General features: G+C 29.2%; 52 protein-coding genes and 2 riboswitches (1 of these 54 running past the window's edge). Of the genes, 13 read left to right on the top strand and 39 right to left on the bottom strand.

The genetic code is table 11. The features are described from left to right. On the top strand, nt 1–58 hold the final stretch of the coding sequence (locus tag I2H23_RS11555) for a biliverdin-producing heme oxygenase (protein WP_243248290.1). Its footprint begins 596 nt before the window's first position; only the last 58 of its 654 coding nucleotides appear in the window; its start codon lies off the left edge, out of view; the stop codon is at nt 56–58. 52 nt (nt 59–110) lie between these two features. Here the strand turns inward: I2H23_RS11555 and I2H23_RS11550 are convergent, their stop codons facing one another. Next, complete coding sequence (locus I2H23_RS11550; protein WP_092922040.1) at nt 111–455, bottom strand: hypothetical protein; 345 nt, start codon at nt 453–455, stop codon at nt 111–113. A 199-nt stretch (nt 456–654) separates the two neighbouring features. Further along, entirely contained in the window at nt 655–1,983 is a 1,329-nt protein-coding gene (locus tag I2H23_RS11545) for an NCS2 family permease (RefSeq protein WP_271893805.1), read from the bottom strand. Between the two features lie 335 nt (nt 1,984–2,318). Here I2H23_RS11545 and I2H23_RS11540 point away from each other — a divergent pair, with 335 nt between their 5' ends. Further along, nucleotides 2,319–3,185 (top strand): potassium channel family protein, encoded by an 867-nt coding sequence (locus tag I2H23_RS11540; RefSeq protein ID WP_195238497.1) that lies wholly within the window; start codon nt 2,319–2,321, stop codon nt 3,183–3,185. 26 nt (nt 3,186–3,211) lie between these two features. Here the strand turns inward: I2H23_RS11540 and I2H23_RS11535 are convergent, their stop codons facing one another. The 7 genes from I2H23_RS11535 to larB all read right to left on the bottom strand — a co-directional run bounded on the left by I2H23_RS11535 (nt 3,212) and on the right by larB (nt 11,130). Next, a complete protein-coding gene (locus I2H23_RS11535) occupies nt 3,212–4,234 on the bottom strand; it encodes a BMP family lipoprotein (protein WP_092922031.1) in 1,023 nt (340 codons plus the stop codon). Between the two features lie 80 nt (nt 4,235–4,314). Continuing rightward, nucleotides 4,315–5,652: an NCS2 family permease gene (locus I2H23_RS11530; RefSeq protein WP_195581667.1), complete on the bottom strand. Its 1,338-nt coding sequence runs from the start codon at nt 5,650–5,652 to the stop codon at nt 4,315–4,317. Between the two features lie 159 nt (nt 5,653–5,811). Then, a complete protein-coding gene (gene guaA / locus I2H23_RS11525) occupies nt 5,812–7,344 on the bottom strand; it encodes a glutamine-hydrolyzing GMP synthase (protein ID WP_092922026.1) in 1,533 nt (510 codons plus the stop codon). 1 nt (nt 7,345) lies between these two features. After that, nucleotides 7,346–8,809, bottom strand: coding sequence for an IMP dehydrogenase (gene guaB, locus I2H23_RS11520; protein WP_092922022.1), 1,464 nt, complete (start codon nt 8,807–8,809; stop codon nt 7,346–7,348). A gap of 214 nt (nt 8,810–9,023) precedes the next feature. Next, nucleotides 9,024–9,125: riboswitch (purine riboswitch) on the bottom strand. 47 nt (nt 9,126–9,172) lie between these two features. Further along, complete coding sequence (gene larC / locus I2H23_RS15500) at nt 9,173–9,592, bottom strand: nickel insertion protein (protein WP_092922019.1); 420 nt, start codon at nt 9,590–9,592, stop codon at nt 9,173–9,175. A 29-nt stretch (nt 9,593–9,621) separates the two neighbouring features. Then, nucleotides 9,622–10,356, bottom strand: a complete 735-nt coding sequence (locus I2H23_RS15495; RefSeq protein WP_195581666.1) for a LarC family nickel insertion protein — start codon at nt 10,354–10,356, stop codon at nt 9,622–9,624. 30 nt (nt 10,357–10,386) lie between these two features. Continuing rightward, nucleotides 10,387–11,130: a nickel pincer cofactor biosynthesis protein LarB gene (gene larB, locus I2H23_RS11505; RefSeq protein WP_092922013.1), complete on the bottom strand. Its 744-nt coding sequence runs from the start codon at nt 11,128–11,130 to the stop codon at nt 10,387–10,389. A 444-nt stretch (nt 11,131–11,574) separates the two neighbouring features. Between larB and I2H23_RS11500 the strand changes: the two genes are divergently transcribed. Next, nucleotides 11,575–12,111 (top strand): hypothetical protein, encoded by a 537-nt coding sequence (locus tag I2H23_RS11500; RefSeq protein WP_195581665.1) that lies wholly within the window; start codon nt 11,575–11,577, stop codon nt 12,109–12,111. A 102-nt stretch (nt 12,112–12,213) separates the two neighbouring features. Here I2H23_RS11500 and groL read toward each other — a convergent pair whose 3' ends face one another. From groL to I2H23_RS11480, 4 genes are all read right to left on the bottom strand, one after another. Then, a complete protein-coding gene (gene groL / locus I2H23_RS11495; RefSeq protein WP_195581664.1) occupies nt 12,214–13,839 on the bottom strand; it encodes a chaperonin GroEL in 1,626 nt (541 codons plus the stop codon). Nucleotides 13,840–13,857: 18 nt separating this feature from the next. After that, the gene (locus I2H23_RS11490) at nt 13,858–14,142 is read right to left on the bottom strand and encodes a co-chaperone GroES (RefSeq protein ID WP_092922004.1); all 285 of its coding nucleotides are present in this window, start codon (nt 14,140–14,142) and stop codon (nt 13,858–13,860) included. A 154-nt stretch (nt 14,143–14,296) separates the two neighbouring features. Continuing rightward, on the bottom strand, nt 14,297–15,787 hold the full coding sequence (gene cls, locus I2H23_RS11485; RefSeq protein ID WP_195581663.1) for a cardiolipin synthase: 1,491 nt from the start codon (nt 15,785–15,787) through the stop codon (nt 14,297–14,299). A 16-nt stretch (nt 15,788–15,803) separates the two neighbouring features. Next, nucleotides 15,804–16,679: a DNA-3-methyladenine glycosylase family protein gene (locus I2H23_RS11480; protein ID WP_195581662.1), complete on the bottom strand. Its 876-nt coding sequence runs from the start codon at nt 16,677–16,679 to the stop codon at nt 15,804–15,806. A 175-nt stretch (nt 16,680–16,854) separates the two neighbouring features. Here I2H23_RS11480 and I2H23_RS11475 point away from each other — a divergent pair, with 175 nt between their 5' ends. The 3 genes from I2H23_RS11475 to I2H23_RS11465 all read left to right on the top strand — a co-directional run bounded on the left by I2H23_RS11475 (nt 16,855) and on the right by I2H23_RS11465 (nt 19,598). After that, nucleotides 16,855–17,523 (top strand): deoxynucleoside kinase, encoded by a 669-nt coding sequence (locus I2H23_RS11475; protein ID WP_092921995.1) that lies wholly within the window; start codon nt 16,855–16,857, stop codon nt 17,521–17,523. After that, nucleotides 17,511–18,164, top strand: coding sequence for a deoxynucleoside kinase (locus I2H23_RS11470; RefSeq protein WP_092921992.1), 654 nt, complete (start codon nt 17,511–17,513; stop codon nt 18,162–18,164). Before I2H23_RS11475 ends, I2H23_RS11470 begins: the two co-directional genes overlap by 13 nt. A 174-nt stretch (nt 18,165–18,338) precedes the next feature. Next, a complete protein-coding gene (locus I2H23_RS11465) occupies nt 18,339–19,598 on the top strand; it encodes a cation:proton antiporter (RefSeq protein ID WP_195581661.1) in 1,260 nt (419 codons plus the stop codon). Nucleotides 19,599–19,680: 82 nt separating this feature from the next. Here the strand turns inward: I2H23_RS11465 and I2H23_RS11460 are convergent, their stop codons facing one another. Continuing rightward, nucleotides 19,681–20,733 (bottom strand): YeiH family protein, encoded by a 1,053-nt coding sequence (locus I2H23_RS11460; RefSeq protein ID WP_092921986.1) that lies wholly within the window; start codon nt 20,731–20,733, stop codon nt 19,681–19,683. Nucleotides 20,734–20,912: 179 nt separating this feature from the next. Here I2H23_RS11460 and I2H23_RS11455 point away from each other — a divergent pair, with 179 nt between their 5' ends. Then, on the top strand, nt 20,913–21,806 hold the full coding sequence (locus I2H23_RS11455; protein ID WP_195581660.1) for a LysR family transcriptional regulator: 894 nt from the start codon (nt 20,913–20,915) through the stop codon (nt 21,804–21,806). Nucleotides 21,807–21,935: 129 nt separating this feature from the next. Then, nucleotides 21,936–22,184, top strand: a complete 249-nt coding sequence (locus tag I2H23_RS11450) for a hypothetical protein (RefSeq protein ID WP_195581659.1) — start codon at nt 21,936–21,938, stop codon at nt 22,182–22,184. A gap of 21 nt (nt 22,185–22,205) precedes the next feature. Here I2H23_RS11450 and pyrE read toward each other — a convergent pair whose 3' ends face one another. The 4 genes from pyrE to pyrB are packed head-to-tail and all read right to left on the bottom strand — an operon-like array spanning nt 22,206 to nt 25,439. Further along, complete coding sequence (gene pyrE, locus I2H23_RS11445; RefSeq protein WP_195581658.1) at nt 22,206–22,790, bottom strand: orotate phosphoribosyltransferase; 585 nt, start codon at nt 22,788–22,790, stop codon at nt 22,206–22,208. Between the two features lie 59 nt (nt 22,791–22,849). Further along, a complete protein-coding gene (locus I2H23_RS11440; RefSeq protein ID WP_195581657.1) occupies nt 22,850–23,752 on the bottom strand; it encodes a dihydroorotate dehydrogenase in 903 nt (300 codons plus the stop codon). Then, on the bottom strand, nt 23,745–24,437 hold the full coding sequence (locus I2H23_RS11435) for a dihydroorotate dehydrogenase electron transfer subunit (protein ID WP_092921971.1): 693 nt from the start codon (nt 24,435–24,437) through the stop codon (nt 23,745–23,747). The genes I2H23_RS11440 and I2H23_RS11435 overlap by 8 nt, the downstream gene beginning before the upstream one ends. A 30-nt stretch (nt 24,438–24,467) precedes the next feature. Next, nucleotides 24,468–25,439, bottom strand: coding sequence for an aspartate carbamoyltransferase (pyrB, locus tag I2H23_RS11430; protein WP_195581656.1), 972 nt, complete (start codon nt 25,437–25,439; stop codon nt 24,468–24,470). A 416-nt stretch (nt 25,440–25,855) separates the two neighbouring features. Here pyrB and I2H23_RS11425 point away from each other — a divergent pair, with 416 nt between their 5' ends. Next, on the top strand, nt 25,856–26,365 hold the full coding sequence (locus tag I2H23_RS11425) for a ferritin (RefSeq protein WP_092921965.1): 510 nt from the start codon (nt 25,856–25,858) through the stop codon (nt 26,363–26,365). Nucleotides 26,366–26,428: 63 nt separating this feature from the next. Here I2H23_RS11425 and I2H23_RS11420 read toward each other — a convergent pair whose 3' ends face one another. The 5 genes from I2H23_RS11420 to cooS all read right to left on the bottom strand — a co-directional run bounded on the left by I2H23_RS11420 (nt 26,429) and on the right by cooS (nt 32,551). Further along, complete coding sequence (locus I2H23_RS11420; RefSeq protein WP_092921962.1) at nt 26,429–27,634, bottom strand: C40 family peptidase; 1,206 nt, start codon at nt 27,632–27,634, stop codon at nt 26,429–26,431. A gap of 389 nt (nt 27,635–28,023) precedes the next feature. Continuing rightward, entirely contained in the window at nt 28,024–28,833 is an 810-nt protein-coding gene (locus I2H23_RS11415) for an ATP-binding protein (protein ID WP_092921960.1), read from the bottom strand. A 109-nt stretch (nt 28,834–28,942) separates the two neighbouring features. Continuing rightward, the gene (locus I2H23_RS11410) at nt 28,943–30,211 is read right to left on the bottom strand and encodes an NAD(P)/FAD-dependent oxidoreductase (RefSeq protein WP_207741723.1); all 1,269 of its coding nucleotides are present in this window, start codon (nt 30,209–30,211) and stop codon (nt 28,943–28,945) included. Continuing rightward, entirely contained in the window at nt 30,205–30,657 is a 453-nt protein-coding gene (locus I2H23_RS11405) for a 4Fe-4S dicluster domain-containing protein (protein ID WP_092921957.1), read from the bottom strand. Before I2H23_RS11405 ends, I2H23_RS11410 begins: the two co-directional genes overlap by 7 nt. Then, a complete protein-coding gene (gene cooS / locus I2H23_RS11400) occupies nt 30,650–32,551 on the bottom strand; it encodes an anaerobic carbon-monoxide dehydrogenase catalytic subunit (RefSeq protein ID WP_195581655.1) in 1,902 nt (633 codons plus the stop codon). The genes I2H23_RS11405 and cooS overlap by 8 nt, the downstream gene beginning before the upstream one ends. A gap of 392 nt (nt 32,552–32,943) precedes the next feature. On the opposite strand from cooS, the gene I2H23_RS11395 reads away from it, so the two are divergent. After that, the gene (locus tag I2H23_RS11395; protein WP_092921951.1) at nt 32,944–33,114 is read left to right on the top strand and encodes a DUF362 domain-containing protein; all 171 of its coding nucleotides are present in this window, start codon (nt 32,944–32,946) and stop codon (nt 33,112–33,114) included. A 47-nt stretch (nt 33,115–33,161) separates the two neighbouring features. Here I2H23_RS11395 and I2H23_RS11390 read toward each other — a convergent pair whose 3' ends face one another. After that, complete coding sequence (locus tag I2H23_RS11390) at nt 33,162–33,800, bottom strand: redox-sensing transcriptional repressor Rex (RefSeq protein WP_092921948.1); 639 nt, start codon at nt 33,798–33,800, stop codon at nt 33,162–33,164. A 119-nt stretch (nt 33,801–33,919) separates the two neighbouring features. On the opposite strand from I2H23_RS11390, the gene I2H23_RS11385 reads away from it, so the two are divergent. Together I2H23_RS11385 and I2H23_RS11380 are read left to right on the top strand one after the other, a co-directional pair. Then, nucleotides 33,920–35,833 (top strand): ABC-F family ATP-binding cassette domain-containing protein, encoded by a 1,914-nt coding sequence (locus I2H23_RS11385; RefSeq protein ID WP_195581654.1) that lies wholly within the window; start codon nt 33,920–33,922, stop codon nt 35,831–35,833. A 162-nt stretch (nt 35,834–35,995) separates the two neighbouring features. After that, a complete protein-coding gene (locus tag I2H23_RS11380) occupies nt 35,996–37,372 on the top strand; it encodes an MATE family efflux transporter (protein ID WP_092921942.1) in 1,377 nt (458 codons plus the stop codon). Between the two features lie 42 nt (nt 37,373–37,414). Here I2H23_RS11380 and I2H23_RS11375 read toward each other — a convergent pair whose 3' ends face one another. The 7 genes from I2H23_RS11375 to hdcA form a co-directional block, all read right to left on the bottom strand. Then, complete coding sequence (locus I2H23_RS11375) at nt 37,415–37,687, bottom strand: hypothetical protein (protein WP_092921939.1); 273 nt, start codon at nt 37,685–37,687, stop codon at nt 37,415–37,417. Between the two features lie 32 nt (nt 37,688–37,719). Then, on the bottom strand, nt 37,720–38,736 hold the full coding sequence (gene tsaD, locus I2H23_RS11370; protein ID WP_195581653.1) for a tRNA (adenosine(37)-N6)-threonylcarbamoyltransferase complex transferase subunit TsaD: 1,017 nt from the start codon (nt 38,734–38,736) through the stop codon (nt 37,720–37,722). Nucleotides 38,737–38,738: 2 nt separating this feature from the next. Beyond that, a complete protein-coding gene (gene rimI, locus I2H23_RS11365) occupies nt 38,739–39,194 on the bottom strand; it encodes a ribosomal protein S18-alanine N-acetyltransferase (protein WP_242871280.1) in 456 nt (151 codons plus the stop codon). Continuing rightward, a complete protein-coding gene (tsaB, locus tag I2H23_RS11360; RefSeq protein ID WP_092921934.1) occupies nt 39,184–39,900 on the bottom strand; it encodes a tRNA (adenosine(37)-N6)-threonylcarbamoyltransferase complex dimerization subunit type 1 TsaB in 717 nt (238 codons plus the stop codon). Before tsaB ends, rimI begins: the two co-directional genes overlap by 11 nt. Continuing rightward, on the bottom strand, nt 39,900–40,352 hold the full coding sequence (gene tsaE, locus I2H23_RS11355) for a tRNA (adenosine(37)-N6)-threonylcarbamoyltransferase complex ATPase subunit type 1 TsaE (protein ID WP_092921932.1): 453 nt from the start codon (nt 40,350–40,352) through the stop codon (nt 39,900–39,902). The genes tsaB and tsaE overlap by 1 nt, the downstream gene beginning before the upstream one ends. Nucleotides 40,353–40,963: 611 nt before the next feature. Continuing rightward, complete coding sequence (locus I2H23_RS11350; RefSeq protein WP_195581652.1) at nt 40,964–42,442, bottom strand: basic amino acid/polyamine antiporter; 1,479 nt, start codon at nt 42,440–42,442, stop codon at nt 40,964–40,966. A gap of 94 nt (nt 42,443–42,536) precedes the next feature. After that, the gene (gene hdcA / locus I2H23_RS11345; RefSeq protein WP_092921928.1) at nt 42,537–43,499 is read right to left on the bottom strand and encodes a histidine decarboxylase, pyruvoyl type; all 963 of its coding nucleotides are present in this window, start codon (nt 43,497–43,499) and stop codon (nt 42,537–42,539) included. A 1,026-nt stretch (nt 43,500–44,525) separates the two neighbouring features. On the opposite strand from hdcA, the gene I2H23_RS11340 reads away from it, so the two are divergent. Continuing rightward, nucleotides 44,526–44,849, top strand: coding sequence for a hypothetical protein (locus I2H23_RS11340; protein ID WP_092921927.1), 324 nt, complete (start codon nt 44,526–44,528; stop codon nt 44,847–44,849). Nucleotides 44,850–44,960: 111 nt separating this feature from the next. Here the strand turns inward: I2H23_RS11340 and I2H23_RS11335 are convergent, their stop codons facing one another. The 8 genes from I2H23_RS11335 to recD2 form a co-directional block, all read right to left on the bottom strand. Continuing rightward, complete coding sequence (locus tag I2H23_RS11335) at nt 44,961–45,575, bottom strand: ECF transporter S component (protein ID WP_195581651.1); 615 nt, start codon at nt 45,573–45,575, stop codon at nt 44,961–44,963. A 116-nt stretch (nt 45,576–45,691) separates the two neighbouring features. After that, nucleotides 45,692–45,811: riboswitch (FMN riboswitch) on the bottom strand. A gap of 122 nt (nt 45,812–45,933) precedes the next feature. Continuing rightward, entirely contained in the window at nt 45,934–47,091 is a 1,158-nt protein-coding gene (locus I2H23_RS11330; RefSeq protein WP_092921925.1) for an amidohydrolase, read from the bottom strand. Between the two features lie 20 nt (nt 47,092–47,111). Next, complete coding sequence (locus I2H23_RS11325; RefSeq protein WP_092921923.1) at nt 47,112–49,250, bottom strand: Tex family protein; 2,139 nt, start codon at nt 49,248–49,250, stop codon at nt 47,112–47,114. A gap of 80 nt (nt 49,251–49,330) precedes the next feature. Next, nucleotides 49,331–50,441, bottom strand: a protein-coding gene (gene prfB, locus I2H23_RS11320; protein WP_181949436.1) for a peptide chain release factor 2 whose coding sequence is annotated in 2 segments (ribosomal slippage) — nt 49,331–50,365 and nt 50,367–50,441 — 1,110 coding nt in all. Because the reading frame shifts where the segments join, the coding sequence is not laid out codon by codon here. Between the two features lie 15 nt (nt 50,442–50,456). After that, nucleotides 50,457–53,129, bottom strand: coding sequence for a preprotein translocase subunit SecA (gene secA, locus I2H23_RS11315; protein WP_092921919.1), 2,673 nt, complete (start codon nt 53,127–53,129; stop codon nt 50,457–50,459). A gap of 198 nt (nt 53,130–53,327) precedes the next feature. Next, nucleotides 53,328–53,876, bottom strand: coding sequence for a ribosome hibernation-promoting factor, HPF/YfiA family (hpf, locus tag I2H23_RS11310; RefSeq protein ID WP_092921917.1), 549 nt, complete (start codon nt 53,874–53,876; stop codon nt 53,328–53,330). Nucleotides 53,877–54,483: 607 nt separating this feature from the next. Further along, on the bottom strand, nt 54,484–55,254 hold the full coding sequence (locus I2H23_RS11305; protein WP_092921915.1) for a ComF family protein: 771 nt from the start codon (nt 55,252–55,254) through the stop codon (nt 54,484–54,486). After that, the gene (gene recD2 / locus I2H23_RS11300; RefSeq protein WP_092921913.1) at nt 55,255–57,477 is read right to left on the bottom strand and encodes an SF1B family DNA helicase RecD2; all 2,223 of its coding nucleotides are present in this window, start codon (nt 57,475–57,477) and stop codon (nt 55,255–55,257) included. Nucleotides 57,478–57,671: the final 194 nt, after the last annotated feature.

Raw genomic sequence — 57,671 nt, 5'->3', positions numbered from 1 at the left:
CTTATCTTATGTTTTCAATATAAGTATATCTAATGAATTAGAATATCTAAGATTTTAAATAAAAATATAGCCACTTTTATATATAAAAGTGGCTATATTTTTATCTATTTTTATCTATTTTTATTCTTATAACTAGGAAGAAAACTAAATGTTTTCCATGTAATAGTAAACATATAAATCAAACATAAAAATAATAAAATCGGAATTAACATCTCTGGTAGCTTATAATATTTATCTATGGTGAATATAATCCCTTCTATTATTAGTAAAAATCCTATAGTGTAATTAAGTTTTATGTAGTATTTTTTATATTCCTCATTATCTTTCATTTTTTCTATGCAACTAAACGTAAAATTAGAAGATGGTATAACCCCATTCTTTCTTACTCTATTTGTTGAATATATAGTATATATCCCCATCATTATTAAAAATATATTTACTATTATTCCAAACATAGTAAATCTTTCCTCCTTTATATATGACTTTTCCCCATAGATATTTTTATATTTAGTTTAACATTTATTTATATTTCTAACTATACTTTACTCAATTTGTAATAAATTGTAATATATAGCATTAATAGATTTAATTTTTAATTTAACCTCTAACTTTCTTAACATAAAAAAGCCACTCACTGAGTGGCTTTTTGTTATTTTATAAGAATATAAACTTACATATAAATAATATTGATAATATTATCAATGATAAGTTTATTTCATTTGTTCTTTTTGTCGCTATCTTTAAAACTACAAATGATATTATACCAAATATTATTCCATCAGCTATACTATATGCAAGAGGCATCATAGCAAATGTTAAGAATGCTGGTATAGCATTTGTAAAATCTGAAAAATCTATCTTAGTTAATGAACTTGCCATCATAACTCCAACTAATATAAGTACTGGAGCTGTAGCTTGAGTTGGTATCGCTGTAAATACTGGTGCAAAGAATAGTGCTAGTAAAAATAATATTCCTGTAGTTACTGCTGTTAATCCAGTTCTTCCACCTTCACCTATACCTGCCGCACTTTCTACATAAGCTGTTACTGTAGATGTTCCAAGTAATGCTCCTGCTGTAGTAGCTATTGCATCTGCAAATAATGCTTGTTTAGCTTTTGGTAACTTACCATTTTCATCTAACATATCTCCCTTTGAGGCAACCCCTACTAAACATCCTACTGTATCAAATAAATCAACAAATAAGAATGTAAATACAACTACTATCATATCAAAGCTAAATATTTGTTCCATTGGAACTGAGAAAGCTTGCATAAATACTGGCTTTAATGATGGTGCAGCCGATACTACACCTTCTGGAGGATGAACTAATCCACCTATCATTCCTACAATAGATATAGTAAGCATAGCCACTAAGAATGCTCCCTTTACATTTCTAGCTATTAGTATTGCTGTTAATAATAATCCAAATATAGTTAATAAAACTAATGGATCTTTTAAGTTTCCTAGTGCAAGTATTGTAGATCCGTTAACTACTATTCCTGCATTCGATAATCCTATAAATGCTATAAATAATCCTATACCTGCTGTTACTGCATGTTTTAAAGCAGTTGGTATACAATCTATTATTTTCTCTCTTACATTAGTTATTGTAAGTAATATAAATATAATTCCTTCTATTAATACTGCACAAAGAGCAAACTGCCAACTATACCCCATACCTAAAACTACTGTATAAGCAAAGAATGCATTAAGCCCCATACCTGGTGCTAAACCTATTGGATAGTTTGCTAATAATCCCATAGCACAACTTCCTATAAATGCTGCTATTGCTGTTGCAGCAAATACTGCACCTTTATCCATACCTGCATCTGCAAGTATATTTGAGTTTACTACTAAAATATATGCCATAGTCATGAATGTCGTTATTCCTGCTATAACTTCAGTCTTTACGTTTGTGTTATGTTCTGATAGTTTAAATACTTTTTCTAGAACACCTTTGTTCATTGTCTGAGTTGACTGCATTTGTACCTCCCCAATTTTCGAATTTATAATAATATCTTATATAAATAATTCGTTTTTATCTTAACCTTACATTAGTAAGTATATTATATAGTCCATATTTTTTCAATAGTTTTTTGAACCTTTTTATATTTTTTATTTCTAAAGTTCGTATTTTTAGTTAATTTTTATTATATTTTACTAGTATATACTCTAAAACGTTCTATATTTCGCTTATTTCTATCAGATTTTTAACTCTTATATATTGGCTTTATTTTGACATTATATTTTTTATATCTTAGAATTATTAGTATCATAGTTTGATTTCAAATCACTTATATAAATTGGAGGTTTTTATTTTGTTAGTTATTACAAGAAAAAAGCGAGTTTTCTACAACGTTACTATGGTACTTCTTTCGTTGTTAATTGCTAGTATTTTAATTATTCAATTAACTATAAGTATTAGCCCCAAAACCTCGTTAATTCTTTCAAATATAGAATTTTTCATATGGGTAATATTTGTTATAGATTATATAGCTAGATTTATTACTAGTGATAATAAGAAACTTTTTATAAAAAATAATATATTAGATTTAGTATCAATAATACCTTTTCATACAATATATATATTTTTCTCAAACTTATGTAATTTTCATGTTGGAAAATATATACTTTTACTGAAGTTAGTCATGGTGCTAAGAATATTAGCTATAATAAAAAGAAGTAATAGCAATTTTTATCGTTTAATAAGAACCAATAACTTTAGTTATACTCTTTTTATAGCCGTTATAATAATACTCCTAAGCTCTATTTCTATTAGTTATTTTGAAAATTGGGATATTGGAGATTCTCTTTGGTGGAGTATAGTTACTGTTACAACAGTAGGATATGGATATATATGCCCTAAAACTTTTTGTGGTAGAATAATAGCATCGATTCTTATGATATTTGGTATAGGATTTATAGGTTCGCTTACTTCTACGCTATCTACATATTTTATTAAAAAGGAAAATATAAGACATCATCATAAAAAACATAAAAAACATCATTCTCTCCTTCAAGATAGCCTAAAGGATGTAGTTATTGGTGCTAGATTTAGTAAAGATGAATATAAAGACATGGTTATACTAGATATAGTAAATAGGTTGGAAAACTTCGATGATTTAAGTGAAGATGATATAAATACTATGTGTAATGTACTTTCTTCTTTAAAGAAAAAAAGCTAGAGCATAATTTTGCTCTAGCTTTTGATTTATCCTTGAGTTTTTTCGTATTCTGCTTTAGTTGCAGGTACTTTTATTTCTCCATTTTTAACTTTTTCTTTCATTTCATTAACATAGTTTAATACATCTTGTGGGATTAATCCATCTTTTTTCTCTACTATACCAACTCCACCTTGCTTAAGTCCGTATACTTTTTCTTCTCCACCTTTTAACTTACCTTCTACTAATTCTTTAACTGTATCATATACACCTACATTAACTTTCTTTAAAGCTGATGTTAATACATTTTTTGGTGCTAAATTACTTTGATCTCTATCTACTCCTATAGCGTACTTATCTTTCTCTTTAGCTGCTTCTATAGCACCTAATCCAGTAGCTCCTGCTGCTGATAATATTATATCTGTATTGTTTCCATACATTTGATTTGCTATTGATTTACCTTTAGCTGCATCTCCAAATGTACCTGCATATTGTACATTTATATTAGCATTTGGATTTGCAGTTTTTACTCCATACTTAAATCCATTTTCAAATCTTGATATTATTTGGTTTTCCATACCACCTAAAAATCCTACATTATTAGTTTTAGTCATCTTACCTGCTACAAGACCTGCTAAGAATGTTGCTTCATTTTCTTTAAATAGTATTGGTGTTACATTTTTTGGGATATCATCATAAGTTTCATCAATTATTGCAAATTGTTGATCTGGATAACTTTCAGCTTCCTTCTTAATATCATCCTTCATAGTGTTTCCTACACCTATAACTAAGTCTACACCTTCATCTATGACACTTTCTATGTTTTGTATGTATTCTGATGCTTGTTTAGATTCTATAACTTTTACTTTTATACCTAATTCTTTTTCAGCTTGCTTAAGACCTTCATATGCTGATTGGTTGAATGATTCATCATTTATTCCTCCAACATCTGCTACCATACCTACTTTTATAGTTTCTTTTTCACCCTTAGCTGAATCTGAACCACATCCAACTAAACTTAATGATGCTACTATTATAGCTGTACTTAATGCTGTTATTTTTTTGAATTTCATATTTTTCCTCCTAGTGTATTTTTTCATATATGTCTATATATTGCTTAGTATATTTAATTTATATTCTTAATTTATTGATTTTATAGTAGTGCAAATTTTAATATAAATACTATTGATAATATTATTAAAGATGTTTTTGCTTCATCTTTTTTTCCTGATAATAATTTTAATACTGTATAAGATATTATCCCAAACATTATTCCATCTGCAACACTATACGATAAAGGCATTACTATAAATGTTATAAATGCTGGTATTGCATCTGTTAAATCATCAAAGTTTATTCTAATTATAGAACTTGCCATCATAAACCCAACTAGTATAAGTACTGGAGCTGTAGCTTGAGCTGGTATTGATGTAAATAAAGGTGCAAAGAATAATGATATAAAAAATAGTATTGCTGTGACAATTGCAGTTAATCCAGTTCTACCACCTACGGCTATGCCAGCACCACTTTCTACTGTAGTAGCAAGTGTAGATGTCCCTAACACTGAAGATATAGTAGTTGAAACTGATTCAGCTAATAATGCTTTTTTTACCCCTGGCATATTTCCATTTTCATCTATTAAATTTGCTCTATCAGCTATACCTAATAAAAATCCTATAGAGTCAAACATATTTACAAATAAAAGAGTTAATACTATCACTAACATATCTAAGCTAAAAATATCTGATTTTCCTACTTCAAAAACTTTCATAAATACTGGTTGTATAGATGGTGGTACATCTATAACTCCTTGGGGCATAGGGACTATTGCAAATATCATACCTATTATTGATGTTATTATTATGGATATTAAGAATGCTCCATTTACTTTTCTTATTAATAATGTTGCAGCAATTATTAAGCCAACTATACTAAGTATAACTGTTGGAGACTTTACATTTCCAAGAGATATAATGGCTCCACCTTGTTGGATTATTCCTGCATTAACAAATCCGATAAATGTTATAAATAAACCTATTCCAGCTGTTATAGCATGTTTTAAAACATCTGGCATACACTCTATGATTTTCTCTCTAATATTAGTTACTGTTAATAAAACAAATATGATACCTTCTATAAACATTGCACATAGAGCAAATTGCCAACTATATCCCATACCTAAAACTACTGTATAAGTAAAGAATGCATTTATACCCATACTTGGCGCTAATATTATTGGGTAATTAGCAAGTAATCCCATTATTAAGCATCCTATTGCCGATGCTATTGCTGTGGCTGTAAAAACAGCTCCCTTGTCCATACCCGCTTGTCCTAGTATTGTAGGATTTACAACTAATATATATGCAATTGTCATAAATGTAGTAATCCCTGCTAATACTTCTGTTTTAACATTTGAATTATTTTCGCTAAGCTTAAATATATTTTCTAAAACATTAACCTTCCCTTTGCTATTTTTTATCGTATCTTTCATTTATACGTCTCCTTCAATTAATATTTCAGAATTTTTTCAATTTTATATTATTTTTTATTTTATACTGTAATATTTTGTCGATGGTTTTATAAAAATAAAAGGCTATAAGCCTTTTATTTTTATAATGTAAAGTGTATATGAAGTAATTATATTATAATCTTATTCCCACTCTATAGTTCCTGGAGGCTTAGAAGTTATATCATAAACAACTCTATTTGCTCCATCAACTTCATTAACTATTCTATTTGATATTTTCTCTAAAACATCATATGGCATTTTATACCAATCAGAAGTCATTCCATCAGAAGATGTAACAGCTCTTAAACCTACTAAGTAAGCATAAGTTCTTTCATCACCCATAACTCCAACAGTTTTAACATCTGGTAAAGTAGCGAATGCTTGCCATATTTCTTTGTATAATCCAGCCTTTTTTAATTCATCCATATATATAGCATCAGCTTCTCTTAAGATATCACATCTTTCTTTAGTAACTTCTCCTATAACTCTTATACCAAGACCTGGTCCTGGGAATGGATGTCTGAATATTAAAGCTTCATCTATTCCAAGTTCTAAACCTATTTTTCTAACTTCATCTTTGAATAATTCTCTTAATGGTTCTACTATTTGGAACTCTATATCTTCAGGTATTCCACCTACATTGTGGTGAGATTTTATAGTAGCAGCTTCTCCATGTCCACTTTCTACTACGTCTGGATATATAGTACCTTGTACTAAGAAGTCCATTTTTCCTAACTTTGAAGATTCTTCTTCGAATACTCTTATGAATTCTTCACCTATTATTTTTCTCTTAGCTTCTGGTTCAGTTATCCCTTTTAATTTTCCTAAGAATCTATCTTCACAATTTACTCTTATTAAGTTCATGTCAAACTTATCTCTGAATATTCTTTCTACATCGTCACCTTCATTTTTTCTAAGTAAACCATGGTCAACGAATACACAAGTTAAGTTATCTCCTATAGCTCTATGAACAAGTACTGCAGCAACTGATGAGTCAACTCCACCACTTAATGCACATAAAACTTTTTTATCTCCAATTGTTTCCTTTAATTCTTTTATTTTATCTGATATGAAAGAATCTGTTGTCCAATCTCCACTTACCTTACATACATTGTATAAGAAGTTTTTAAGAACCATATCTCCTTCTAAACAATGTTCAACTTCTGGATGGAATTGCACTCCATATAAGTTCAGTTCAGCATTTTCCATAGCTGCTACTGGACAATCAGCAGTGTAAGCTATTGACTTGAACCCTTCTGGTAAAACATCTATTAAGTCTGTATGACTCATCCATACTGTACTTGTAGTTATACCTTCAAATATAGCTGACTTTTCATAAGTTATTGATGTTTTTCCATACTCTTTTTCACTAGTATTTCCTTTTCTTACATTACCACCTAATATGTGAGCCATTACTTGTATACCATAGCATATTCCAAGTATTGGTACACCTATTTCAAATATTTCCTTAGCTATCTTAGGAGAATCTTCTAAATATGCACTATTAGGTCCCCCTGTAAATATTATACCCTTCGGATTTTTTTCTTTTATTTTCTCTATAGGAGTCGTATATGGTATTATTTCACAATATACGTTATTTTCTCTTACTCTTCTTGCTATTAATTGATTGTATTGACCTCCGAAGTCAACAACAAGTACTAATTCATGCTTCATATTATATCTCCCCTTGCATACTATAGTTTGGTGCTTCTTTGCTTATTGTTATATCATGTGGATGACTTTCTTTTAAAGATGCTGCTGTTATCTTAACAAATTGAGCATTATCTGCTAAATCTTTTAATGTAGGTGCTCCACAGTATCCCATACCAGCTCTTATTCCACCTATCATTTGGAATATTATATCTTCTGCTTTGCCTTTGTAAGGAACCATTCCTTCAACACCTTCTGGAACTAATTTCTTAGCATCATTTTGGAAATATCTATCCTTTGATCCTCTTTCCATTGCCCCTATAGAGCCCATTCCTCTATAAGTTTTGTATGATCTACCTCTATAAAGAACTGTTTCTCCTGGACTTTCTTCAGTTCCAGCAAACATTGATCCCATCATACATACTGCTGCTCCACCTGCTAATGCTTTAACTATATCTCCTGAGAATTTAATTCCTCCATCTGCTATTACAGGCACTCCATATTTTTTACCAACTTCTGCACAATCTATTACAGCTGTTAATTGTGGTACCCCTATACCTGCTACTACTCTTGTAGTACATATTGACCCTGGTCCTATACCAACCTTTACACAGTCTGCTCCAGCTTTTATTAAATCTTCTGTTGCTTCTGGTGTTGCTACATTTCCTGCTATAACTTGAAGCTGTGGATGAGCATTTTTTACTTTTTTAACTGCATCCATAACTCCCTTTGAATGTCCATGTGCACTATCTAATACTATAACATCTACATTAGCCTTAACTAATGCATCTACTCTATCTAATAAGTCTGCGCTTATTCCGACAGCTGCACCACATAAAAGTCTTCCATGAGCATCCTTAGCAGAATTCGGGTATTGTATTTTCTTTTCTATATCTTTTATAGTTATTAATCCTTTTAAACGACCTTCTTCGTCTACTATAGGTAGCTTTTCTATTTTATGCTTTTTAAGTATTTGTTGAGCTTCAACTAAATCGATTCCTTCCTTAGCTGTTACTAAGTTTTCTTTAGTCATAGCTTCCTCTATACTCTTAGTCATATCATCTTCAAATTTTATATCTCTGTTAGTTATTATTCCTATTAACTTATTATTTTCATCTACTATAGGTACCCCAGAAATTTTATATCTAGCCATTATATCATCTGCATCTTGTATACAATGGTCTTTTGATAAGTAGAAAGGATCTACTATTACACCACTTTCACTTCTCTTTACTTTATCAACCTCTAATGCTTGTTCTTCTATTGACATATTTTTGTGTATTATTCCTATTCCACCTTGTCTAGCCATAGATATAGCCATTTTAGATTCAGTAACAGTATCCATTCCTGCACTCATTAGAGGAATATTTAATTTTATTTCTTTAGTTAAATAAGTCTCTAATTTAACATCTTTAGGTAATACCTCAGATTTTTGAGGAACTAATAAAACATCATCAAAAGTTAAGCCTTCTTTTAGTATAGTTGCCATGGTAGTTCTCCTCCCTTTATTTTTTATTTATACGAATTTTATTTCCATTTTTTTAATCATTTATTCGTGTTATAAATGTATACAAAAAAACCTGCATAATAACTTCATCTTACTTCTCATAAAAGTGAAATTACTATACAGGTTTCCAAAATATCTGTTCTAGCCAACCTGTAAGGATTTTAATCAGCCTACAAGTTTACTTTATATGATATTCTGTGATAATAATTTCACTCATAGTCAAGATATTTACGGTATCTCGGTAGAAACTCTCAGACCATATTTCTGAGTATATACGAGTGATGGTATGTATTCATTTATAAATAATTTCTTTAGGTTAAATCCTAATTTATCAAAATTTATTATTTATGTCAATATCTTTATATTAAATTCTTTATATATAATATTGTTAATTTCTAGAAGAATTTTTGTAAACGATATCCCGTAATTATCTGCTATTTTTATGCAATCTTCATACTCAGGTGTTACTTTTATTAAATTTCCTTTGTAGTATCCAAGCTTTACAGATACTTTACCATAAATAGTTTCGATTTTGCGAAATTCTCTTTTTAATGTCACTCTATCATACTTAGAATATCTTACTCCAAAAGTAGATGTTTCTTTTAGTAAATGTTCGGTTATTTTTTCTAAATCATCTTCTTTACATATAACCGATAATTTTACTGCTGGTCTATTCTTCTTCATATATATACTCTCAGTATATATATCTAGAGCTCCTTCTTGTAATATTTTATTGTATAAGTGCGAATATATCTCTGATGACATGTCGTCAATATTAGTAGTTATTTCATATACTATTTCCTGTTTTTTTTTATACCTAAAATACTTCTTAGCATATTTGGTACTTCAAACTTCTTATATCCTATTCCATACCCTACTTTATTCACTTCAAACTCTATATCATCTACAAACTCATTACATAATGCCTTTATTATACCTGCTCCTGTTGGAGTTGTGCATTCTCCTTTTACGTTATTTAACTTAACTGGTACACCTTTTAATATTTCTAATGTTGCTGGCGCTGGTACTGGCATAACACCATGGTCGCATTTTACAAATCCTGACCCAAGAGGAACAGTACTTGAATATATCTTATCTATACAAAGTAGATCTATTAAAATACATGAACCTACTATATCAACTATAGAATCTATTGCTCCCACTTCATGAAAATGTATTTTATCTATAGTCGTCCCATGTACTTTAGCCTCAGCTTCACCTATTACAAGAAATACTTTCTTAGCCATTTCTTTTACCTTATCACTTAAGTAACTAGAATCTATAATTTCAAATATATCTACTAGATTCCTATGTGGATTATTTTCTTTAGTTATAACATCTACATTCGTTCCAAGTATTCCACTTTCATTTTTAGGTGTAATCTTAATTTCAAATTCTTCTTTTATATTTAGTTTATTAATTTCTTCTAAGAATATTTCTTTAGGCACCCCTAAATCTAACAAACTTGATATGGTCATATCTCCTGAAATACCATTAACCAAGTCTAAATAAAGTATTCTTTCTCCCATAATACAACTCCTTGACGTTAATTGCCGTTTTTAATCTAATTTATTTATCATAGATGCCAAGTATCCTGCACCAAATCCATTGTCTATGTTTACTACTGATATTCCAGATGCACAACTATTTAACATAGTTAAAAGAGCTGATAAGCCATTAAAGTTTGCACCATACCCAACTGAAGTTGGAACTGCTACAACTGGTACATCTACAAGTCCTCCTACTACACTAGGTAAAGCACCTTCCATGCCAGCAACTACTACTATTACCCTTGCACTCTGTAACTCTTCTGTCCTATATAACAGTCTATGTATTCCTGCCACACCTACATCATATATTCTCCCAACATCATTACCTAAGAACTTAGCAGTATGATATACTTCATCTGCTACTGGTATATCAGAAGTTCCACCTGTAACAACTAATATTTTTCCTTTTCCCTTATTTTCTATAGGATGATTGTTTATCTTTAGGATCTTGCATGTTTTATCATATTCACAATTATCATATATAGATTTGATTTTCTCATATGTTTCTAATCTACATCTAGTACCTAATATGTTAGATCCTTTTTCATACATCTTTTCTATAATACCTATTATTTGCTCATCATTTTTACCTTCACAGTAAATGACTTCTGGGTATCCATTTCTTATTTGCCTGTGATGATCTATATTGGCATACCCTAAATCTTCATAGGGTAGCTTTTTTAACTTATCTAACGCTTCTTCTATGTCTATATTATCATTTTTAAACTCACTTAATAACTCCCTTAAGTCCATAAACTACCCCTTTCACTTTATAATTTATACTTTAAATTATAGCCCTATATATATTATTTTTCCATAATTATAATTCGTTCATTTGTTGTTATTTTTCATCCAAAATAAGAACTATTATATTTAGCTCTCCATGTTAAATCGATTCAATTATTTTATTTATAGAATCAAAATTTATTTCCATTATCAAAGTACTTTCTTCTTTCTCGGTTATCAATCTGACTTAAATAAAGACTGTTGTGTAATACATAATCCTAATTTTGTGTATGATGAAGATTGTATTCATAACCTACTTCATTTTAAATTATTTAATTTATCATTTTTATATGTGCTCATTTCTATTTCAAGCTAATTTGATTATTAATATCTTTACTATTTACTCATTTGTAATCTATTGAATTTGATTATATAATGTACTTGTATATAGCTAAAGAAATGAGGTTTTTTATGAATACATCTAAATTATTTACAATAAAATCAGACCTGAATAAAAAAGATTATAGATATTTTCTGTACATATCAACATTTTTCAAAGATAAATTTGCTATTTTCAAGATGATTTTATTGCTTTTTTCTATATCTATGTTTTGTATATATAGTGAAGGCTCTTTCTCTTTAAAAAGTTTCTTTATTATATTTATATTATTATCATTTATATTTGTATCTCTGATACTTATTCGTATTGAATCAAGAATTAATAAAAGGATTAAAACTGATGCTACTGGGATATTTAATACTCAAGAAACATTAGATTTTTATAATGATTTTATAGTAGTTAATAATTCAGTATTTGAAGGTGAAATAAAGATTAAATATAACCAGATTTATAAAATATTTGAGTCTAATCATTACTTTATTACTTATTTTAATATTAATCAAGCTACATTAATAAATAAAACAAATCTAGATACTGATACTATAAATAATTTAAGAAATCTATATAAAGATAATTTAAAGGATAAATACATAAATCTAAAAATCTAGCATACATACACTTTACACATATAGTTCATTGGAAATAAAAATTTAATTAGCAAAAAGCTACCTCAATATTGAGGTAGCTTTTCATATTTTTGTAAATTATATTTACATCATTCCTGGCATTGCTCCACCCATTCCTGGCATTGGAGTATCACTTTCTGGAAGGTCTGCAACAGCAGCCTCAGTAGTTAAAAATACTCCAGCTATAGAAGAAGCATTTTGTAATGCACTTCTAGTAACTTTAGTTGGGTCAACTATACCAGTTTCTATCATATTTACATATCTTTCATTTAAAGCATCAAATCCGACTTCAGCTTCTTCATTTATTACTTTTTGTATTATTACAGCACCTTCAAGACCTGCATTTATAGCTATTTGTCTTAATGGCTCTTCTAATGATTTTCTTATTATCTTAGCACCTAATTGTACTTCACCTTCTAGTGTCTCTATTAACTTATCTACAACTGGTATAACACTTACTAATGCAGTACCACCACCAGCAACTATACCTTCTTCTACAGCCGCTCTTGTAGCGTTAAGTGCATCTTCTATTCTTAATTTTCTTTCTTTCATTTCAACTTCTGTAGCAGCTCCAACCTTTATCACAGCTACTCCACCAGCAAGTTTAGCTAATCTTTCCATTAACTTTTCTGTATCAAATTCAGAAGTAGTTTCTTCTACTTGATGTTTTATTTGATTAACTCTATTTTCTATAGCTACCTTATCACCAAATCCATCTACGATTGTAGTACTTTCTTTAGTAACTTTTACAGAACCAGCTCTACCTAACATAGTTAAGTCAGCTTCTTTTAAGTCATATCCTAATTCGTCAGATATAACAGTTCCTCCTGTAAGTATAGCTATATCTTCAAGCATTGCTTTTCTTCTATCTCCAAATCCTGGAGCTTTAACAGCAACAACCTCAAATGTTCCTCTTAATTTATTAACTACTAATGTAGATAATGCTTCTCCATCTACATCTTCAGCTATTATTAATAACTTCTTACCTTGTTGAACGATTTGCTCAAGAACTGGTAATATGTCTTGTATATTAGATATTTTTCTATCTGTTATTAATATATATGGATCATTTAATACAGCTTCCATCTTATCTACATCTGTTACCATGTAAGCAGATACAAATCCTCTATCAAATTGCATACCTTCAACAGCATCTAATTCTGTATGCATAGTTTTAGATTCTTCAACTGTTATAACTCCATCTTTTCCTACGATTTCCATAGCTTCTGCTATTAACTTACCAACTTCTTCGTCTCCAGCAGATATAGAAGCAACTTGAGATATAGATTCTTTAGTTTCTATAGTTCTTGATTGTTTCTTTAATTCTTCAACTGCTACTTCAACAGCTTTTTGTATACCTTTTCTTAGTAATACTGGGTTAGCTCCAGCAGTTACGTTCTTTAATCCTTCTCTTATTATAGCTTGAGCAAGTACTGTTGCAGTTGTAGTACCATCTCCAGCTACATCATTAGTCTTAGTGGCAACTTCTTTAACTAATTGAGCTCCCATATTTTCAAATCTATCTTCTAACTCTATTTCCTTAGCTATTGTAACACCATCATTAGTTATAAGAGGTGCACCAAATTTCTTATCTAATATAACATTTCTTCCTTTAGGTCCTAATGTAACCTTAACTGTATCTGCTAATTTGTTAACACCATTTTCTAAAGCTTTTCTTGAATCTTGTGCAAATTTTATTTCTTTAGCCATTTCTATCCCCTCCTATTATTATTCAACTACTGCTAGTATTTCACTTTGTCTTAATATTGTGTACTCTTGCCCATCTATTTTAACTTCTGTTCCTGCATATTTTTGGAATAAAACTTTATCTCCAACTTTTAATTCCATAACTATTTCTTTTCCGTCAACTATTCCACCTGGTCCTACTTCTAAAACTTCAGCCATTTGTGGCTTTTCTTTAGCAGCTCCTGGTAAAACTATACCACTTGCAGTTTTTTCTTCTGCTTCTAACATCTTAATAACTACTCTGTCAGCTAATGGTCTTATTTTCATATTTTTCCCTCCTAAATGAATTGTAAATATGTAAAAATTCTAATATTTGAAATATATTATAAACAAAATAATTGTTATCACTCTTTAGGTTAGAGTGCTAACAATTATTATAATATATTAATTTCCCATATTTTTCAATAGTTTTTGTTAAATTTTATAATATAGGCGAGAACAACCTAGCTATTGATTCTCTAACCTTTTTACCTAATTTTCGCTTAGAAAATTCATCTAATGTTAACTCTTCACTACTATTTAAATCCTCAAAAAAATCTTTATTCATTCTTTCTACAATTTTTTTGTCATATATAAATGCATTTATTTCAAAATTAAGCATAAAACTTCTTAAATCCATATTAGCAGAGCCTGTAGATGCTATTTTATCATCTATTGTCATTATTTTAGAGTGTATAAATCCCTTTGTATATAAGTAGACTTTACCTCCTGACTTTAATATATCATCAAAGTATGAGTAAGAAGCATTGTTAACTATCTTATGATCAGCTATCTTAGGGAATACTATCCTTACATCAACTCCACTTAGCGCTGCACTTTTAAGTGCTATAAGTATACTTTCATCTGGTATAAAATAAGGAGTTTCTATATAAATACTTTTTTTAGCTTGGCAAATAGCTGAGAAATAAGCATATCGTATAGATTCCCAATCACTATCAGGTCCACTAGCTATTATTTGAACCATACTATTACCACATCTTTGAGGACTTGGGAAATATTTATCTTCTGTTATGATCTCTTTTGTTGTATAGTACCAATCTGTTAAAAATATCATTTGTAACATATACACTGAGGTTCCTTCTATTTTTATATGGGTATCTCTCCAGTATCCAAACTTTTTATTTTTACCCATATATTCATCACCTATATTTAGGCCGCCAGTGTATCCAATTTTTCCATCTATTATAGCTATCTTTCTATGATTTCTATAATTTAGCTTTCCACCTGTCAATGGAAATTTAGCTGGTAAGAATGCTACTATTTCTATTCCATTTTCCTTCATTTCATTAAAAAACTTTCTGTAAAACCAAAACCTCCAACATCCTACATCGTCATATAATATTCTTATCTTTACACCCTCATTGGATTTTTTGATTAATAAATCTTTTAATTCTCTTCCTATTTCACTATCTTTTATAATGAAGTACTCTAAATGTATATGATTTTTTGCATTTTTTATGTCTTCTAGAAGATTTTTAAATTTTTGATTTCCATCAATATATACACTTACTTTATTATTCGTCGTAAATGGAAGTTTTCCTGTATTAAGTAGTAAACTTATTACCCTTTTTTTGCTATAGTCTTCTATATTTTCATTTAATAATTGATTTGTATTAATTGTACTTTGTTCTATATTTGCAATTTCCTCTATTCGCTCTAGATTTTCAAATATCTTTCCTTCTCTTATACTACTTGCTAGCTTTTGTGTTTTAAATAATTTCCTCTTCCTCATATTTCTCCCTAATATAGCATATATAACTAAACCTATTCCTGGAAGTAATATGAAAATGAGTAACCATGTAACAGTTCTAGCAGGATCTCTATTCTCAAGTATTATTGACATAGAAATAATCGCCCCAACAATATATGATATGGTTAAGTAGCTTAAAAACAAAAAAACTCCAATACTCATAATTTCTACCTCATCTTTATCTGCCTATACCAAGCTCCCTTGCATAATAGAATAAATATTGTTGTGCAAACCCAGCCAAATTACCAAACTTATCAATAGCATAAGTTCTCATTTTAGGTAAGCTCATATCTTCACTTACATAAAATTCTTGCATAACTCTTTTTACCCATACATCAACAGGGAAAGTATCATACTTTTGCATTCCAAATAAAGCTATACAGTCCGCTACCTTTGGTCCTACTCCATTAAATTTTTTTAATTCTTTTATGCAATCATCAGTACTTAAACTTGTATATCCAGATATATTTTCATTATCTTTTATTACATTTTCAGTTGTACTTTTTATGTATTTATCTCTAAACCCAGTCTGACATGCTCTTATTTCTTCTTGCGAAGCTTTGTTTAACTCTTCTGGTGTTGGAAAAGCATAATAATCCTTACCTCTATAATTTCCAATATAAGTTCCATAATTTCTTGATAGATTTTCTATTGCTTTTTGTATCATTGGAATCCTATTATTAGAAGATATTATAAATGAAATTAACATTTCCCATCCATCTTGTTTTAATATCCTTATACCATAACCAAACTCAGATGCCTTATTTAAATGTTCATCCATGTTTTTTAAAGTATTTTTTATATCTGTGTAATTTGTTTCTAAATCAAAGTAATTATACCAAATCTCTTCAAAATCCTTTAAATTTGTATTATCTAAGTATATTTTATTTTCTTTCTGAGATACATTTATCACTCTACCTTTTGCAATTCCAGTATATGAGTTATCCGCTTCTTTATGCCATCTAAAGCATTGCCCACATTCAAATATATGCTTAGGATTAAAATCTGCTACACCTTCTAATATTACTGTATTATTTTCTTCATAAACCTTCATTTATATATACTCCTTTTTTATGATTATTCTTAATAATACTAATTTACCCATATTTTATATAAATTAAATCTTCTTATATTCTATCTATCAAATTTTTCCTAAAAATTCTAGAGTAGAATTTAAAATTTTTTTCTGATAAAATACAAAAGATATTATTTTTAGAAGGTGATTTCATATGAAAAATAGAGGAATATTTATTGCTATAGAGGGGCCTATCGGTGTTGGGAAAACTACTTTAGCAACTATACTTAATGAACATTTCGGTTATACTCTTCTTAGAGAAATTGTAGAAGAGAATCCTTTTTTATCAAAATTTTATACTGATATTAAAGAATATGCTTTACAAACAGAAGCATTTTTTCTATTTAATAGGGTAAAACAATTAGAAGATATAGAAAAAAATCAATTAAATAAGTCTCATGGAGTTGTTAGTGATTACCATATAATAAAAAATCTTATATTTGCTGGTATAACACTTGATAATAATCAATTCCATAGATATAAGCAAATGTACAATATATTTGTAAATGATTTGCCTCAACCAGATATAGTTATCTACTTAAACTCTAATACAGATGTCTTAATGAAAAGGATAGCTATGAGAGATAGAAGCTTTGAAAGACAAATGGATAGAAATTATATACATGAACTAAGCACAGAATATAAATATTATTTTAACCCTTTATCTATAAAGCATAACTTTGTAGGTAAAGAGCCTTTGATAATTGAAATAGATAATTCAAACCTAGATTTCTTAAATAAAGAAGAAGATAGACAATTTATAATAGATAAAGTAGAAAATGCAATAAAGGCATTAGAAGGAGAAACAGCATGTTTAATTTAGTAAATCAATGTAATAAGCCTCTAAATAGGGACTTATTCATAACAGTGGCAGGAAATGTTGGTGCAGGAAAATCAACTTTAACAAAGATAATTGGTGAAAAATTAAATTTTGAAACTCATTTTGAAAAGGTTGATGGAAATCCATACTTAGAGGATTTCTATAAAGACCAAAAAAAATGGGGATTCCATCTTCAGTTATATTTCTTAGCCCAAAGATTTAAACAACAAAAGGAAATAGACTGTAATGGATTAAACAATATACAAGACAGAAGTATATATGAAGATGTAGAAATATTCGCTAGAAATTTATATGATAATGGGAAAATGACTAAAAGAGATTATATAACTTATAGGGATTTATTTAATGACATGGTTCCTCACCTTAGAAGACCTGACTTAATGATATACTTAGATGGTTCTATAGATACTATAGTTCATAGAATAGGGCTTAGGGGTCGTGAAATGGAAAAAGCCGTTGATATAGAATATTGGAAGAACCTTCACAACAGATATGAAAAATGGATAGCTGAATATGATCAATCACCTGTGCTATATGTAAATATAGATAAGGTAGATTTAGTAAATAATCCAGAGCATGTAGACATGTTATGCCATGAAATAAAGAGAATTTTAGGAATGTAGTATAAACTACATTCCTTTTTTATATGGACAATCTTTAGTGCAGTATATATTTAAAGTAAACTATTTGATAATATTTTAATAATATTAGACAGTTACATTTTTCAAAAATATTAATACTATAAAAAATAATATTATTTTTATAGTATTAATATTTTAAAAGGTGAGGTGTTTTAAATGGAAGATTCTATTCAAATTATAGCAAGTAATAACTTACTTATAACTTTTTCAATTATTGCTATGACCGGTATTGTCTGCAGTAAATTAAGTGAATCATTAAAAATCCCTGATGTTGTTTTATTTTTACTAGCAGGTATTTTACTAGGACCTTATTTTCTTGAAATGATAGATCTTAGTTATTTTGAACTAGAAAAGCAACTTATCCTTACTTTCGGTTCTGCCTTCATACTTTATTTAGGTGGAAAAGAGATTAATTTAAAAATATTAAAAAATGTAAAAATAACTGTTTTTTTACTTTCTACATTAGGTGTTATTATTTCATCTATTTTAGTAAGTCAATTTGTAAAATTTAACTTTCTAATTCCTTTTATTACGGCTCTACTCATAGGTTCAATAATTTCATCTACTGACCCTGCTACATTAGTACCTATTTTTAATAAAATTAAAGTTAAAGATAAGGTGTCACAAACAGTTATAAGTGAATCAGCATTTAATGATGCTACAGGGGCTATTTTGACTTCTGCAATTGTTACCATTTTACTTTCTGGTAAGTTTTCTTTGACACAAAATATATGGGATTTATCCATAATGATTATTGTAGGTTCTTTAGTTGGTTGTATTACTGGTATTGTACTTTTAAAACTAGTCAATGATAAACCTTATGGTGTTTTTAAGGACTTTGCTCCAATAATATCTATCCTTTCAGTTATTATAGCTTATGAAATCGCAACTAAATTTGGTGGAAGTGGATATATGGCTTGCTTTATAGTTGGAATAGTTACGGGTAATAAAAAAAATTTCAAAATTTGGCTATCTCAAAAATCATACGATGCCGATTTTTATGTTGCTGAAACCCTCGGAACTTTATGTCGTATGGCTATATTCATTATTTTAGGTAGTCAAGTTGAATTAGTTGTATTATCAAAATATTTCCTACCATCATTATTAGTTGTTTTAGCATTTATTTTTATAATAAGACCAACCTGTATTCTAATATGTGCTCTCCCAGACAGAAAAGCAATGTGGACAAAAAAAGAATTGTTATTTATGATGTGGGTGAGAGAAACCGGAGTTATACCTGCTGCACTTTGCGGTATAATTTCTACTATGAAAATCCCTGGTTACGAAATAATCTCTTCTATCACATTTATGGCTATCCTAGTTACTTTAATAGTTCAAGGTAGTACAACTAAGCTTCTAGCTAAAAAACTCGACTTATTGGAAGATACGACTGAAAATAAATCTCCTAGCTTATAGTATTATTTGAATAACTAAGCTTTCTCTACTTAATAAACAATTGATGTTCACATTATAAAAGAGTGTTCATATGAACACCCTTTTATAATAATATTCCTATTAAAATAACTGCAGTAATTACTTGTAAAGTACCTACAAATAATCCATATAAAGATACTGCCTTACCTTGTTTTACTAAATCTTTTATATTTACTCTTAATCCAATAGCTGCTAATGCTATTATTTCTAATTTATTGCTTAACAGTTTACAAATATGAGATACCTCTGGAGATATAATACTCGTAGAAAATAAAGCACATGTTATAAAGAATCCTAATACATACCAAGGAACTTTTATTTTGCCTTTTTTAGTATCTTGTATCTCTTCTTCTACTATTTCAGTATTTGATTTATTTTTTAAATGACCAAAAGTGAATACTACAACTACTAAAAGTATAACTCTTACTATTTTAAATATAGTAGCTAAATCTTTTACATGCTCACTTACCATAGCACCACTTGCAACAACTTGCCCTACTGATTGTAATGTACCACCTATTATAGCTGATGTTTTTACAAGTTCAAGATTATATAACCAGTCTGATATTAATGGCAGTAAAAACATTAAAAATATTCCTGTAACATTTACTATTGTTATAGCTATACCTTTATCCTTATCATCAGCTTCAATGACTGGAGCTGTAGCTGCTATAGCAGATGATCCACATACTGCATTACCTGCTGCCATTAGGTATCTAAAATTTTCTCCAAATCCTAATTTTTTTCCTATATATAAAGCCCCTATTATAGTTATAGCCATTTGAATTACTATAAATAATATACCATTGAATCCTAATTCCATTAGAGTTGATATACTTAAAGTTGCTCCTAATAATACTATAGAATACGATAGTAAATCAGTTTCTGAGAATTTATATCCTTTATGAAATACTTTTTGATTTAAGAATAAGTTACCTACTAACATACCTAAAAATATAGATATAGTTGCTGCTCCAATCTTTGGAACTGCCTTAGCAATTAACATACTTGCTAAACCTATTAACACTGATACAACTAAACCTGGTAATATTTCTTTTACTTCTTTTATATATTGAGATTTTTTATTATTCTTTACTGTTCCTGTCGAAATACTCATTTATAATACCTTCTTTCTTTTCGTCCTCGTCTATGTTTTTAGTATACATCTATCCTATTCATAAGTAAAATAAATAATAAAAATAATAATCATTAATTTTATTAATAATTATTTATGATATAATAATTATTAATAAAATGAAGTTAGACTATACATTTTTTAGAATTGGAGGATTTAAATTGCTAGAAGAATTAAAGACTTTTATTTCAGTCGTAGAATTAAAAAACTTTACTAAAGCTGGTGAATACCTAAATTTATCCCAACCTAGTGTAAGCACTCATATAAAAAATTTAGAAAGTTACTTTGGTGTAGTTCTTATAAATAGATCTATAAAACAAAAACATATTTTTATAACTGAAAGTGGATATATATTGTATAAAAGAGCTAAGGAAATTTTAAATTTGGTAGACCTTACATATATGGATGTTCGAGATACTTCAAATTCCTTTAAAGGACATATAAAAATTGGTGCTAGTTTAACTATAGGAGAATATCTTCTTCCTCGATTTTTAGCTAATTTTTCAAAAAAATACTCTGATGTAATAGTTGAAGTATTCATAGAAAACACTAATATTATATGCAATCACCTTAAAGATCTTAGTTTTGATATAGGATTAATCGAGGGTACTTCTATATATCCAGATTTTAATCAAGATTATTTCCTAAAAGATAAAATGGTTTTAGCTACACCTCTTGAATATGAGCTTAATTCTAGTAATTTTTCTTTTGATAAGTTAAAAGATCAAAACTGGATTGCTCGTGAAGAGGGTTCTGGTACTAGAGAATTTATGGATATGTTTTTAAATAATAATAAAATAATTCCTAAGAATATAATTACTTTTGGTAGTAACTATGCAGTAAAAGAAGCTGTTAGAAATGGTATGGGAATAACTATTACATCTGATCTTGTTACAAACCCTACTGTTAAAAATAATGAAATTTCAGTAATAGATATAGATGAATCTTACTATAGATATTTCTCTTTAATATTGCCAAAGAATATAACTATATCTAATGTAACTCAAGTCTTTATTGATGAATTGAAAGAGTATGTATCAAATATAAATAAATAGTATATTTAGTAGTTTTAAACATAATATTATACCTAAAAAAAAATTTAAATACATCATTAAATGACAAATTACTACAAGTGGTCCATAGTATACTACTATTGATTAAAATTTATTAAGGGTGGTCAAATTGTGGATAGATTCAAAAATTCAAATAAAATATTCATAGTTATAGGCATAGTTATATTTTCTATAATCATTTCATTTTTTGCATCTATATTTTTGTTATATTTTATAGATGAATTTTTAAGAAGTAATTGGCAATATCATTTATTCGAAGATAATAAATCTTATATTATATTTAGAAATTATATTATGTTTATAATTCTGTTGGTTGAAATAACTCTTATATCAATATTTTATAAAAAGACTAGAGATTAATCTCTAGTCTTCTTGTTTATATTACATTCCTATTTCTTTAAATTCTCTACTTCCTGGCTTAACTAACTCTATATTTCCTTCTTTACATAAAGGACACTCATCTGCATCATGAACTTGTATATCTAATTTTATAGCACTATATATTGGCATTCCTATATCATGACTAGTTCTGTTTGCTATACAAGCAACACCTATAACTTCCCCACCTAACTTTTCTAAAGCTTCTTTAGTTTCAATTGTAGATTTACCAGTTGTTACAACATCTTCAGCTATTATTATTTTAGCACCTGGCTTAACTTCAAATCCTCTTCTTAATTCCATTACTCCGTCTTTTCTTTCAGTGAATACTGTTTCTTTATTTAATTGTCTTCCTAATTCATAAGAAACTATTACTCCCCCCATAGCAGGCCCAACTACTAAATCTATATCTAAATCTTTTATTTGCTCAACAACTGTACTTAATACCTCTTCAGCATATTGTGGATATCTTAATACTTTTGCACACTGAACGTATCTATTGCTATGCTTTCCTGATGATAATAAAAAATGTCCTTCTAATAATGCTTCACTTTTCTTTAATATTTCTACTACATCTACTTTACTCATATTTATGCCCTCCAAAATTTATGTTTATTTAATAATTCCCTTTTAATTTAATTGTACCTTTATAATATTCCTCTTATTTCATCTAAAGTCTTTATTCCTTCAGCTTCCATAAACTTTTCTATTCCATCTATTATCTCAAGCCCTATTTTAGGATTTATAAAGTTTGCTGTTCCAACTTGTATACATGTAGAGCCTGCCATTATAAATTCTATGGCATCTTTAGCGCTTGTTATTCCTCCCATTCCCATTACCGGAATATCGACATTTTTGCTTACCTCATGAACCATTCTTAGTGCTATTGGCTTTATTGCTGGTCCTGATAATCCTGCATATACATTGTCAAATACGGGCTTTCTTTTGTATATATCTATTGCTAATGCTTTGAATGTATTTACTAAAGATACTCCATCAGCACCTTCTTCTTCACATACCTTTGCCATTCCTACTATGTCTTCTGCATTTGGTGATAATTTTATTACTAAAGGTAAGTCAGTTATACTTCTTACTTCTCTTACAACTTCTCTTGCCACTTCGTTTTTTATTCCAAAAGCCATTCCTCCAGCTTTAACATTTGGACAAGATATATTTAGCTCTATCATATCTATTGGTTGATTATTTAATAATTCAACACCTTTTATATAATCTTCTAATGTTCCACCACCAACATTAGCTATTCTTACTAAATCTAATTCTTTAAAGAACTGTAATTCATTATCTATAAATCCTTGAACTCCTGGATTTTCTAATCCAACGCTATTCATCATTCCAGATGGTGTTTCCCATACTCTCATACCAGTGTTGCCATCTCTCTTTTCTAAAGTAAGTCCTTTACTACTTACTCCTCCAAGCTTTTGTATATCATAAATTTCGTTATACTCTTTTCCGAACCCAAATGTTCCAGATGCCATTACAACAGGATTTTTAAAATCAATTTTACCGAATTTCACTCTTAGATTAGCCATTAAATATCACGTCCTCTCCCCAGAATACTGGCCCATCTTTACATGTTTTTTTATTTCCAAATTGAGTTTTACAAGTACATACTAAACATGCACCAACCCCACAAGCCATATGATTTTCTAATGATACCATTATTTTAGTACTCGTACCTTCTGTCATTTTAACTAGTTTTTCCATCATCGGTGTTGGACCACAAGTTAATATGTAATCGTATTTATTTACATTTAATATATCTGTTACAAATGTATTTCCTGTTGCTATATAAACATCATTACAAACTTCTTCATACTTCTCTTTTAGTATAGCTTCATTTCTAAATCCTAAATATGCATCGCAGTTATCTAGGTTCTTAGCTACTAAATATAATGGTGCTACTCCAATCCCTCCACCTACTAAAGCTATTCTACCTTCTACTTTTTCATATCCTTTTCCGTATGGCCCTTCTAGCTTTATAGTATCATTTACTTCTAATTTGCTTAATATTTCCGTTCCTTCCCCTACAACTTTGTATAAGAATGTTATTCCTTCTTCATCTATATCATGAATGCTTATAGGTCTTGAAAGTAATGGGTATTTATCCCATGCCCTTAACATATAAAACTGCCCCATTTTACCTTCAAATTTGCCTTCTACCTTCATAAGGTACATATCTTCGCCTACATATCTATTTTCAATAACTTTATACATGTGATTCTCCCCTCATTTGTCATATGCTAATTAAAGATTTTGTACTAACTCTAATTCTCTTTCTAATACATCTACATTATTTTTTATCCCTAGTAATTTCATTATTAGAGCCATTCTTACAAACATTCCGTACTTTGCTTGTTTAAAATATACAGCTCTTTCATCATCATCTACATTAATATTTATTTCATTTACTCTTGGTAATGGATGCATTACTAGCATATCCTTTGATGCATTCACCATTTTAGCTTTATTTAGTATATAGTAGTCTTTTAGCTTATCATACTCTTCTTGATTTTCAAATCTTTCCCTTTGAACTCTTGTCATATAAAGTATATCTAATCCTCCAATAACTTCATCTAAGTTATTAGTTTCATAGTAAGCATGACCTTGATTTTGTATTTCTTCTTTTATATATTGTGGCATCTTTAATTCATCTGGAGAAATGAATACAAACTTAGTTCCCTTGTATCTAGCCATTGCTTTTACTAAAGAGTGTACTGTTCTTCCATTTTTTAAGTCTCCACATAATCCTATAGTGTGATTTTCTAAACTTCCTTTAAGAGATTTTATTGTTAATAGATCTGTAAGTGTTTGAGTTGGATGTTGATTTCCCCCATCTCCAGCATTTATAAATGGTACTTCCGCATACTTTACTGCCTCATTAGCTGAACCTGCTATTGGATGTCTCATAGCTATCACATCTGCATAACATGATACTGTCCTTATTGTATCTCCTAGAGATTCTCCTTTTGATACAGATGATGAATTTGGCTCTGAAAAACCTACTACACTTCCGCCTAGTCTATGCATGGCAGATTCAAAGCTTAATCTTGTTCTTGTTGATGGTTCATAAAATAAAGTTGCGAGTAATTTCCCCTCACACACACGTGAATATTTTGCTGGATTGTTTATTATATTTTGAGATAAAGATAGTATCTCGTCTATTTCTTGTATTGAAAAGTCTTCTGGTTGGACTAAATTTCTTCCTTTTAATAACATTTTATTTTTCCTCCTTGTCAGCCTCTCTGGACTGAATTTAAAAGCATTTTTATTTCTGATTGAATTCTAGCACCTTTTAATATTTATGTCAATATGTTCCATAATTATTGTTTCAACAAATATAATGACACTATTTCCTAGTTTTAAGTATTAATTTATTTTTAAAGTAATTGTAATGATGATTACTTTAAAAATAAATTAAACTGATCAGTTCCTAAAGTATAATTTAATTAATTTTTCTTATGTTATATTTTTAGTTTATTTTACTTAAAATAAATTGGTATTAGATTTCTTAATAAAGATATTTATTAGTTAGACTTCAACAGATGTATTTAAGTATATGGAAAATTTTGTTTATATAAATCAATCGTTATGCTAAACTTTTAATTAGATATAAATTAGAAAGGAGATTTTATATGATAAGCGAAAAATTATTTTCTCAACTTAATGAACAAGTTAATTTTGAATTCTACTCTTCTTATACTTACTTAGGTATGGCAGCATATGCAGAATCTATTGACCTAAGTGGTTTTGCTAACTTCTTTAGAGTTCAGGCTCAAGAAGAGTTATTCCACGCAATGAAGCTATATGATTACATATTCCAAAAAAACGGTATGGTTAAATTAGAAGAAATAGCTAAACCAGAAAATGATTATGAGAATATATTAGATGCCTTCCAAAGAGGATACAACCATGAGCAAGTTGTAACTAGTAGATTCTATGAACTTGCAGATACTGCTAACGAAGAAAGAGAACATGCTACTATAAGTTTCCTTAAGTGGTTTATAGATGAACAAGTTGAAGAAGAAAATACTTTTAATTCTCTTCTTAAAAAAGTTAGAAGATGTGAAGGAAATACAGCTGCTTTATATATGCTAGATGAAGAGCTATCAACTAGAGTTTTCACACCTCCTACTAATGCTTAAAATCTAAGTAAAAAAATATTACTGGAATTATTAATTCCAGTAATATTTTTTATCAAAATCTATTTATAAAACTCTTTTTGCTGTAACAAATGTTGATGAATAGTAAGATGAGTTTATATTCGCTGTTTCAACACTTTTACCTGGCTTAGGCGAGTGAATCATTGTTCCTCCACCTACATATATTCCAACATGACTTACATTTCCAGTCCCATTAGTTGAGAAGAATACTAAATCACCTGGTTTAAGATTAGATCTACTTACAGTTTGTCCGTATCCAGCTTGAGCACTTGACGATCTTGGTAATGATACTCCTGCTGCATTTCTATATACATAAGATGTAAGACCTGAACAGTCAAAGCTATTTGGACCTTCTGCACCCCAAACATATGGTGACCCTAACTTAGCATAAGCTAAATTAACTACAGCTTGAGCAGCTGATGTATTACTTGCTGGTGGATTGTAAGAATCATTTTTTTCTTGAGTTATCTTGTCAGCTTGTATATTGTTTTCATTTGAACTAGGTTTTTTTATTGTATTTAATTCACTATCTGTGCTACTGTTTGAGTTAGCATTCTTATCAGTGTTTAAAGAATTATTTTTGTTGCTATTCGAGTTAGTATTCATACTAGTGCTTGAAGAATTATTTGTATTATTGTTTACATCATTATTATCTGTATCGTTATTGCTTAAGTTAGTATCAACAGCTGCACCGTTTAAATTTTGCTTATCTTGAGCAACTTGTTCTTCTATAACTGGGGCTTGATCAGAAATATAAGATGCCTTAACATACCCTTCATCTTCACCTTTTTTAACTTTTACCCATTCACCCTTGTCCTCTAAAACTTTAAGTGAACTTCCTAAATCTAACTCATCTATTATATCAGAGTCTGTATTTGCTTCTTTTCTAAAGTTTACCTTGTTTTCAGTAGTGTACCCATGAGCTTCTTTTATATCTACAAATCTTTTTGGTAACCAACCCTCTTCACCATTGTCAGATATTTTTACCCACTCACCTTGAATACCTAAAACTTTAAATTCCTCTCCAGTGTAAGCTACTTTTTTAACTTCACCTTGTTTTCTTATCTTTACAGCTACTCCATCTTTAACAGTTGCAACTTTATATGAAACATCTTTAAATTCATCTAATTTTAAAGTATTTTGTTTATCTTCTTTTTGCTCTACGTTTGCTTTTTCATCTGCATTGGCAACTGAGTTCATTGATAATGCTACAACTGATGCAAACATTGGTACTAATATTTTCCTTTTCATAATATTTCTCCTCCAAAAACTGACCATAATTTATGGTTACTTTTTACGTGAAACTTATACGGATAAAATACTAATACACAAGATTTAATAATTTTTGTAAAACTTGTAACTTTTTTGTAATCTATTGTTACTAACTATGTAGTATTATTTTATTAAGAATTATTTATTTTGAATTATTTTGAGAATTATTTAAAACTTTACAAATCTTGTATAAAAAATATTTTAATTTAAATTTACTATTTTATCCAATGTATCACTTAAATATACATTTGTAACCTTTATTATATCCTAATAATGGTTTTATGTAAAGTTTTTTACAATTTTCGTCATATTTTCCTGTAGAATTTTTATACTAACAGGTATTTTTTTATGCAATTCTATACTTAATCTCAAAAATCCTTCCTTAATCTATTTATATAAATATCTATTTTATATACATTCATCATTGTTACTCTTTCTATATTATTTTTTAATTTTTTTTGTATTTCTTCAATTTTTTTAAAAATTATTGGACTTTTAATATTCACATTTAAAAATATCTTTATATTATTATTTGCATTAAATACCTCTACTTTATTTACTTTTTCTATTTCATTTATTTGCCTTAACTCATATCTTATAATTTGATGTATGACATTAGGGCTTATATAAAATTTTCCCATATAGCTAAATGTTGGTCTAATAATAGTTTTTTCTATTAGTTTACAATCTTTATTCTTTTTTCTAAATAATTTTTTTATAGAGTTTATACTTAATCCAGTAGCTATTTGTTTTATTTCCACACTTGGTACGGGTATTATATGATTACCCCTTCTTCTAGATTCTCTTGCTATTTCTATCTCCCTATCACTACTTATATCTCTTATATCTATTGATTTATATTCTGTTCCTATTTCCAATCTTTTTACTATTTTATCTATCATTTTTTTTGATGTTCCTAGTATTAATAGATTCTCTACTTGTTCGTTTTTTATCTTTGATTTAACCGATTGTCTATGTAATTCATCATTAAATATAGCTCTTTTTACTGCCTCCATAGTTGTTTTCGCTTGTTTCGCAGATACTCCAGCTAATATCTTATTTTTATGTATAAGAAGACCATCATCTATTATATAATCTATATCTTTTTCATATGCCAACTCTAAAGCTCTATAACTCTTACCTGTCCCACTTGAACCAATAAGTGCATAAATTCTCATAATAACACCTCTATGTCCCATAAATTTTAATACTATATAAATTATTTTCATTTATATTTTTAAGATAACATAATAAATAAGGCTATAGATTAATCTATAGCCTTATTTATTATATATTATAGCAGAATTCTCCATTTTCTTTTAGACTTAAGAAATCTGCATAACCTATATCAAATATTCTATTTTCTAAGTTTTCTATTTCTATCTTATTTTTAATTAAATAAGTTATAGTTCCTATATAAGATATATCACCTTGAACAATAGCTCCATATATAACATTATCTTTATATATAAATTTCTTGTAATTATTATTATCCTTTCTAATTGCAACTTCGTATGATTCATCTATAGGTTCTACCATTCCAAGGGATACTGTCGCTATTCCCATAAAGTTCATACTATTTTTTGCTGCAAAACTATCATCTATTAATCTTTCTTTTCCGTACATATTATAGGCTGAGACTAAGCCTTGTTTTACAGCTATTGGCCATATAGCATTTTTACCTACTACATCCCCTGCTGCATATACATCTTTTTGCGTAGTTTCACATTTGTCACTTATAACTATTCCTTTATCATAGGATATGTTAGTGTTCTTTATAAAATCTGCATTTGGTCTAACTCCTGTAGCCACAATAATCATTTCGCATTCAACCAAAGTTCCATCTTCTAACAATATCCCTACTATATCCTTATTGTCCTTTATTACTATTTCTTTTATGGCTACACCTTGATATAGCTTTCCACCGTTTTCTATAAATTTTTTCTCATATGTTGATGCACTATACTTATCTAATTGTTTATTAAGTATAAATTGACCTGTGTTTACTAAAGATACTTCAATATTTTTGTACTCTAACAACCCAACAAGAGCATCTATTCCAACTAATCCAGCCCCTATAATGGCTACTTTATTTATTTTTTTAACTTTATCTTTTATATTATATGCATCTTCTATATCTCTTAATGGGTATACATTGTTTGCTTCTCTTAAATTCTTTATTGGCGGTATAAATGCAGATGCACCTGTAGCTATTAGAAGTTTATTATATCCTATAGCTTGATTTTCTAATATTACCTTTTTAGAATTTGTGTCTAAAGATTTAACACTTGTTCCTTTTACCCATATAATATTATTTTCTTTCATAAATTCTTCATCTACAAAGTTTATTTCCTCTACAGTTCTATGGTTAGATATAACATGATGCAACATACAACGCGAATATATTTTATCATCCTTCGATACTATTACTATGCTACCCTCCTTATCTAATTCCCTTAATGTTTTAGCTGCACTTATTCCTGCTGCACTTGCACCTAATATAACATAATCAATACTTTTTTTACTTCTAAATATGTTTAATATTTTATCTAACATAATGATTCTCCCTTCTGTAGCTCTAGTGCTCCAGTTGGACAATTTGCTACACACTTAGGATTTTCTTCATTTATACATAAATCACACTTTAATACAACTTGCTTTGTTTTATCATCTACTTTTAAAACCCCATAAGGACAAGACATTATACACATATAACATGAACCACATTTCTTTTCATCATAGGAAACTATTCCTGTTTTTTCATCTTTAACCATTGCTCCACTCATACAAGTTAAAACACATTCTGGCTCATCACAATGTCTGCATATAATTGGCACTGGTTTATTATCTTTATCTAATTCTATATGCCCTCTACTATCATTATCTATATCATCTAGATTAAGTGTATACATGTTGCTATTTTCACTATGCTTTAACATACAAGCTAAAACACAACTTTTACATCCAGTACATAATTCTTTATTAATTATAATTCTATGCATAAGATTCCACTTCCTTTAACCCAAGTTTTTGTCTTCTATCGATTATTATTTCTTCTAATTGCTCTGCTGACGATTTTGGGTCTGGATTAACTATAACGTGGCCTCCTGTTAAATCTTTTAATTTTTCTGTAAGCACTTCTGTTACTAGTTTTCCTCCTGTTATAAATGGTGGTAATGCTAAGTGAAGTGGTAATCCTAGTGCTAAACCAAATGCCCCATCAGCTAATGCTTGCTCCTCTAGCCATTGTGGTGCTGATAGTACAAGTGGTAATTGAGGTAAATCTATACCTAATTCTGCTGCTATTTCTGTAGCAACTATTTCTAATCTTCCTATTGCTAAACATGGTCCAAAGTTTAGTACTGGTGGTATTCCTAAAGACTTACAAACTTCTTTTAAGTTATCCCCTGCTAATTCTTCTGCCCCTGGAGACATAAGCCCTACATTTTCAAGCCCTCCTGTTGAACATCCAGCAGAAAGAACTATTATATCTCTCTTAATTAATTCTTTAGTTAATTCAACTGTATTTATATCGTGTCCACCAGCAGTCATATTTGAGCATCCAACTACAGCAGCTATACCTTTAATTTTTCCTTCTGCAATTAAGTTTATTAATGGTTTCCATGAATCTCCTAAGAATGCTTTTAAGTTCTTTTCACTTACTCCTGTTAAAGATTTTTCGTATCCATGGTCACTTGGTATATCTATTTCTACTACATTTCTTCTTTCTTTATATGCTTCTAATGCTTTATTTATTAGACTTTCGCTTATAGATTCTATATTCTCTCTATCAAATGGTATATACTCTGCATTTGCTTTTTTCGCTACATCATCTAAGCAAACCATCTTAACTTTATATTTATCTGCTATTGGCTCAAGTCCTGGTATTGTACAGTTAAATTCTGATAGTACCATGTCTATAGCACCTGTTGAAAGTACAGCCTCACTAGTGAAGTTATTTCCTGCATGACCCACAAATACCTCTTGGTAATGTTCTCCTCTTAACTGTAAATCTTGACCTACACAAGTACATCCAACTAATTTAAACCCTTTAGCTCCTACCGATTTTGCTAATTCTACTACATCGTTGTCTTTTAATCTATCTTGGAAATGAGAAAATACTGAATGTTGATGTCCTGTTATCATTATATTTATATAATCTTTATCTATAACATTAAATCCTACTGGAGCCATTCTTATAACTGGCTCTCCTAACATAACATCATTTAAAAGGTTAGTTAATGTAAGACCATATAAGCCTGTTGATATACCTAAATTTAAGCAATTAACCAACATATCTACTGGATCACTATTTAAGTTTGTAGATGATTTTACTATTGCATCAAAGACTTCTGACTTAGCTCCACCTGGCATTATTCCTAGCTCTTTCCATTTATCTACTCTTGGTCCATATGCTACCTTTTCAACTAATTCCATTTTCTCGTATCTTGGCTTATATAAGTCATTTAACACCTTATTGGCTATATCTATACATTTTTGATGATTATCTTTAGATTCTATTCCAAACATTTCAGCTAAATTATTTAGTGCATTTAATCCCTTTATATTCCCTTTTTTCTCTCCTAAATCCTTTAGATTTCTAGCTGTAGTTTCTACTACATGTAAATAACAAGCGGAACCTGATGCAACTGCTCTTAAAAAGTTTCTAGCTACTATGGTATCTGCATCTGCTCCACATATACCTCTTGGTGATTTTGGTGTTATTCTACATGGACCATTTGAACATAGTCTACAACACACTCCTTGAAGCCCAAATCCACATTTAATTTTTTGATCTTCTGTTCTATGGAATGATGTTTCTACATCCTTTGAAGCTATAAAGCTTTCTAACCTCTTATCAGCACTTTCACACATTCTACAAGTATTACAAGACATAATATTTCCCCCTTAATATTATTTATTAGATTTTAATTTGGATGAAAATTTAGTTAGAATTGAATTGATTTGACCTTGATGACTTGATTGATTTTTTTTTAACTATAATTTTATATTCAATATTTACCATAAAAATTTTAATCTTAAACATATTTTTTTAATTTTTCTTGTCTTAATTATAAAACTTTTTTTATATATATTTATTTTTTATAATGATTAATCTGTTCATTATATAATTAAATATTATTTTTTGTTAGTCTATACCCATTTTATTTTATATTAATCTGTCGTTTTATTAATATTCTTGTAAAATTTTTTTCTTTGTTATGTTGGAATTTTTTTGTTATAATATTAATGAATACATAATAAAAAAATCAAGGGAGGATTTTGTGATGGCTTACATGATAAATGATGCTTGCATAAGCTGTGGTGCTTGTGCTGCTGAATGTCCAGTTGAATGTATATCTGCAGGAGATGACAAATACGTTATAGATGCAGATACTTGTGTTGAATGTGGTGCTTGTGCTGGAGTATGTCCAGTTGATGCTCCTCAACCAGAGTAATCTAATATACAAAAACTACCATACATATGTATGGTAGTTTTTTATTTTTATAATTCTTCTTCACTTTCTTTCATTAAGTATGATAGAGTGAATAAGCTTTCTGTTAAATTTACGTTCTCAACTATAACATCCTTTGGTACTTCTAAATCTATAGGTGCGAAGTTCCATATTCCTTTTATACCAACACTAACTAATCTATTGACTGTGTCTTGCGCTCCGTTCTTTGGTATACATAGTATAGCAATATCTATATTATGTTCCTCAACATATTTCTCTATCTCCTCTGAATCTAGTACTTCAAAGTCTCTTATTTTTAACCCTATCATTTTGGGATTTGCATCAAATAATGCTTTAACTTCAAATCCAGCTTTTCTAAATCCAGAATAGTTAGCTATTGCTTGACCTAAATTTCCTGCCCCTATTAGTATTGCATTATACTTTCTATCTAGCCCCAAAATTTTTCCGATTTCATTATGAAGTGCTTCTACATTATATCCATAACCTTGTTGGCCAAAACCACCAAAATTATTTAAATCTTGTCTTATTTGAGATGCTGTAAAACCGATAATCTCACTTAATTCCTTAGAGGATATTCTATGTATATCCTTATCTAATAACTCTCCTAAGTATCTATGATATTTCGGTAATCTTCTTATGACTGCCATCGATATATTCTTAGAACCCATTTCTTTCACCTCCTGTAAATATGACATAATTATCTATATTTTTAAAACATAGTTTAATATCCTTGATTATATTATATCAAAACATTATAATTTTAGGTAGTTCAAGGAGGTATAAATTTATGATCGTTTTGTCGTGTAATAACTTAAATAAAAGTTTTGGAATAGATTCTATATTAGAAAATGTAAGTTTTACTGTTAATGAAGGTGATAAAATAGGGATAGTTGGTGTAAATGGTACGGGTAAAACTACTCTATTTAAAGTTATCTCTGGAATATATGGTTATGATAGTGGAGATATATATACATCTAAAGACTGTGAAATAGGATACTTAGAACAGCATACCAATTTCCATTCCAACAACACTATTTTAGAAGAAGTTTTAGAAGTATTTAAAGATTTAATAGAAATGGAAAACTACTTAAGAAACTTAGAGGTTAAAATAGCTGAAGAAAGTGCAAATCCTAACTCAAATAAACTTGAAAAAATAATGGATGAATACTCTCACAAATTAGAAAAGTTCTCTGATATGAATGGTTACGGATATAAATCTGAGGCAAAAGGTGTTTTAAAAGGATTAGGGTTTAGCGATGACGATATGAACAAGCCTATCGACGTACTTTCTGGAGGTGAAAAAACTAGAGTACTTCTAGGTAAACTACTTCTTAGAAAACCTACTTTACTTCTATTAGATGAACCTACTAACCACTTAGATGCTGAAGCAATAGAATGGCTTGAAGTTTTCTTAAAACAATATAAAGGTACAGTAATTTTAATATCACATGATAGATATTTCCTAGACCAAGTTGTTAATAGAGTCTTTGAGATACATAATAAGAAATTAAAATCTTATAATGGAAATTACTCTGATTTCGTAAAAGCTTCTATTGTAGAAAAAGAAATAGAACAAAAGAAGTATGAAGACCAGCAAAAGGAAATAAAGAAACAAGAAGAATCTATAGAAAGATTAAAAGCATATGGCAGAGAAAAGCATGTAAAAAGAGCTAGAAGTAAAGAAAAAATGCTTGCTAAAGTCGATGTGTTAGATAAGCCTGATGGTGAAAGAAAGAGAGCTAGAATAGAATTTAATCCATCTGTTACTAGTGGTAATGATGTTCTCCAATTAAGAGATATCTCTATGGGTTATGGTGAAAAAATATTATTTAAAGATATAAACCTTGATATATACAGAGGAGAAAAGGTGGCTCTTATAGGTGCTAATGGTATTGGTAAATCTACTCTGTTTAAAATAATTATGAATGAGTTAACTCCTCTTTCTGGAGATGTTAAGTTTGGTACTAATGTTAATGTATCTTATTTCCACCAGGAGCAAAAAACTCTTAATTTAGAAAATACTATTATAGATGAAATTTGGAATGATAACACTAATTTAACTCAAACTACTCTTAGAAGTATGCTTGGAGCCTTTTTATTTGAAGGTGAAGATGTATTTAAAAAGATTTCAACATTAAGTGGTGGAGAAAGGGCTAGAGTTGCTATACTCAAATTAATTCTTTCAAAAGCCAATCTTCTTCTTCTTGATGAGCCTACTAACCACTTAGATATAGATTCTAAAGAAGTTCTTGAAGAAGCTTTATGTGGGTATACAGGTACAGTGTTTACAATATCTCATGATAGATATTTCCTAAATACTGTTGTAGATAAAATATTAGTTTTAGATGAAACTGGTATAACTGAATACCTTGGTAATTATGACTACTATTTAGAAAAGAAAAAACAAGTTCAAGAAATGAGTACTAATGTTGATGTTGTAGAAAAAACTAAAACACAACTAAAAGATGAAAAACGTAAAGAGAGAGAACAAAGAGAAATAGAAAAGAAAAATAGAGTTAAAAGACAAAATATAGAAAAAGAAATAGAAGAAACTGAATCTGAAATAGAAGAGCTGGATATATTACTATGTCAAGAGGAGGTCTATTCTAATCCTGATAAATCAAGAGAAGTTAGTCAAAAAAAATCATCTCTTGAAGATAAGTTATCTACTTTATATGAAGAGTGGGAATTATTTATGTAGAAGCCATTTATAGGCTTCTTTTTTTGTGGGTAATTCTATAAGATAATATTATAATATAAAATATTTTTAATTTAAATTTCTATTATTTATATAGTTACACACATACTTTATTATGATATTATTTAACAAGATGATTTTAAAATTAAATAAAGGGGTGATATTTTGCAAGGATTATTTTCTTTAAATGATGATAATAAGATGTTCTATAAAGTGCTTGTATCATTATGTATTCCAATAATAATACAACAACTTATATCAACATCAGTAAATGTAATAGATACTATGATGGTAAGTAGTTTAGGCGAAACATCAGTAGCTTCTATAGGTGTTGCAAACCAGTTCTTTTTCTTATTTAGTATGTCACTATCAGGTATTACTGGTGGTGCTGGAATATTTATTTCCCAGTTTTTTGGAAAAGGTGATACAACTAATATTCGTAAGGTAACTGGATTTACTGTTATATTAGCAGTTTTACTTAGCCTAATATTTTTTGTTCCTGCATTAATAATACCAACAGAAATTATTCATATATTTTCATATGACCCTGAAGTAATAAGACAATGCACAGAATACTTTAGTATAGTTGTATTTTGTTATCCTCTTATTGCTATGAGTAGTGTTTTTAGTGTAGGCTCAAGAGGAATTAGAAATCCTAAGCTAGGTATGATTTGTAGCTCAGTTGCGTTAATTGTTAATATAATTCTTAATTACGGCCTTATATTTGGTAATTTAGGGATGCCTATGTTAGGTGTTAAAGGTGCTGCACTTGCTACGGTTATAGCTAGAATAGTTGAATTTTCTTTAATAATTGGATATGTATACTTCTTTAAAAAAGATTATACTTTAAAGTTTGGTATAAAAGAATTAAAACTTATTGATAAAGAATTTTCTTCATCATTTTTAAAAACTAGCTTTCCAATATTTCTAAATGATACTGCATGGGCAATCGGTACAGTATTGTATTCAGTTGCATACTCAAAAGCTGGTACTTCTGCCATAGCCGCTAGTCAAATAGCAACAAGTACAGGTAACTTCTTTATAATGACTGCTGTATGTATAGCCATAGGTGCATCTATAATGTTAGGTAATGAACTTGGCGCAGATAATATTGATAGAGCTATCTCTTATGCTAAAAAGTTTTCTGCTCTTGTATTTATTACAGGGCTAATTTTTGGAGGGTTACTAATATTAAATATTCCTCTATTATTAAATATATTTAGTGTTACACCAAATTTAGCTCCTGATATAACTAAAATATTTATTATAATGGGTATTTTAATGGCTCTTAAGTCATTTAATACATTAATAATAATAGGTGTTTTAAGAAGTGGTGGAGATACTAGATATGCCTTATTTTTAGAGCTTGGATGTATGTGGTTAGTATCAATTCCATTAACATTTATAGCCGCATTTAAAGGTGCTCCTATTTATGTATTAGTATTATTAACTTATAGTGAAGAACTAGTTAAATTTATATTTGGTGTTCCAAGAGCTTTATCTAAAAAATGGGCTGCAAATATAGTAAAAGAAATGAATTAATTTAAAAAATAACTCTGAGAAATTTCTCAGAGTTATTTTTTATCACATTGTACCTATAAGTGCACTAAAAATATATATCACTAAAAATAATGTACTTATAATCCATAAGCCCACGGATATTTTTTTATTTTCTTCATAATAAATATATGATGCTATAAATCCAGAAACTATAGCTCCTGAACATAAAAAGTCTATTATTGATGTAGCTAATGAGCTTGCTAATATAGCATATAAATCTATTATTGATGTAAATACTAATAAAAACATAATTTGAAATATCACTGCTACAATTAACAGTACATTTGCTTTTTTCATAATTTCCCCTTATAACTTACAATTTATTGTGTTTATCTCTGTCCAATTTTTAGATTTGGAACAGCATTTAAACTCATATCATCTATTATTCCATTTATATAATTATAATATCCTGCACAACCTATCATAGCTGCATTATCTGTACATAAATCTACTGGTGGATATTTTATATCTATATTATTTTCTTTTCCTAATTCTGTTATTTTTTCTCTAAGTGCTGAGTTGCAAGCAACCCCTCCTGCTAAAGCAATTGTGCTGTATCCTTTTTCCTTAGCTGCTTTTATAGCCTTTTGAGATAATACTTCTACAACAGCTTCTTGGAAAGATGCACATACATCTTCTACTACTATTTCTTCTTTTTTCATCTTTTTAGCATTTAGATAATTTAATACAGCAGATTTTAATCCACTAAAACTAAAATCATAACCTTCATCTAAATAAGCTCTAGGAAAATCTATTGCATTTTTATTTCCTTGCTTAGCTAACTTATCTACTATAGGTCCTCCTGGATATCCTAATCCCATAGCTCTCGCTATTTTGTCAAAAGCTTCTCCAGATGCATCATCTCTTGTTCTTCCAAGTATTTCATATTTACCATAGTCCTTAACTTCTACTAAATGAGTATGTCCACCAGAAACTATTAAAGTTATAAATGGTGGCTTTAAATCCTTATGAGCTATATAGTTTGCACTAACATGCCCTTCTATATGATTTACCCCTACAAGTGGTTTATTTAAACAAAATGCTAATGATTTTGCATAAGATAATCCAACAAGTAAAGCACCAACTAAGCCTGGTCCATAAGTTACTGCTATATGATCTATATCCTTTAATTCTATTTTAGCTTCATCTAAAGCTTCTTGTAATACTCCATCTATATTTTCTATATGCTTTCTTGATGCAACCTCAGGAACTACTCCACCGAACTTTTTATGTAAATCTATTTGAGTTGAAACTATATTTGTCAAAACTTCTCTACCATTTTTTAAAATAGCTATAGAAGTTTCATCACAACTACTCTCTACTGATAATGTTATTATATCTTTCATTACTACACCGCCTTTATATCACTCCACATAATCATGGCATCTTCTTTGTTGTTGCTATAGTATTCTTTTCTTATTCCTGCTAACTTAAATCCATACTTTTTATAAAGATTTTGAGCAACTATATTTGAAACCCTTACTTCTAAAGTCATTGATACTATATTACTTTCTCTGCAAAGCTCTACTAGTGCTTGTATTAGCTTGTCTCCTACTTTTCTACCTCTATAATCTTCATGTACCGCTACATTAGTGATATGGCCTTCATCAACAACAAACCATATTCCAACGTAACCTACTACTTTATCATCTATTTTAGCAACTAAATATCTAGCAACATCGTTACTTAATTCTTTTTTAAATGCATCTTTAGACCAATAATCTTCAAAGCAGTTTTTTTCAACTTCAAAAACTCCGTCAATATCTTTGGCCGTCATTCTTTCTATAACTATATTATTTTCCATCATTTAACCTCTTCATCTTTTCATCATATTGAACTTCTGCTTGAGATTTTCTAATATATACTGGATTTATAGTATAGCAATCATGAACATTTATATTATTTTTATACTTTTCCATACCTATTACACATAAGCTACTTGCTTTATTTACATTATGAGAAGGTGCTGGTATATGTATATTTTCTATTTCCTTAATCTTGTCTTCATATTTATATACAGCTTCTCCAACTAATATCCACTCTTCATTAGAGTTTGATAATTCTTCTAATAAATCATATATCTCTACTACATCTACACCTTTTAACTCAACTAATTTTCCATTTTCATATTTATATTGTCCCATATAAACTTGAGTTCTTTGTGCATCTAATATAGAGCATATTTTCTTATCACATAAGTCCATATTCCCAGCTAATAATTCTACTGAATTAACACCTACCATTGGTATATTATTTACATGTGATATAGCCTTTGCTGTAGCCATACTTATTCTAAGTCCAGTAAATGATCCAGGTCCTTCACATATAGCTATTAGGTCTATATCATTAACATTTAAATCACTCATCTTAAGCATATTTTCTATCATAGGCATAAGTTTTTGAGAATGTGTCTTTTTTGTATTTACTATATATTCACATATTAATTTATCATCTTCTATAACAGCTATACTTGTAGCAAGCGAAGATGTATCTATTCCTAGTACCTTCATTATCTTGTCAACTCCTCAACTATCTTTTCATATTTTTCTCCCACTGGATTTAATATCATTTCTCTAGACATATCTTTGTATCTTAATTCTATATGTAAGTATTCTTCTGGAAGTATGTCTTCTATTAGATTTGCCCATTCTATTATGCATACTCCTTCTCCATTTATATACTCATCATATCCTATATCATACATTTCATCACTACTACCAATTCTGTATACATCAAAATGGTATAAAGGCATTTTTCCTTCATACTCATTTACTATTGTAAATGTTGGGCTAGTTATATAATCATCTACTTCTAGGGCCTTTGCAAGACTTTGAGTCATTGTAGTCTTTCCAGCTCCTAAATCTCCTATTAAACATATAACACTTCCTGGTGTTAGCAATTTTCCTAATTTATATCCAATTTCTTTTGTTTTATTTTCATCTTCTAAATATATTTTAATCATAAATTCATCTCCATAAATAGTTTGAAAAAATTATCAACTAGATATTATTATATTATAACCATCTGGTATTATAAAGTATTTATAAATATAATATACATTTATGGTTGACTTTTTGAAAATAGTGAACTACTATTTAATTAAGAATATAAGTTAATTGAAACCATGAAGGTTTTTAAAGGTACAGGTGTATGTACTTTTAAAAACCTTTTTTAAATTTACTCTATATTCCTAACCCTTTTTAAAATAATTATTTCCTACTGCCTGTAATGTAGGCAGTTTTTTCTTTTTAGTTTAATATTTTAGCCATATTCATTATAAATAAATTTTTTTATAAAATATGTATATAATCTTTCAATATGATAATAATTATAGTATAAGAAATATTTATTCCCCCAAACAATATATTCCTTATTCCCCTAAAGCACTTGCTAAGAAATTAGTAGGTGCTTTTTACTTTGAATACACATATAATTAAGTTAGAGATATGCAAATAAAGAAACAAAGTTAATAATAAATATATTCTTATATAAAAAAATATTTAATTTCTAAATAAAACGAAAAAATAGAGAGATTAGTTTTTATAATCTCTCTATTTTTTTATTTTCTCTAAATTACATAAATTTAAATAGATATATTAAACCTACTATCCCAAGCACTATTAGCCCTATAGCAACATATCTTTCTATCTTAGTAAATTCAGGTTTGTCTGGCTCTATTTCTTTTCTTGCTTTTTTAAATACTGGAATACCTATCGCATAGATAATTAGTGATATTAATAAATATTCTAGCCCTGCTGCATATAATAACCATAATCCATATATAGTACCTATTATGGCAGTTATATATGCATAAGTACGGCTTGCAAATATTTTTTTCGGATAAGCATCCTCTTTTGAAGATATTTTATATAAGTATAAAGTTGAAGCTATATAACAAGGTAAAGCCATAACACTTGTTATACTTAACATCATATTCCAAGCATTTCCGGTAAAGTGAACACATATTAATATTATTTGCATTACAATAGTAGATGCAAGTAATGAAAATGATGGTGCTTCTTTTTTATTTTCTTTTGTAAATACTTTAGGGAATGTTCCATCTTTTGCCGCTGCATATGGTAATTCTGTTAACATAACTGTCCATATAAGCCAAGAACTTAGAATGGCTATAATTACACCAACATTCATTATTATACTACCCCATTTGCCCATTATAGTCATTAAGACTGCTGCAGTTGACGGTGGTGCCATTTTAGATACAGCCCCTTGAGGAACTACACCAAGTGGTAATAATGAAAGCATAGTGTATAGTAAAAGACAAGTTAAGAACCCTAAAAATGTAGCTTTCCCAACATCTTTTTGTGATTTAGCTCTACCAGATACAACAACCGCTCCTTCTATACCTGTAAATACCCATAAAGTTACCAGCATGGTACTCTTAACTTGAGGCAATAATCCACCTAGCGCGCTATCATGAACTGATGCAACAGTTTTTAAGCCCCAAAAATCAGTAAAGAAGAGTGAAACTTTAAATGATATAGCTAATACTAATATAAATATAGCTAATGGAACTAGTTTACCGATTGTTCCTATTACATTTAAAAATGCAGCCTGTTTAACACCTGATAAAACTGCAAAATAAATAACCCAAAGTACTATTGACCCACAAACAATAGACAACCAGTTATTCCCACCTGTAAAATATGATGGAAAGAAATAGTTAAGTGAATCCATCAATAGTACTGCATATCCTACATTGGCAAAAGAATTACATATCCAATACCCCCATGCCATTAAGAAACCTGTAAATTTACCAAATCCTAACTCACCATAAGCATATATACCAGTTTTCACATCTGGTCTGGCTGCTGCAAGCACTCTAAAAGTGTTTGCAATAAACCACATACCAAAACCAGTTATTATCCATGCAATTAGTATTGCACCGGCAGATGCATGCTGAGCCATATTTTGTGGTAGATTATAAACTCCACCACCTAGCATAGCGCTTATTACTACGCCCGCTAGAGCAACTACACCAAGCTTTTTAGTGCTATTATCTTTCGCTTCGCTACCGCTACTTTTATCGCTCATAATAGCCCTCCTAAATTTCATTAAGTTTTATGAAAATTACTAGCTTTAAGTGCATTTTGTAATTTAAACTCTTAACAAAATGTACTTAAAATAATTATTTCTGAGTACATTCTGTTAATGGCTTAAATTCCATCTCATCTAACCACTCATTAAGTGTTAATTGATTTAAACTTGAAAATCCGCTTTCAGGTACTGCGTCTCTTGCTAAAGTTACATATGGAGCACAAGTTAATGCATTTCCGATTTCACCTGGTTTCATTATTGTATATGCAAATCCTACATAAGTTCTATCAAATACTACATGTGAATCTCTACCACACTCTTTAACTGACCAAGCAACTGCTTTTCTGTGTTTTTCTAAGAATTTTTTTAGATCTTCTTCATTATCATTTTTTGTCCAAAGTCCCGCATCTTCTATAAATAAATCCGCACAATTATCTCTATCATTTGATAATGAAATTGCTATAAATGACCAAACTCCGTAAGCTTCTCCTTCTTTTAAAGGTCTATTTTCTTTTGGTCTATAAGATGTAACACTCTTGTTTGCGCATATTACATGAGCTCCTGGTATTGTTGGGAAACGTCTATTTTTTTCTGTACCGAATAATTCAATACCTGCTTCTAATAAAGGTTTAGCGTCATACACTTTAAGTGGTGTTCCATCAAATTGTTCTACATCAAATAATGGTTGTTCTTTTTCATCCGCTATATTCATATGTGTTGCTAAATCATAACCCCATACTTGCCCTGCTATACCACAAAAAGATGAAGCTGTAAGCATATTTATTTGACCGACATATGCATCATTTATTTCCGCTCTATCATATGAAACTATTCCGTCTAATAAGAAGTCATCTGTTTTTTTAACTGTACCAACAGAAACTGTAAGAACTGAAACATATCCATTTCCATAAGCTCCTGGCATTCCGTATCCATCACAGTAACGATTGTATGGACTTATAGCTGTTTTATCTACCTTAGCCGCTCTTACTTTTCTTACCTTTCTGGGGCCTACCCCTATAGTTCGATTTCTCTGTTCTTCTAAATTTTTGTTCATTTTGAACACCTCCTAAAAATTATATACAGCAAATCGCTGTACATGAGTACATATACCCTTGACAAAAAAACAAAATCAGAAAACGTTTATTTCTTTATATTTAGAAATTTACTAAAGTTCTATATACTTGTACATTATTTTAATGATTATTTATATCATACGCTTTATTAGATATAATAAATTTTTCCTTTAATAATTATAGATTTTTTCAATTTAACCTATTTTTTTGCATACATTATAATAAACCTAAAAAAATTTAATATGAATATAAAATTAATATCTATAGATATATATGATGCTCTTCTAATAAATCAATAAACTATTTCTAAAAAAATAAAACTGCTATTAAAAATGCTTTTACTAAAGGTATTTATGTTGCTATCACTACTGGCAGAGTATATGATTGTGCTAAATTATACTCTGATTAAATCGGATTAAACACTAATAATATCCTCTAATAAGGGTTTTATTGATAGAAGTGATGGGCAAGCTATTTTAAATAACTCATTAACATCTAATGAATTTAAATATTTTTTAGATACTCAAAAAAAATATAGAGTGTTTTCTTATTTAACTGCGAACTTTGGTATTGCATCAATTAATGTGCTTTCAGAAAATTATATTTATAAATTTTTAAATAATCATCTAAAAGACGATGGAAAAATCAAATTTGAAATTTTAAAAAAGATGAAATTATACATAGAAGTAATAGCAAAAATATTTATCAATGATTGAATACGCAGAATTTAGAGTTGCTATGGAGAATATAATTTATAAAGCAAAAAATTCGCTCAATATATAACATCATTAAATACTAATTCAGATGTTGCTAATCTATAGAAAAATTCGTATTAAAAATATGTAACAATTAATGAAATATTACATATAAATTAGTTATAAATAATATCAAAATATACTTATATGTACATGTGACTCAAAAATAATTATATGGTGAAAATATGAGGAGAATATCTTTCCCAAGTACCTCGTACTAGTATAGTAAGTTTTAATTTTGGGAGGTATTATATGAAAAACTGGATATACTCTTTATTATCTCTTATCGTATTGATTACTACTAATTTTTTAATCTCTAAATTATTTAATACATCATTTATAGAAATGTCATTTTTAACAGGTTTATTAATATCAATGATTATTTTTTATTTCTCTAGCGAAGGTGGATTTTTTACTTCCAAAACTGACCTACCAATTAAGCACTTATTAGAAAGTAAATCTCGTAGAAATACACATTTTTTAAGATTTTATATAAATACTCCTTTTATAGTTTCTGTGCTATATACTATAATTGCTGCTATTTTAAGTATAATTGTATATTGGGAGTATTTTTAGTTAAAATTTAACTTGCCAACATACTTATTATTTTATATAACTTTTTAAATTTATCATCATATATAAAATTTATAAAAATAAAGCTATCCCTTCTAAGAGATAGCTTTATTTTTATTTCATTCTATTTAAAACTTTTTCAGTTTTTTTATACATTGGTAATGTTAGTAAAGACATTATCGTTGCTTTTAATATGTTAAATGGTGCTATTATCCATATAACAAAGCTTAATTTATTTACTATTGCTGGATTTATAGCCGCTCCCATTTCTATAACTGCCTCAATTGGCATTATGGTACTATAAAATGGTAACATTATAAAATAATTAGATAAGCATCCTACTATTGTCATTACTATAATTCCTAATAAAAGACCAATTATAAGACCTTTCGTTTCTCTTTTTTTACTGTATATATATGATACCGTCCATACAAATGACCCGCCTATTATAAAGTTTGCTAGCTCTCCTACTCCGCCTGTAGTAGACATTCCTGTTATAAATTGTAGCAAGTTCTTTAAGAAAGCTATCATAACACCAGCAGCAGGTCCTAAAGTTATTCCTCCTAAAAGTGCTGGTAAATCCGATACATCTATTTTTAAAAAATCTGGAAACAGTAATGGTATCGGGACTGATATGAACATAAGTATATATCCGATAGCCGATAATATCCCTACCTTTACTAATTTAGATGTAGAAAACATCCTATTACTTTTAAGTGTTTGTTGCATAATTTTTACCTCCTAATTTTTATTAGGAAAAATAAAAAGCTCGAAGATCTTACCTTCGAGCCTTTATGGATATAGCAAAAAACTATAAATATGTCCTTATATATAGATATTTCCATAAATATCTTCTCTCATCCAGACTTTACTGTCGGCTTTGGAATTTCACCAAATCATGCTACTATTGTAGCTCGCGGGCTATAACCGCCGGTAGGGAATTTCACCCTGCCCCGAAGATCTTCAGAAACTATTTAATTTTCCGTATACTTTAATAATATTAAATAGTTTATTCAAAGTCAACTGGTTATTAGATATAATTTTGGGGTATAGTTTTATTTCAATTACAATATTATTATACCCATAACTATCTTCTATAAACTATTTTTCCATCTATAATAGTCATTAGTACATTACTTTGTATTTCTAGAGGGCAACCGTCCCATACAACTATATCTGCATCTTTTCCAACTTCTAAAGATCCCACCCTATCATCTACTCCTAAAGTTTTGGCTGGATTTATAGTTATAGCTTCTAATGCTTTTTCTTTTTCCATACCATGTTTTACTGCTATTCCAGAGCATATTGGCAAGTACTGTACTGGTATTACAGGATGATCTGTTGTTAATGAAACTTGAAGTCCTTCTTTTGCAAGTATACCTGCTGTATCAAAAGTCAGATTTCTAAGCTCTATTTTAGATCTTTCTGATAATGATGGGCCAACTACAACAGGATATCCCTCTTCGGCTAATTCATCTGCTATAAGATGTCCTTCTGTACAATGATCTAAAGTTAACTTTATATCAAATTCTTTAGCTATTCTTATAGCTGTGAATATATCATCTGCTCTATGTGCATGAACTTTAAATGGTATTTCACCCTTTAATATAGGTATCATACATTCCATTTTCATATCATATTCTGGTTTATCATGATCTTCATGTTCTTCGTATAACTCTATTTCTTCTAAATATTCTTCAGCTTTTTTTAAATGTTCTCTTAAAAGTGCAGCTATAGCCATTCTAGTTTGAGGCATTTTTTCATCTCTACCATAACAACTCTTCGGATTTTCTCCAAATGCAATTTTTGACGCTACTGGATTTTTTAGAACCATTTTATCTATTCTTTTTCCATAAGTTTTTATAGCTATACATTCTCCACCCATCACATTAGCACTTCCAGGTGTCGTACATACTGATGTTATACCACCTTGGACTGCTTCTGTAAATGTATTATCCATTGGATTTATACCGTCTATTGGATTTAAGTGTGGTGTTATAGGGTCTGTTTCTTCATTTCCATCAGCACCCTCAAATCCCATTCCATCTTCCCATAATCCTAGATGCGTATGTGCATCTATAAATCCTGGAAATACAAATTTTCCTTCTACATCTATTATTTTTATATCCTCTTGAGAAGTTATATTACTTCCTATTTCTTTTATTTTTCCATTTTCTATAAGGATATCTCCTTCAATTATTCCATTTGTTATAGTGTTTATTACACCATTTTTTATAAGAAGCATATCTTCCCTCCTAATATAGTTTATATGTTCATAGATAAAGCTACTCTTTGTTTATCCATATCTACTCCTATAACTTTTACATCTATGATATCTCCTACTGTAACTATGTCCATAGGATCCTTTACAAAACTTTTACTCATTTGAGATTTGTGAACTAATCCGTCATTTTTTATACCTATATCAACAAATGCGCCAAAGTCTACTACGTTTCTAACTGTTCCTTTTAATACCATTCCTTCTTTAATATCTTCTATTTTTAAGACATCTGTTCTAAGTACAGGTTTCATGCCGTCTTCTCTAGGGTCCCTACCTGGCTTTTTAATTTCAGATATAATGTCTTTTAATGTTAATTCTCCAACTTCTAACTCTTCACTTAATTTTTTAAGCCCTATTTGTTCAACTTTAGCATCTATACCTTCTATATTTTTATTTCTTAAGTCATCCATTGAGTATCCTAATAATTTTAACATACTTTCACAAATCTTATAACTTTCTGGGTGAACTGAAGTATTATCTAAAGGATTCTTAGCATCTAATATTCTCATAAAACCTGCACATTGAGTGAAAGCTTGAGGACCTAGTCTTTTTACTTTTTTAAGTTGTGCTCTAGATGTGAAATCTCCATTTTCTTCTCTATATGCTACTATATTTTTAGCTATACTATGGCTTATACCAGCAATGTGCTCTAATAAAGAATATGATGCAGTATTTAAATCTACTCCAACACTATTAACTGAATCTTCAACAACTCCGCCTAGAACCTGCTCTAATCTTTTTTGATTAAGGTCATGTTGGTATTGACCTACACCTATACTCTTAGGGTCTATTTTTACAAGCTCTGCTAATGGGTCTTGTAATCTTCTAGCTATTGATATAGCACCTCTTATAGATACGTTTATGTCTGGATGTTCTTCATTTGCAAGTTCTGATGCAGAATATACAGATGCTCCTGCTTCGTTTACTATTATGTATTGAACTTCTTCATCCATCTCTTTAATCATATCTGATACTATTTTTTCTGATTCTCTTGATGCTGTTCCATTTCCTATAGATATTATATCTATGGAATATTTTCTTATTAATTCTTTTAACTCTTTTTTAGCTTCTTCTACTTTGTTTTGTGGCTGTGTAGGATAAACAGTTGTAAAATCTAATAATTTACCATTTTTATCTACAACAGCTATTTTACATCCTGTCCTAAATGCTGGGTCAAATCCCATGACTACCTTATCTTTAACAGGTGGTTGTAATAATAAACTTTTTATATTTTTACCAAATACACTTATTGCTCTCTCTTGTGCATTTTCTGTTAGTTGATTTCTTATTTCTCTTTCTATAGATGGGAATATTAATCTCTTATAAGCATCCTCTATAGATGATATTATTTCTTCTTTTGATTTATTCTTTTCTTTTACATATTCACTTACTATATGATTTATTACTTTATCATTGTTTATTTCTAATTTAACTTTTAAGAATCCTTCCTTTTCCCCTCTATTTACTGCTAGTACTCTGTGAGGAGCCATTGTCTTTACTGCTTCATTGTAGTCGTAGTACATATCATAAACTGATTTTTCATCTTTAGAATTTTTTGTACTAATCATACCTTCTCTTAATGCTAATTCTCTTATATATTTTCTTATCTTAGCATCTTCTGAAACTACCTCGGCAATTATATCTTTTGCACCTTTTATAGCATCATCTTCACTATTTACGTCTTTTTCCGTATTAATGTATTTTTTAGCTTCTATACTTATATCTTCTACTTCTCCATTTAGTATAGCTAAAGCAAAATTTTCTAATCCTTTTTCTTTTGCTATAGTCGCTCTTGTTCTTTTCTTTTGTTTAAATGGAGCATAAATATCTTCTACTTCCTGAAGTGTATTTGCTTTTGCTATGTTTTTCTGTAATTCTTCAGTAAGTTTTCCTTGCTCTTCTATGATTCTTATGACATCTTCTTTTCTACTTTCTAAATTTCTTAAATATACTAGCTTATCATGAAAAGCTCTTAATACAACATCGCTCATTTCGCCAGTCATTTCTTTTCTATATCTAGCTATGAAAGGAATTGTATTGCCTTCGTCTATAAGCTTGATAGTATTTTTTATTTGTTCATCTCTAAGGTTAAACTCTTTTTTTAAGATTTCATTTATTTTCATATTTGTCCTCTTCTTTCGTAGAAATTTATATGTAGCCTCAAAATAGGGCTCGAGAATAAAATTCTCAAGCCCTTATTTTACTATTTACTAGATTTATTCATTTTTAAATATTCATTTATAAATAAATCTATATTTCCATCCATTACACTATCTACATTACCTACTTCTGCATTAGTTCTATGATCTTTAACTAACTTGTATGGTTGGAATACATATGACCTGATTTGACTTCCCCAAGTTATTTGAGAATATTTACCTTGAATGTCTTCTATCTTTTCTTTTTGCTCTAACTCCTTAAGTTCTATAAGCTTTGCCATAAGCATTCTCATTGCGGTATCTTTATTTTTATGCTGAGATCTTTCGTTTTGACACTGAACTACTACCCCTGTAGGAATATGTGTTATTCTTACAGCTGAATCTGTAGTATTTACATGCTGTCCTCCTGCTCCAGAGGCTCTATATGTGTCTATTTTCAAATCAGCTTGGTTAATATCTATATTTATACTTTCATCTAACTCTGGTAGCACATCTATTGATGCAAATGAAGTATGTCTCTTTCCTGATGGATCGAAAGGAGATATTCTTACTATACGATGAACTCCCTTTTCACTCTTTAGGTATCCATATGCATTCATTCCTTCTATTAGAAGTGTTGCACTTTTTATACCTGCTGCTGGGTCTGATAGCATATCTAAGACTTTAACCTTATAATCCTTACCTTCTCCCCATCTAATATACATTCTTAGTAGCATTTGTGCCCAATCTTGAGCATCTAAACCACCAGTTCCTGCATTTATAGATAAAATTGCATTATTTTTATCATATTCTCCGCTAAGTAATGTTTTAATTTTAAGAGTATCTATTTCTTTTTCAAGGTTCGATATAGACTCTTCTATTTCTTTTTCTATAGATTCATCATTTTCTTCTAGTCCTAATTCTATTAAAACTTCGATTTCTTCTAATGAATCTTTTAAAGTGTTAAATTCTCCTACGGTTTCTTTTAAAACCTTATTTTCTTGAAGAACCTTCTGAGCAAGTTCATTGTTGTTCCAAAAATCTTGCTCGTTCATTTTTTTCTCGTTTTCTTCTATTTTAGCTAGTGCACCAGCAATGTCAAAGAGAAACCCTCATTTCATCTAGATTTGAAGACATTGACTCTATGCTATTTCTATAGTCTTGTAATTTTAACATTTCTGTCCTCCGAAATTATCTACCACAACATTTTTTGTATTTCTTTCCACTCCCACAAGGGCAATCATCATTTCTTCCTACTGTTTCTTCTTTTCTAACAGTTTTGTTTGATGATTCTTCATCAGTATTTGATGATAAGTGATTAACATCTATAACCTGTTTTCTTTCTACAGGCTCTTCTATAGTTATATTAAATAGGTATCTTACAGTATCTTCTTTGATATGCTTAGTCATTTCATCAAACATATCAAATCCTTCCATTTTGTATGCAACTACTGGATCTTGTTGACCTATTGCACGAAGACCTATACCTTGACGCAATTGATCCATTGCATCTATGTGATCTATCCAATGGTTATCTACTGATTGAAGTAATACTACTCTTTCAACTTCTCTCATTCTTTCAGATCCTATTCTTTCCTCTTTACCTTGATATATCTTCATTGCTATGTTATAAACCTCTTCTACTATTTGAGTAGTATTAAGTTTTTCCACATCTGGTATTTCTATACTTCCTTTTGGTAGGAATACATGATATAAGTAATCCCTAAATCCAACGAAATTAAATCCATTTTCTAAAGTATATGCAGCTACTGTGTCTTCTATTATAGATAAAATCATGCCTTGTATTTGTTCTTGTAAGTTTTCACCCTCTAATACACGTCTTCTCTCAGCGTAGATTATTTCTCTTTGCTTATTCATAACATCATCATATTGAAGTACATGTTTTCTTATACCAAAGTTTCTACCTTCAACTTTCTTTTGAGCACTTTCTATTGATTTAGTTAACATCTTATGCTCTATAGGCATATCTTCTTCAAGACCTATTTTTTCGACAACAGAAGTTATTCTCTCACTTCCGAATAATCTCATAAGGTCATCTTCTAAAGATATATAGAATCTTGAACTACCTGGGTCCCCTTGACGACCAGCACGTCCTCTTAACTGATTATCTATTCTTCTAGATTCATGTCTTTCTGTACCTATGATAGCTAAACCACCAGCTTTTAAAACTTCTTCTTGCTCTGCTTGAGTTTGCGCTTTATATTTTGCATATAATTTTACGTATTCTTCTCTAGCTGCAAATAAGTCTTCATTTCCTTCTTTTTCTATTCCCTCTAATGATGAATCTACTTTATTTATAATGTCTTCTTCGTATCCCATTTTCTTCATTTCTTTTTTAGTTAAGAAAGTAGGGTTACCTCCTAGAACTATATCCGTACCACGACCTGCCATGTTAGTTGCTATTGTTACTGCTCCTAATCTACCAGCTTGTGATATTATTTCTGCTTCTTTTTCATGGTATTTTGCATTTAATACTTCATGCTTTATTCCTCTTCTTTTTAATAGATGAGATAATAATTCTGAAGTTTCTATTGAAACTGTACCTACTAGTATAGGTTGCTTTGTTTTATGTCTTTCTATTATATCCTCAGCAACTGCATTAAATTTACCTTTCATATTTTTATATACAGAGTCTGGTAAATCTTCTCTTTGTATCCCTTTATTTGTAGGTATTTGAACAACATCCATTTTATATATTGCTTTAAATTCTTCTTCTTCAGTTTTAGCTGTACCTGTCATACCTGATAACTTGTTGTACATTCTGAAGTAATTTTGGAATGTTACAGTAGCTAATGTTTTTGATTCCCTTTGTATTCTTAAACCTTCTTTAGCTTCTATAGCTTGGTGTAATCCTTCAGAGTATCTTCTACCAAACATAAGTCTTCCTGTAAATTCATCAACTATAACTATTTCTCCATCTTTAGATACATAGTCAACATCACGCTTCATTATAACGTGCGCTTTTAATGCTTGGTTTATATGATGATATAACTCTATATGAGCTACATCAGTTATATTATCAACATTGAAGTAAATTTCTGATTTTTGTATACCTGATTCTGTTAAAGATACCGCTTTTTGTTTTTCTTCTATCTCATAGTCATCTGGCTTTAGTGTTAATACAAATGTATTTGCATCCGAATATAAGTGAGTAGATTTATCTCCAGGTCCTGATATGATAAGAGGAGTTCTTGCTTCATCGACAAGTATTGAATCGACCTCATCCACTATAGCATAGTTTAATTCTCTTTGAACCATTTGTTCTTTATGTATTACCATATTATCTTTTAAGTAATCAAACCCATACTCATTATTTGTTCCATAAGTTATGTCACATTGATATTGTTCTCTTCTAACTTCTGGAGTTTGACCGTGAACTATTACACCTACAGTCATTCCTAAAAACTCATATACTTTTCCCATTTGCTCTTTATCACGTTTTGCTAAGTAATCATTTACAGTTACTACATGTACCCCTTTTCCTGTAAGAGCGTTTAGGTATACTGGAGCTGTTGCAACCAATGTTTTACCTTCCCCTGTTTTCATCTCTGCTATTCTACCTTGATGTAGCACTATCCCACCTATAAGCTGTACTCTATAGTGTCTCATACCTAGTACTCTTTTAGATGCTTCTCTAACTACAGCAAATGCTTCTGGTAAAATACTATCTATACTTTCTCCACCATCTAGTCTTTCTCTGAATATATTAGTCATATTCTTAAGTTCTTTATCTGTCATAGGCTCGAACTTTGATTCTAAAGAGTCTATTTCATCAACTATCTTATTGAATTTTTTTAGTTCTCTTTTATCTGCCATATTGAATAAATTATCTAAAAAACCCATGTTTAGCATCTCTCCTCGCTCATTTATTGTACTATTATACATTTTACCATAAAAACAATAGATTTTATATTGTTATATTTACCATGTATTTACTTGATCTCGCTTAATATCTACAAACAAAATAAATGCCACTAACAAAGATTTTATATGTCTTTAATTAGTGGCATTATTTTTAATATATAAATACATTAATACAGATTACTCATGTTCTATCATCCCATATCCACCATTTCTACGTCTATAAACTATAGAAATATCATCAGTATCAACATTTCTGAACATATAGAAATCATGTCCTATAAGATCCATTTGTAAAACAGCTTCTTCTGCACTCATAGGCTTCATATCAAATTTCTTATGTCTTTCTATAACTATGTCTATATTTTCTTCATCCTCAGAATAATCACTATCCTCTAATAAATCATCTGTTTGATATCTTATACTCTCATTTACATGGTGTCTATCCTGCAATCTTTTTTTATATTTTCTTAATTGCGTATTTAATTTATCGTATACAACATCTATAGCAGCATATAAATTTTCTTCTATATCTTCTGCTCTTATTATTGGTCCACTTATAGGGATTATTGTTACTTCTATTTTGTGTCTAGCTTTTTTAGCACTAACAGTTACTTTAGCCTCTGTTGATGGATGAAGATAATAATCTAACTTACCTATTTTTTCTTCTATCGATGACTTTATTCCATCTGTTAGTTCTATTTGTTTTCCAGATATAATTATATTCATAAGAACATCTCCCTTCGGTTATAACGGTATAAAACTTATATTTTATACTTACATAATATATTCTATATCGACTTATACAATCCTTTATTTTTATTGTTTACTTTTATAATTTATTATATTCAAATAAAGTTATATTATTTTATTTATTAATATTTACTATTATCATGTGGATTAATGTTTTTATTACCTTTGTGGATAATGTGGATAAATTTGTTAATAACTCTTAAATACTGTATTTCTAGCTATTCATAATTCTTCAACTATCCACATATATCAATAATAGTTGTGATTAATTTGTGAATTATTGTCGTAATTTAAATTTTTGTAAAAAAAAAGCACCTCTGAAGGTACTTTTGAATATTTAGCTGACCTGGTTTTTGACCCCACACTCGCCTACTGGAGGGTTCGCTTGGGTTTGCCGCACTACTAGCTCTCTCGATTTTATATCGGTAGGTCTTACTTCTAAGCCGCACCATGATCATTAACCCAATTTTTAGTGTTAACTTACGTGGATCCCTTTGCCTGCGACTGGCTTGGACTTTCAACCACAGACCTAAATATTACTTATCTATTTTAATATTTTAGTAACTTAATGTCAATAGTAATTTTAGGTATCAATGGTTCTAGTTAAAAATGTTATCACTGTAACCCTATTTACATTATTTAACTTTAATATTTTTGATATTTCATTTACTGTTGACCCTGTTGTAAAAATATCATCCACTAATAAAATATTCTTATTTTTTAATTTGAATGATTCTTCCTTTAATTCAAATACATTCTTTAATTCTTTCTTCCTCTCTTCTTTATTCAATTTGTAAAGTCTTTTTGTATTTTCAGTTCTTACAATTATATCTAAAACATCTTTACCTAATATCTCACCTAAGTACTTAGCTATTTTCTCTGATTGATTAAAACCTCTTTTTCTTTGTCTTTTTTTATGAAGTGGAACAAACAAAATATAATCAAATTCTAAAGGCTCTAGGTCTATCCTTTCTTTCATTATAGTCGCTATATATCTACTCATATATGTCTTACTATTATACTTTAATCCAAAAACTACTTTTTTGCTAAATTCACTATATTCTATACATGATATAGCTCTATCAAAATAAAAAGATTTACATTTACAATATCTACAATTGTAAGTATCTATTTCTCCTAAAGAATCATTGATAGTTGGTTTTCCACATTTTAGGCATCCATCTAATATAAAATGTAATTCCTTAAAGCAAGATGTACATAATGAATATGTATTTGTAGTTTTTATAGGATTGTTGCAAATTATACAAGATATATTATCTGGATACAATAATTCTAAACTTGTATGAAATATTTCTCTTATTAGTTTTTGTTTATGTATTAAGAAATTATACATCTATTTAATTAACAAACCTTCTTCCTTAAATTTATTTAGCTTATAGGATAAATTTGAATGTCTATTATTAATTCTATTGTTCTTTATCATGTATTCTAAATACTTTACATCTCCTACTAGTACAACTAGTTTTTTTGCTCTAGTTACTGCTGTATATAATAAATTTCTACTTAAAAGCATTGGTGGAGCCCAGGTTATAGGTATTACAACTACTGGAAACTCACTTCCTTGACTTTTATGAATAGTAGTACAATAACTATGATCTAACTCATCTAGCTCATCATAGGTATATGATACAATTTTGACTTGATCAAATATAACGTATACTATCCTTTTATCTTTATCTATATGATATACATATCCAATATCACCATTGTATATACCTTCTCCACTATCAGTTTTATCCTCATTCTCCCATTTTCTAGTATAATTATTTTTTATTTGCATGACTTTATCGCCAACTCTAAAAATCCTTCGTTGGAAATTTTCTTCTACCTTATACTTTTCTGGTTTATTAAGATGCTTTTGAAGTTCTATATTTAGATTTGTAACTCCTAAATCTCCTTTTCTCATAGAAGATAAAACTTGTATATCTTTTAATTTATCTACATTATAAAATTTAGGTAATCTCTCACTTACTAAACCTATTATTTCATTTATTATCTCTTCATTGGTATTTTTTCTTATAAAAAAGAAGTCTTTTCCTTTGGAGTTTAAATGTAATGGCTGTCCATTATTTATTTTATGGGCATTAACTACTATCATACTTTCTTGAGCTTGCCTAAATATCTCAGTTAATCTAACTACTTTTATAACGCAAGAATCTATCATATCTTTAAGTACATTTCCTGCACCTACTGATGGTAATTGGTCACTATCACCAACTAATATAACCCTTGTTCCAGGTTTAATTGCCCTTAGTAAAGAGTACATTAGTAAAATATCAACCATAGAAACCTCATCTATTATTATTACCTCGGCTTTTATTGGCTCTTCTTCATTTTTCATAAATTGAAGTTCATCACTATCTGTTGCATATCCCATTTCTAGCAATCTATGTATAGTCTTAGCCTCTTTACTTGAAGTTTCACTCATCCTCTTTGCTGCTCTTCCTGTTGGGGCAGCTAATACAACTTCTTGATTATTATTTTCAAATATTTTTATTATGGTGTTTATAGTAGTGGTTTTTCCTGTTCCCGGACCACCAGTTATTATTACTACTCCACCTTCTATTGCTTCTTTTACAGCTAACATTTGATTGTTAGCAAGCTTTATACCTTCTTCTTTTTCTACTACTCTTATCTCTTCTTCTATATCTATATTTAAATCTTTAAATTCATGCTGAGATAATTTTATTATTTGTTTACATACTCCATTTTCCGATAAATAGTATGGTATTAAATATATTAGATGTTGATTATCTTTTTTCTCTATATGTATTTTTTGATCATATGCAAGTTCTAGTATACACTCTTTTACAAGCTCTCCTTTTACATCTAATAATTTAATAGCTTCTTGTATAAGGATATTTTCTGGTAGGTATGTATGACCATTCCCTAATGATTGGTTTAGAGTATAGAGTATCCCTTGAGAGACTCTATCTTTTGAATTTTTTTCAATTCCTATTTTACTAGCTATATTATCTGCTATTTTGAATCCAACACCTCTTATATCTTCCGCTAATTTATATGGATTCTTGTTTATAACTTCAATAGCTTTGTTTTTATACTTTTTATATATCTTCATACAGTAGTTAGGAGTTATTCCATATGGAGAAAGTTCTATTATTATATTTCTAAGCTCTCTATTTTCTTCATAGCTTTTTACTATCTGATCTATTTTCTTTTGACCTATACCATCCACTTCACTCAGCCTATGAGGATTATTTTGAATTATATCTAATGTACTTACTCCAAACTTATCCACTATTTTTTTTGCCATTTTTTCTCCGATTCCATGTATCATACCAGAAGATAAGTATACATATATCCCCTCCAGAGATGTTGGTGTTACTGGCATAAATTTATTTACTTCAAACTGAGTTCCATAAGTTTTATGATTTGTCCATTTTCCTTCAACTTCTATGCTTTCCCCCACCGATAAAGTAGGCATACAACCAACTATGACTACTTCATTATCTGAGTTAGCCAAGTGGGCTATAGTGTACCCATTATCCTCATTTTTAAATACTATATCACTTATCATTCCTTCTAATCTTTCCATATTCATCTCCTACAACCCATAATATTTCTATCGTTCACTTAAGTTGTATTTATTATACCTTTTATACCAAAAAAATTCACCCCTTTAAATGGGGTGAATTATCTATAGTTATTTTAAATTATTGTCCTAATGCTTCTTTTCTTAATAGCTCTGCTTTATCAGTTCTTTCCCATGGTAAATCTATATCTGTTCTA

It is taken from the genome of Romboutsia sp. BSD2780061687b_171204_C1 (genome assembly GCF_015560225.1).
GTDB lineage: Bacteria > Bacillota > Clostridia > Peptostreptococcales > Peptostreptococcaceae > Romboutsia_C > Romboutsia_C hominis.
Note: the sequence above shows the minus strand (reverse complement) of the source record. Positions and strands in the feature narration are given on the sequence as shown.

Excerpts from the sequence above, each read along its gene's own strand:
- I2H23_RS11435 (WP_092921971.1), bottom strand. The coding sequence starts at position 24,437 with ATGTATAAAGTTATTGAAAATAGATATGTAGGCGAAGATATGTACCTT.
- larB (WP_092922013.1), bottom strand. The coding sequence starts at position 11,130 with ATGGACTTAAGGGAGTTATTAAGTGAGTTTAAAAATGATAATATAGAC.
- tsaB (WP_092921934.1), bottom strand. The coding sequence starts at position 39,900 with ATGAAGGTACTAGGAATAGATACATCTTCGCTTGCTACAAGTATAGCT.
- I2H23_RS11350 (WP_195581652.1), bottom strand. The coding sequence starts at position 42,442 with ATGAGCGATAAAAGTAGCGGTAGCGAAGCGAAAGATAATAGCACTAAA.
- rimI (WP_242871280.1), bottom strand. The coding sequence starts at position 39,194 with ATGGAAAATAATATAGTTATAGAAAGAATGACGGCCAAAGATATTGAC.
- larC (WP_092922019.1), bottom strand. The coding sequence starts at position 9,592 with ATGTCATCAGAGATATATTCGCACTTATACAATAAAATATTACAAGAA.
- I2H23_RS11410 (WP_207741723.1), bottom strand. The coding sequence starts at position 30,211 with ATGTTAGATAAAATATTAAACATATTTAGAAGTAAAAAAAGTATTGAT.
- guaB (WP_092922022.1), bottom strand. The coding sequence starts at position 8,809 with ATGGCAACTATACTAAAAGAAGGCTTAACTTTTGATGATGTTTTATTA.
- groL (WP_195581664.1), bottom strand. The coding sequence starts at position 13,839 with ATGGCTAAAGAAATAAAATTTGCACAAGATTCAAGAAAAGCTTTAGAA.
- I2H23_RS11330 (WP_092921925.1), bottom strand. The coding sequence starts at position 47,091 with ATGCTTCTTATAAAAAATGGTGTAATAAACACTATAACAAATGGAATA.
- I2H23_RS11425 (WP_092921965.1), top strand. The coding sequence starts at position 25,856 with ATGATAAGCGAAAAATTATTTTCTCAACTTAATGAACAAGTTAATTTT.
- recD2 (WP_092921913.1), bottom strand. The coding sequence starts at position 57,477 with ATGGAAAGATTAGAAGGAATGATAAGTGATATAGTATTTAAAAATGAG.
- hpf (WP_092921917.1), bottom strand. The coding sequence starts at position 53,876 with ATGAATATAATTATATCTGGAAAACAAATAGAACTAACAGATGGAATA.
- guaA (WP_092922026.1), bottom strand. The coding sequence starts at position 7,344 with ATGAAGCATGAATTAGTACTTGTTGTTGACTTCGGAGGTCAATACAAT.
- I2H23_RS15495 (WP_195581666.1), bottom strand. The coding sequence starts at position 10,356 with ATGGGAGAAAGAATACTTTATTTAGACTTGGTTAATGGTATTTCAGGA.
- I2H23_RS11420 (WP_092921962.1), bottom strand. The coding sequence starts at position 27,634 with ATGAAAAGGAAAATATTAGTACCAATGTTTGCATCAGTTGTAGCATTA.
- cls (WP_195581663.1), bottom strand. The coding sequence starts at position 15,787 with ATGAGTATTGGAGTTTTTTTGTTTTTAAGCTACTTAACCATATCATAT.
- I2H23_RS11480 (WP_195581662.1), bottom strand. The coding sequence starts at position 16,679 with ATGAAGGTTTATGAAGAAAATAATACAGTAATATTAGAAGGTGTAGCA.
- pyrE (WP_195581658.1), bottom strand. The coding sequence starts at position 22,790 with ATGAGTAAAGTAGATGTAGTAGAAATATTAAAGAAAAGTGAAGCATTA.
- I2H23_RS11305 (WP_092921915.1), bottom strand. The coding sequence starts at position 55,254 with ATGTATAATTTCTTAATACATAAACAAAAACTAATAAGAGAAATATTT.
- I2H23_RS11340 (WP_092921927.1), top strand. The coding sequence starts at position 44,526 with ATGAAAAACTGGATATACTCTTTATTATCTCTTATCGTATTGATTACT.
- tsaD (WP_195581653.1), bottom strand. The coding sequence starts at position 38,736 with ATGAAAGATATAATAACATTATCAGTAGAGAGTAGTTGTGATGAAACT.
- I2H23_RS11465 (WP_195581661.1), top strand. The coding sequence starts at position 18,339 with ATGGAAGATTCTATTCAAATTATAGCAAGTAATAACTTACTTATAACT.
- I2H23_RS11490 (WP_092922004.1), bottom strand. The coding sequence starts at position 14,142 with ATGAAAATAAGACCATTAGCTGACAGAGTAGTTATTAAGATGTTAGAA.
- hdcA (WP_092921928.1), bottom strand. The coding sequence starts at position 43,499 with ATGAACAAAAATTTAGAAGAACAGAGAAATCGAACTATAGGGGTAGGC.
- I2H23_RS11405 (WP_092921957.1), bottom strand. The coding sequence starts at position 30,657 with ATGCATAGAATTATAATTAATAAAGAATTATGTACTGGATGTAAAAGT.
- secA (WP_092921919.1), bottom strand. The coding sequence starts at position 53,129 with ATGGGTTTTTTAGATAATTTATTCAATATGGCAGATAAAAGAGAACTA.
- I2H23_RS11470 (WP_092921992.1), top strand. The coding sequence starts at position 17,511 with ATGTTTAATTTAGTAAATCAATGTAATAAGCCTCTAAATAGGGACTTA.
- tsaE (WP_092921932.1), bottom strand. The coding sequence starts at position 40,352 with ATGATTAAAATATATTTAGAAGATGAAAATAAAACAAAAGAAATTGGA.
- pyrB (WP_195581656.1), bottom strand. The coding sequence starts at position 25,439 with ATGTTATTAAAAGGAAGAAATTTAGTCCAACCAGAAGACTTTTCAATA.
- I2H23_RS11395 (WP_092921951.1), top strand. The coding sequence starts at position 32,944 with ATGGCTTACATGATAAATGATGCTTGCATAAGCTGTGGTGCTTGTGCT.
- I2H23_RS11545 (WP_271893805.1), bottom strand. The coding sequence starts at position 1,983 with ATGCAGTCAACTCAGACAATGAACAAAGGTGTTCTAGAAAAAGTATTT.
- I2H23_RS11385 (WP_195581654.1), top strand. The coding sequence starts at position 33,920 with ATGATCGTTTTGTCGTGTAATAACTTAAATAAAAGTTTTGGAATAGAT.
- I2H23_RS11535 (WP_092922031.1), bottom strand. The coding sequence starts at position 4,234 with ATGAAATTCAAAAAAATAACAGCATTAAGTACAGCTATAATAGTAGCA.
- I2H23_RS11460 (WP_092921986.1), bottom strand. The coding sequence starts at position 20,733 with ATGAGTATTTCGACAGGAACAGTAAAGAATAATAAAAAATCTCAATAT.
- I2H23_RS11335 (WP_195581651.1), bottom strand. The coding sequence starts at position 45,575 with ATGCAACAAACACTTAAAAGTAATAGGATGTTTTCTACATCTAAATTA.
- I2H23_RS11550 (WP_092922040.1), bottom strand. The coding sequence starts at position 455 with ATGTTTGGAATAATAGTAAATATATTTTTAATAATGATGGGGATATAT.
- I2H23_RS11530 (WP_195581667.1), bottom strand. The coding sequence starts at position 5,652 with ATGAAAGATACGATAAAAAATAGCAAAGGGAAGGTTAATGTTTTAGAA.
- I2H23_RS11500 (WP_195581665.1), top strand. The coding sequence starts at position 11,575 with ATGAATACATCTAAATTATTTACAATAAAATCAGACCTGAATAAAAAA.
- I2H23_RS11325 (WP_092921923.1), bottom strand. The coding sequence starts at position 49,250 with ATGAAAATAAATGAAATCTTAAAAAAAGAGTTTAACCTTAGAGATGAA.
- I2H23_RS11375 (WP_092921939.1), bottom strand. The coding sequence starts at position 37,687 with ATGAAAAAAGCAAATGTACTGTTAATTGTAGCAGTGATATTTCAAATT.
- cooS (WP_195581655.1), bottom strand. The coding sequence starts at position 32,551 with ATGTCTTGTAATACTTGTAGAATGTGTGAAAGTGCTGATAAGAGGTTA.
- I2H23_RS11440 (WP_195581657.1), bottom strand. The coding sequence starts at position 23,752 with ATGGCTAATCTAAGAGTGAAATTCGGTAAAATTGATTTTAAAAATCCT.
- I2H23_RS11390 (WP_092921948.1), bottom strand. The coding sequence starts at position 33,800 with ATGGGTTCTAAGAATATATCGATGGCAGTCATAAGAAGATTACCGAAA.
- I2H23_RS11475 (WP_092921995.1), top strand. The coding sequence starts at position 16,855 with ATGAAAAATAGAGGAATATTTATTGCTATAGAGGGGCCTATCGGTGTT.
- I2H23_RS11415 (WP_092921960.1), bottom strand. The coding sequence starts at position 28,833 with ATGAGAATTTATGCACTTATTGGTTCAAGTGGGACAGGTAAGAGTTAT.